Below are 46,595 nucleotides of genomic sequence, written 5' to 3'. Positions count from 1 at the left end.
GATCAACGACCACTGGGCATCCGACAGCAACTGGAATCGCGACACCATCCCAGACTCTCAGCCCGACCCCGAACTATTTATCAGACACGCCCTAGGTCGTCGTTGCGCGTGCCCGCTCGATCAGCTCGAGCGTCTGCGCGGTCAACAGCTGTTCGGCGCTCGGGTCTTCGCCTGCTGCGATCAGGGCGACGAACCGGTCGATCTCGCCGGCGAGCGGATGCGGGTCGCCGGGCACCTCGTGACGCGTCACGGTGCCATCGCGGTGGGTGAGCTCCACCACCCGCGGGGCGGCGATCTCGTCGATGACGAGCGTGGCATCCTCACCCTGGATCTCGCTCGCGAGCTGCGTCGTGCTGATCTTCGAGTAGCTCAGGTCGACGATCAACCCCGGGTACGAGGCCGTGATCGTTCCCGCACCCTCGACGCCGGAGGGGACGGGAACCACCGCCGTCGAAAGGCGATCCAGCATCCCGAAGTAACCCACCATGGCGTGCAGGCAGTAGACGCCGAGGTCGGCGAGCGCGCCGCCGCCGAGCGCGGGGTCGAACATGTTGACGCGCTCGCCCGCGAGCACGAGGTCGTAGCGCGACGACCGCTTCGCATACCGCAGCGATGCCAGGCGCAGCGTGCCGAGCTGCGGCAGCAGCGAGCGCACGAGCGCCGTGCCCGGGTCGTACTCGGTGCGCATCGCCTCGAGCAGCACGACGCCCGCATCCTGAGCCTGCGCGACGAGGTCGCGCCACTCCTGCGCGGTCAGCACAGCGGGCTTCTCGACGAGCACGTGCTTGCCGGCGGTGATCGCCGCCGCGACCTGCTCGGCGTGCACGCTGTTCGGGCTCGCGATGTACACGGCGTCGATCAGCGGGGAACCGAGCACCTCGTCGAGCGAGTCGCTCGACCAGTCGGCCCCGAATTCTGTGGCCGCTTCTGCCGCCCGGTCGGCATCACGCGAGTAGACGGCTTCGATCCGGATGCCGGTGGCCGCCGCGACGGCTTCGGCGAAGGACGCGCTGATGACGCTCGTGCCGATGACGGCGACGCGGATGGGGGTGTTGGCGTTGGTCACCGGACCAGCCTAGGCAAGGGAGACGCCCCCGGTGTCGAGCGAACCCCTACGCTGAGCCTCATGGCCACGACCTTCGTCATCGACTACACGATCGACCCAGCGAAGATGGAGGCTTTCGAGGCGTACGCCGACGAGTGGATGCGGCTGGTCGAGCGCGAGGGCGGCACTCACCACGGCTACTTCATGCCGTCCGAGGGCGCCAGCGATCGCGCCCTGGCCCTGTTCAGCTTCGACAGCCTCACGGCGTACGAACGCTATCGGGCGAACTTCGGCGTGGATCCCGAGTTCATCGCCGCCGATCGGCTGCGAGTCGATTCGGGCTGCGTGGTGCGCTGGGACCGCACGCTGATGCGCCCGCACCTTCCGTCCCGCTGACCATCGGCGCCGACCGTGGCCGCCGTCCGGCAGGGCGGCGGCCACGGTCGTTCAGTACTGCTTGTACGGCAGGTACTTTCCACTCATCTCGATCTTCACCCGGTCACCCGCAGGGTCGGGTTCGCGCGAGAGGTTCATCCTGAAGTCGATGGCGCTCATGATCCCGTCGCCGAACTCCTCGTGGATCAACTCCTTGAACGTCGTCCCGTAGACGCTGATCAATTCGTAGAAGCGGTAGATCAGAGGATCCGTGGGCACCTCGGTCGGCAGCGAGCCCTTGTACGGCACGGACTGCAGGATGCCGGCGGCATCCGGGGGCAGGTCGAACAGCTCGACCGCGATCGCCGCCTGCTCGGCGCTCATCGCCATCTGACCGAGGCACGCCGCCGTCGTCCACTCCTTGCTCAGCCCGAAGCGGTCGGCGACGACGGACCACGCGATGCCCGTGCGCAGCCGGGTCTGCACGATCCGCTCGGTGATGTCGTGACGGTCCATCAGCTGACGGCCAGTGCGCGGACGGTCTGCTCGGTCGTCCAGATCCCGTTGGCGAGGAAGCGGAAGTTGACGAGTGCCGCGAGATAGCCGTCACCCTCGGGTAGGCGTGGGCCGGCTGTCGCGTCCTTGACGACGACCACCTCGAAACCCTGCTCGACCAGTTCGCGCATGTGTCCCTCGAGGCAGAGGTTCGCCGCCATCCCCGCGAGCAGCACCTGTGAGACACCGCGCTTGCGGAGTTGGAGGACGAGATCGTTCGACTCAGGGCCGACGATCTTGTGCGGGGATACGATGACGGTCCGACCATCGTGGAGATGATCGTGGTACACCGGCAGGAAGTCGGCTCCAGAGCCTGCGAATCCCTCGGTGGTCAGCGCGCCGGTGCGGCCGAACATGCCGACCGCCTGCATGAACTGCTCGAGCGGGTCGCCGAACGTCCACGTCTTGTCTGTCGGGTAGAAGTAGTGCGGCGAGACGGCGACCACGATCCCCGCGGCCTTCGCCGCATCGAGCAGCTGCGAGATGTGCGCAACGGTGTCGTTCTCGGTGATGCTCTCGCCGAACACCGGCCATGACACCCCCGCGGGGCTGAGGAAGTCGATCTGCGGGTCGGTGAGCACGAGCGCTGCGCGGCTGAGGTCGAGCTCGAATCCGGAGTGCGGGAGAGCAGGCGTCGCCGGCTCGGCGTAGATGTCGACGGTGGTCATGGTGGTCCCTTCGGTGCGGAGTGGATCCCGCTCGGTGAGCGTGATTGCGAACATAGCCGACCGGTCGTCTATATATCCATACGGCGAGGCGACCTTTTACACGCCCGAAACGCGCCCGCTCAGGTGGTGGGGATGCCGAGCAGTGCGGGAAGAGTCGAAACCTCGAACCGGACATAGGGGTCGCGGCTGCGACTGACCTTGCCTCTCAGCGCGGCGCCCTCCCAGGCCTCGACGATCACCGCGGCGAGCTCGACCGCAGATCTCTTCGTTGCGATCGATCCGCCCGCCTGCCCTGCCGCCACGCACGAAGCGATCGCCGCGTCCCACCGATCAAGGATTCTCAGCAGTTCGGCGCGCGCAGGATCGCTCGACCCGCCCACTTCGAGCGCCATACGGCCGATCATGCAGCCGAGTACGAAGTCGTGCGACTCATGCTCATCGGCAAGGGCGCGGAAGAAGTTCGCGATGCGCGCCGTCGGCTCGACGTCCGATTCTGCCAGCAGAGGCAGCAGGTCTCGCTCGATCGGATCCCAGTAGAACGTCAGCACCTCGGCCGACAGCGCCTCCTTGCTGGGGAAGTACGAGTAGAACGAGCCTTTCGGCACGCCCGCGGCGTCGGTGATGTCCTTGACGCCCGCGCCCGCGAACCCGTCACGGTGCATGAGTTCAAGGCCCGCGCGCAGAAGACGGCGGCGGACATCCGGGTTGGACGGTCGAGGCATGGGCATAGGATAGCCGACCGACCGTCTTGTCTCGGATGCCGAGGCAGACCTCGGGTCGACGCGGAGCAACCGCGCCGACCCGGGAACCGTCAGCGGGCAGCGGCCTCCGACATCCGCTCGATCAGGTCGTTCGGCATGACGAAGCCGTTCGTCCGCGTCTTCTCGACGCCATCCTGGTAGAGCAGGATCGTCGGGGTGCCGCGCACGCCGAACTCGTCGGCGATGCCGTCGATCGCCTCGACGTTGATCGCGTTGAACGACCAGTCGTCGTGCTCGCCGGCCATCCGTTCGAGAATCGGTCGCAGCGATCGGCAGGGAGCGCAGTGCGTCCCCCACATCTCGACGAGCACGTGCGGCGAGCCGGCGATCGCCTCGTGCACCTGCTGCGAGCTGGTGAGTTCGGCGACGCCTGTCACGCGAGCGCCACCTCACGGTAGGACATGCCGGGCGTGAGGTACTCGGTGTCGGGCTCGGCGTCCATCTGCATCGTGATGTTGAACTTGTTGCCCCAGTTGAAGATGCCCGACGCGAAGACGAGCTCGACGATCTCCTCGTCGCTGAAGACGCCGGTCAGCTTGGTCCAGAACTTCGCGTCGACGGTGTGCGGGTCCAAGGCGATGCGCTCGGCGAACTGGATGGCGACCGCCTCGCGCTCGGTGAGGACGTCCGACGGCTCGGGCTGGTGCTCGAGCATCGCGTGCTCCTTGGTCTGCACCGTCTCTTTGACGCCCTGCGTGCGCACGGCCATGCAGTAGGCGCAGTCGTTGATCTGGCCGGTCTTCAGGCGCATCAGCTCGTAGATGTGCGGCTCGACCAGGCCGTTGGCGAAGAACGCCTCGAACGTCGGCACGATGGCCTTGAGCAGCTCGGGGCGATGGGCGATCGTGCCGAACATGGCAGGGTCGGCCCACCACCCGCCGGCCTCGACTCCGGCGAGGATCTCATTGACACGGGCGTCGGGGCTCTGGCCCGCCCGGAGGGGCTTGATACGTGTGCTCATCGTTGTGCTCCATCTCGATCAACGACCACTGGGCATCCGACAGCAACTGGAATCGCGACACCATCCCAGACTCTCAGCCCGACCCCGAACTATTTATCAGACACGCCCTAGGCGCCGGGCACCTCGGTGGGGCCGCGTCAGCCGAAGATCATCGGACGGTCATCGTCCTGGTCGTCTTCCCCCGGCGACAGCCGTGCCCGGTCGAGATCCACGACCACGGGGACGTGATCGCTCGGCGCCTCACCCTTGCGCTCGTTGCGATGGATGGCGGCATCCGTCACGGCGTCCGCGAGTGCGCGTGAGCCGAGGATGAAGTCGATCCGCAGACCCTCGTTCCGGGGGAACCGCAGCTGCTTGTAGTCCCAGTAGGTGAATCCCGTCGGAACCAAGGGTCTGACGACGTCGGCGAGCCCCGCCTGCTCGAGAGCGGTGAAGGCCTCGCGCTCGGGGGCCGAGACATGGGTCGAGAATCCTTCAACGATCGCGGGGTCGCCGTTGTCGGCATCCGTCGGGGCGATGTTGAAGTCGCCGACCAGGGCCAGCGGCAGGTCGGGGGTCGCAGCCAGGGTGCTGGCGGTGTACTGGCGGAGCGCCTCGAGCCAGTGGAGCTTGTAGACGTAGTGGGGGTCTTCGAGGGCGCGGCCGTTGGGGACGTAGAGGCTCCAGACACGCACGCCGTCGATGGTCGCCCCGATTGCGCGGGCTTCTTGCGGAGCATCCGGACCCTCGTGCCCCTTGGCGAAGCCGGGCATCCCGGCGAAGGCGGTCTCGACCTCGGTCGGGCGGGAGCGGCTGGCGATTGCGACACCGTTCCACTGCGAGAACCCGTGGGCCTCGACGTGGAAGCCCGCCTGCTCGAACTGCTCGAACGGGAACTGCTCGACCTTGCACTTGATCTCTTGCATCGCCAGCACGTCGATGTCTTCACGCACCGCGAAGTCGACGATCCGGTCGACCCGGGCGCGGACGGAGTTCACGTTCCAGGTGGCAAGGCGCATGATCTCAGCCTAGAGTCGCCCGCCGACCTCGCCCGCTTCGCGACGCGGGCTCCGGGGCGGGGTGTGGCTAACTCCTGAGTTCCGGGCCCGACGCCGGGTCGTGTCGGCGTGAGGATGCTGTGCGCCAGCCGAGTGTGCGGAGTTAGCGACGGCGCCGGCACGGGAGGCAGGGAATTGATCCGGCCCCCTCCGCTGCCTGGACCCAGATCGAGGCGTAGCGTGCGGTCCATGGTCGGCTCGCGGTGGGGTGTCGATATCGCTTCAGGTTGTCGCCTGGTTCAACCTCGCATCCGCGCTGCTGGGCATGGCGGGTCTCACCCTCGGTTTCATGCCCATCCCGACGGAGTGGATCGAGGGTTCGGTCTTCACGTCGTACGTGTGGCCTGGCGTCATCCTCGGGGTCGTCGTCGGTGGGTCGCAGGCGCTCGCGCTTGCGGCGCAGTACGGCAGGTATCGACTGGCCGCTGGCATGCACGCGGCGGCGGGGCTCATCATGATGATCTGGATCTTCGTCGAGATCGCCATCATGCTCGTGTGGTCGCCGCTCCACGGCATTTACTTCGCAACCGGCCTCATTCAGACCACACTCGCAGTGCTCGCACTCGGCGCCTGGCCCCGCCCGTTCCTCGCCCGCAGTCCCCGCTGACGCCGCAGAAACGGATGCTGCGCCTACAGCTCCCGCAGGATCTGCTCGACCTTCTCCTTCGCGTCGCCGAAGAGCATCTGGGCGTTCTCGCGGAAGAACAGTGGATTCTGCACGCCCGCGTAGCCCGAGGCCATCGACCGCTTGAAGACGATGACGTTGTCGGCCTCCCACACCCGTAGCACCGGCATCCCGGCGATCGGGCTGCCCGGGTCCTCGGCGGCGGCGGGGTTGACGGTGTCGTTCGCGCCGATGACGAGCACGACGGATGTCTCACCGAAGTCGTCGTTGATCTCGTCCATCTCGAACACGATGTCGTACGGCACCTTGGCCTCGGCCAGCAGCACGTTCATGTGCCCGGGAAGGCGTCCCGCGACGGGATGGATGCCGAACCTCACGTCCACGCCGCGTTCGCGCAGCTTCGCCGTGAGCTCGGCTACGGGGTATTGCGCCTGGGCGACAGCCATGCCGTAGCCCGGGGTGATGATGACGCGGTCCGCCTCGGCGAGGAGCTCGGCAGCGCCGGTGACGTCGATCTCGCGGTGTTCGCCGGTCTCGGCATCCGTCGACTTCGGTGCCTCGATCCCGAACCCGCCGGCGATAACGGAGATGAACGAACGGTTCATGGCGCGGCACATGATGTACGACAGGTAGGCGCCGGAGGAGCCGACGAGCGCGCCCGTCACAATGAGCAGGTCGTTGCTGAGGATGAAGCCTGCCGCCGCGGCGGCCCAACCGGAGTAGCTGTTGAGCATTGAGACGACTACGGGCATGTCGCCGCCGCCGATCGAGGCGACGAGGTGCCAGCCGAGCAGCAGCGCGAGGACCGTCACGACGATCAGCAACCACAGGTCGGGCGTGATGACGTACCAAACCGTCAGGCCGACGAAAGCGACCAGGGCGCCGAGGTTGAGGGCGTTCTTGCCCGGCAGCATGAGCGGCTTCGACGAGATGCGAGCCGACAGCTTCAGGAACGCGACGATCGACCCCGTGAAGGTCACGGCACCGATGAACACGCCGATGAAGACCTCCGCATGATGGATGCCGAGCAGAGCCCCGTCGATCTCGCCAGGGTCGAGCGCGCCGTTCCACCCCACGATGACCGCCGCGAGGCCGACGAAGCTGTGCAGAAGCGCGATGAGCTCGGGCATCCCGGTCATTTCGACAACGCGTGCGCGCCACAGCCCGATCGATCCGCCGATCAGCACCGCGACCAACAGCAACGTGAGCCCGATCGTGGCCTGCGGCTGCCCCCACAGCTGCTCGACCGTGAGCCAGATCGTCGCGGCGATCGCGATGACCATTCCCGCGATGCCGAAGAGCACGCCACGGCGGGCTGTCTCGTGCTTGCTGAGCCCGTGCAGGCTCAGGATGAACAGCAGCGCAGCAACGAGGTAGGCGGCCCCCGCGACGGATGCCGCAACTGACGCGCTCGCGGCGGACACTGACGCACCGCTGTGGAGAAGGATCGATGCGGCGCTCATCGGGTCTCACCTTTCGAGTCGGTGCCCTTGGAAAACATGGCGAGCATTCGGCGGGTCACCGCGAAGCCTCCGAAGATGTTGATGCTGGCGAGAAGCACCGCGACGGCGGCGAGAATCTGAACGATGAGCTCCCCGGATGCCAGCTGGAGCATCGCGCCGACGACGATGATGCCCGAGATGGCATTCGTGACGCTCATGAGCGGCGTGTGGAGGGCGTGATGCACCTTCCCGATCACGAAGAAGCCGATGATGATCGACAGGACCAGCACCGTGAAGTGCTGCGGGATCGGAGCCGGCGCGACCGCGGTCACGACGAACAGCAGTACCGCCGCAGCGCCGAGAAGCGCCGGGGTGCGCCATGCTGGCGCCTTCTTGGGTTCGGGTTTCACGGCAGTCGCGGCCGCGGCCGGCGCCGGCGCGGCCGAGACCTGCACGGGCGGTGGAGGCCAGGTCGATTCGCCATCGCGCACGATCGTTACCCCACGCTGCACGATGTCATCGAAGTCGATCGTGAGCTGGCCATCTTTGCCGGGAGTCAGCAGCGCAATCAGGTTGTACACGTTCGTGGAGTACAGCTGCGAGGCCTGCGCGGGGAGCCTCCCCGCGAGATCCGTGTAGCCGAGGATCGTGACGCCGTTCTCGGTCACGACACGCTCGCCCGCCACGGACCCCTCGACGTTTCCGCCCTGCGCCGCCGCCATGTCGACGATGACGCTCCCTGGCTTCATCTGCGCGACATCGGATGCCGTGATCAGTCGAGGCGCTGCGCGACCCGGTATGAGCGCTGTCGTGATGATGATGTCGACATCCGAGGCCTGCTCGGTGTAGATCTCGGCCGCGCGCCGATCGTAGGCCTCGCTCGTCGCCTTGGCGTACCCGTCGGAAGACTCCATGACCTCGTCGACTTCGACGGGGAGGTACTCCCCACCGACCGACTTCACCTGGTCGGCGACCTCGGGCCGCGGGTCGGTAGCGCGAACGATCGCGCCGAGGCTCGCCGCCGTGCCGATCGCGGCGAGTCCCGCGACCCCGGCCCCAGCGACCAGCACCTTTGCCGGTGGCACCTTTCCGGCCGCTGTCACCTGACCGGTGAAGAAGCGGCCGAACTCGTGTGCTGCCTCGACGACGGCGCGGTACCCCGAGATGTTCGCCATCGAACTCAGGACATCCATCGACTGCGCACGAGATATGCGCGGAACGGCATCCAACGAAAGTGCGGTGATCCCGCGGGTCGTGAGGGACTCCCGAACCTCGGGTCGGAACGCCGGCGCGAGCATGCCGATCAGGGTTGCGCCATCTCGAAGCAACGCCACATCGTCCGGGGTTGGCGAAGTGACCGTCACGACGATGTCTGCGCCCCACGCGCCGGCACGGTCGCTCACCTCGGCCCCGGCATCCGTGTACGCCGCATCGGGGAACGAGGATGCCGCACCGGCTCCTGCCTCCACGACCACCTCGTATCCGAGCGTGATCAACCGAACGACCGTGGGCGGGGTGAGGGCGACGCGAGTCTCGCCACTTCTCTCCGCGACGATGCCGATGCGGGCCATGTGCGCACTCCCTTGTTCCTTGCGTGCGGGTTCCGCGAACGGGCCTGACTCTATCGGCGAGCTCGACGCGGCTTCGGGACCATCGTCCTCGGCGATGAGGCGCGGCCCGAGCTACACCAATCTAGAAGCCCCCCGCCACACCCTGCTCATGGATGTCACGGAAACATTGCTCGTTCTTTCCTAGACTCGGGCTGTGACCGCTTCCTCCACGCCCGAACTCGAAGCCGACCGCCAGGCGCTCATCGCCCTCATCGGCGCCGAGGCTGTTTTCCATGGCGACTTCACCCTGTCCAGCGGCAAGAAGGCCTCGTACTACGTCGACATGCGCAAGCTCACGCTCGACCACCGGGCGGCTCCCGCGATCGGCCGGATCATGCTCGACCTCGTCCGCACCGGGCTGGGAACGGATGCCGACACCGTTGTCGCGGTCGGAGGACTCACGCTCGGTGCCGACCCGATCGCGAACGCCGTGATGCACGCGTCAGTCGACACCGACCACCCGCTCGACGCGTTCGTCGTGCGCAAGGAACCCAAGGACCACGGCCGGGGCCGTCAGGTTGAGGGAGCGGATGTCGTGGGTAAGCGCGTCGTCGTGCTCGAAGACACCTCGACGACGGGGCAGTCAGCGCTCAAGGCTGTCGAGGCGCTGCGGCGCGAGGGCGCCGAGCCGATCGCCGTCGCGGTGATCGTCGACCGCAAGACCGGCGCGCAGCAGGCGATCGAGGATGCCGGGCTCACCTGGCTCGCGGCGATCGACCTCGACGACCTCGGCCTCGCCCCGCAGTAGCCTCAGTCCTCGTCGCGGTCACCGCGACTGCGCCACCACTGCCATACCGCGACGACGAGGGCACCGCTGATGATGATCAGCGACGTCCACAGCAGCAGTGACTGTTCGACCTCGTTCACGGGCGCTTCCCCTCCGCCGCGCCGGCGACGATCTTCGCGATGCGCGCCGCGCGGGTCTCGGGGCGCTTGGCCAGAGCGATCTGCTGCAGGCCGTACTTGCGGGCCGAGATCGGGAAGGCATCCCAGTTCGCGCGCGCCGCGGGGTTCGCATCCAGGGCCGAGGCCAGATCATCCGGATCGATACCGGCCTCTGCCTCGTCCAGTACGGTCCAGGTTCCGTTGGCCTTGGCGACCTCAACCGCACGGATGCCGGCCTCTGCCAGGAGCCCCTGTTCTTCCAAGAGTGCGATCCGGGCCTTGTTCGTCGCCGCCCACCCGCTGGCCGGCCGCCGGGGCGCAAACCACAGCCCGCTGCGTTTCTCGTCGAACACGCGCACGGGCCCGTCGATCCAACCGAAGCACAGGGCCTGGAGGATCGAGTCCTCGTACTCGACGAAGGTCAGCCCCGATCCCGGCCGTGCGCGCACCAGCCATGCGCCTTTCGAGGTTGCGTGATTGGCCTCGAGCCAGACGCGCCAGGTCGCGGCATCCGTCGCTTCAACGCGCTCGCCGTCGTCGAGGGCTCCCATCAGAGCACCTCGGGCATCTCCGACTCTTCGGGCTCCGCGGGCAGGAGCTCGGCGATCGAGTCCAGGATCTCGTCGGGACGGAACGGGAAGCGTTCGATCTCGGCAGGGTCACTGATGCCGGTGAGCACCAGCACAGTGTGAAGACCCGCCTCGATGCCCGCGACGACGTCGGTGTCCATCCGGTCGCCGATCATCCCTGTCGATTCCGAGTGCGCGCCGATGCGGTTCAGTGCCGAGCGGAACATCATCGGATTGGGCTTCCCCACGACGTACGGCTCTTTGCCCGTGGCTTTCGTGATCAAGGCCGTGATGGCGCCGGTGGCGGGCAGGATGCCGTCAGCTGACGGCCCGGTGGCGTCGGGATTGGTCGCGATGAACCTCGCGCCGTTGGCGATCGCCCGGATGGCCTTCGTGATCGCCTCGAACGAGTAGTTGCGGGTCTCGCCGACGACGACATAGTCGGGGTCGGTCTCGGTCATGATGAATCCGGCCTCGTGTAGCGCGGTCGTCAGACCCGCTTCGCCGATGACAAACGCCGAGCCACCGGGAGCCTGACCGCGCAGAAAGTCGGCAGTCGCCAGTGCCGAGGTCCAGATCGCCTCTTCGGGCACGACGAGACCGGATGCGCGCAGCCGGGCGCTCAGATCCCGCGGCGTGAAGATCGAGTTGTTCGTCAGGACGAGGAAGGGCACTCCCTGCTCGCGCCAGCCCTCGATCACCTCCGCCGCGCCGGGAACAGGGATGTTCTCGTGGACGAGCACGCCGTCCATATCGGTGAGCCAGCATTCCACGTCTGCTCGGGTCCGCATGGCCACAGCGTATCCCGCGCGGGGAGGTCTAGTGTCGATCACGTGACGCGCAGGCGGTGGGATCCCGAGTCGCTGCCCGACCTTTCCGGGCAGTCCTACCTCGTGACGGGCTCCAACGCCGGCCTCGGCTACTTCGCGAGTGAGCAACTGGCCAGGGCCGGAGCGCACGTCATCATGTCGGGCCGCAATCCCAAGCGCCTCTCGGCCGCCCGGGCGACGCTTGCCGGGCGTGTACCGGGGGCCGACATCGAATCCCTCATCATTGACACCGCCAAGCCTGGATCGATCCGATCCGCAGCGGCATCCCTGCGCACGCGCGGACCGCTGGATGGGGTGTTGCTGAACGCCGGAGTCGTGCATCCGCCCCGACGCCGCGAAACGACCTCCGACGGGGCTGAGGTCGTGCTCGCCACGAACGCCCTCGGGCACTTCGCGCTCGCAGGCGAATTGCTTGTGCCGCTCGCGCGGTCGGGCGGCCGCATGGTGTGGCTGGGCAGCATGTCGATCTCGCTCACGCCCTATGACCCGGTCGATCTGCAGCTGACCGAGAACTACTCGGGTTGGCGGGCGTACGTGCAGTCGAAGGTTGTGACAACGGCCCTCGGGTTGGAGGCCGACCGCCGCCTGCGTGAGCACGGCGTTCCGGTCGACAGTGTTGTCGTTCACCCGGGCTACTCGACGAGCGGGCGCACCATCGGTCTGCACGGCGTGAACCAACCCAGCAAGATCACACGGTTCGTCGATAATCTGCAGACGCCGTTCACGCAGTCCAAGGAGCACGGCGCGTGGCCTCTCGTGCGGGCACTGGCCGACCCGTCGATCGCCGGTGGGCAGTTCTGGGGGCCGCGCTATCTCGTCAAGGGCGATCCTCGGCGAGCGCGGCTGCCGAAGATCGTGCGCGACCCCGAACGCCTCGCGCGCATCTGGGACGCCTGTGAAGCAGCGACCCGAACCCGGTGGCCGTTCGCGGCGGCATCCGTCGCCCGCTGACGAACAGGGCTCAGGCGCTGAGCCAGATAGCCTCGGGCGCCGTCAACGGCAGGGTCACGTCCTGGCCGTCCACCTCGAGGACGGCGGGTCCGCGGACGCACACGACGCTTCCCACGTCGACGGATGCCGCATCCAAGGCCTCGAGCAGGCCCGGGACGCGATCCGAGACCCGAAGCACCCGCCCACAGTGTCCGAGCGGAGCGTCGGCGAGAAGCACGAACGGCTCACGAGTCACGGTGCCTTCGGCATCCGGGATGGCGTCGCCGTGCGGATCGAAACGGGGTCTCCCGAGGCGCTCGTCGATGCCGTCGAGGAGGCGATCGCTGATGGCGTGTTCGAGAATCTCGGCCTCTTCGTGCACGTCAGCCCACGTGTACCCGAACTCGCGCACCAGCCAGGTCTCGATGAGGCGGTGGCGACGGATGATGGCGGCCGCGCGGTGCTCGCCGGCCGCGGTGAGCGAGATCGGTCCGTACGGGCGGTGGGTCACGAGCCCTTGCGCGGCCAGCTTGCGAACCATCTCGGTCACGCTCGAGGGTGCGAGTCCGAGCTCGGACGCGAGCTGCGACGGCGTGATCCGCTCGGTCTGCCACTCCGTGTGGTGGTAGATCGTCTTCAGGTAGTCGTCGACGGCCGCGGAGGACATGTCGAAACCCTACCCGTCGCGCCGACGAGCTCGATTACGTGCCGGTGAAGACCAGCCACAGCAGCACCAGGTTGAGGGTGATCAACAGCGCTGCCGACACCACGCCCAGGATCGTGGTGGCGAGTCGGTTGCGGAACGGGCCGAGAACGCTGCGCCGTGCGGTGATCCAGACGAGGGGAACCAGCGCGAAGGGGATGCCGAACGAGAGCACGACCTGGCTGAGGACGAGCGCGAAGGTCGGGTCGACGCCGAATCCGAGGATCAGCAGAGCGGGCACGAGGGTGACCAGGCGTCGGATGACGAGCGGGACCCGGATGCGGAGCAGCCCGCTCATGATCTCGGCGCCGGCGTACGCCCCGACGGCTGTCGAGGCGAGTCCGCTCGCGAGCAGTCCGACGGCGAAGAGCGTCGCGATGATCGGCCCGAGCCCGTCGCGGAGCGCAGCGTACGCGCCCTCGAGCGAGTCGGTGCCGGGAACGCCCGCAAGGTTCGCCGCGGCCAGCAGCAGGATGCACAGGTTCACGGTCCCCGCGATGACCATGGCGATCGTGACGTCCCAGCGAGTGGCGGTCAGCAGCCGCCTCGTCGAGACGCCGCGTCCTGATTCGAGGCCGGCTGCCGCTGAGCCGAACGTGAAGGGCTGCGCCGTGGCGATCGGCGCAAACCGGTCGCGGCTGAGGGCCGAGTGTGCGTAGATCGCGTGCGGCATGACGGTTGCCCCGAGGATGGATGCCGCGAGCAGGACCGAATCGGCGCCCTCGAATCGAGGCACGAGACCGGCGACGATTCCGGCGGGGTCGGGTGGTGCGACGAACACCCCTGCCGTGAACCCCACGGCGATGAGGACCACGAGTCCTATGACGATGACCTCGAAAGGCCGGGCGCCCCGTCGTGACTGCACGATCAGGAGCCCCAGCGAGACGATGCCCGTGATCACCCCGCCCCACAGCAGGGGGATGCCGAACAGCAGGTTCAGGGCCACGGCACCGCCGATGACCTCGGCGATGTCGGTTGCCATTGCGACAAGCTCTGCCTGCAGCCAGTACAGGCGCCGCCCCCACGCGCTGCGGATGCGCCCCCCGAGCGCCTGAGGCAGGCTCTCCCCGGTGACCACACCGAGCTTTGCCGAGAGGTACTGGATGAGCCAGGCCATGACGTTGGCGACCACGACGACCCACACCAGCAGGTACCCGTAGCGAGCGCCGGCTGTCATGTTGCTGGCCACGTTGCCGGGGTCGAGGTAGGCGACTCCGGCAACCATAGCCGGGCCGAGGAGCCACACCAGCCGGGGGCCGCGCGCCGGTGCCGAGACCGGGGATGTGAGCGCTGGCGACGTCTTCGGCATACCGAAATCCTACTAATTTTTCGGGTCACCGAAAAGACGGATGCAGGGCACGAGGCGGGCACAGCCATCCGGCTCCGGCCCCGGAGTCGCACCGCGGTCGGATAGATTGCTCGACGTGCAGGACGAGACCGACACGGGGAATGAGCCAGAACTCTCCCACGGCGTCGGGCCCTGGCCGGGCGGAGAAGCGGAGTGGCCGGACGATCCGCGTCTAGACCCCGACCTCCTCGCCGGAGGCGACCGGCGAAACGTCGTCGACCGCTACCGGTACTGGCGGATGGACGCGATCGTCGCCGACCTCGACGAGCGGCGGCATCCGTTTCACGTGGCCATCGAGAACTGGCAGCACGACCTCAACATCGGGTCCATCGTCCGCAGCGCCAACGCCTTCCTCGCGGCGGAAGTGCACATCATCGGGCGCCGCCGCTGGAACAAGCGCGGCGCAATGGTCACCGACCGCTACCAGCACGTCCGTCACCATGAGGATGTCGCGGCCTTCGCTGCCTGGGCCGACGCGGCGAACCTTCCCGTGATCGCGATCGACAACGTTGAGGGCTCGCGGCCGCTGCCCGAGGCGGACCTCCCCCAGACGTGCGTCCTGCTGTTCGGTCAGGAAGGGCCCGGGCTCTCGGCAGAGGCGCTGGCAGCGGCATCCGTCAGCGTCGAGATTGCGCAGTACGGGTCCACGCGCTCGATCAACGCCGCTGCGGCCGCCGCGGTCGTGATGTACGAGTGGTGCCGTCGCTGGGCGTGACCGATGCTTCAGCCGACCGTGCCCGGGGCGGCGTAGACTGCCGGGCGTGAACGGACAGATGACGCCTGCGGGCGGATGGAGGTTGTCGACGCGCTCTGCGTCGGCGGACACAACGGCCTGAGGCCGCGCCTTCCCCGACGGGCTCCTCGCCCGCTCCGACTGCACCGCAGTCGACGTCCCTGTTCCCTCGACGCGTTGCGCGATTCCGCTCCTCGATACGATCGCCGCGCGCTCACCCCTGAAAGGCACGCACATGCGTCCCCTCACCGACGCCCAGATCCGGGCATCGTTTCTCAACGCCTCGCGCAGCGAGCGCACGAACCTGACTCTTCCCACCGATCTCGACTCTCGCGACTGGGGGGCGCTTGACTACCTCGGCATCCGCGATCCGAAGCTTCCGAAGCTCGCATCAGTCGTGATCGAACTGAACGATGAGCCCGTCGGCATCCTGCTGCGGCAGACTGACGCGCGCCCACTGAGTCGTCCGCAATGCTCGTGGTGCAACGACATCCAGCTCCCCAACGATGTCGTCATGTTCGCCGCCAAGCGCGCGGGAGATGCGGGCCGGCGCGGCGACACCGTCGGCATCCTCGTGTGCGAGAACTTCGAGTGCTCGGCGCATGTGCGAAAGCTCCCGCCGTCGGCATACCTCGGGTTCGACCGCGAGGCCGCACGCGATCGGCGCATCGAGGCGCTCCGGGCGAACGTCGCAGAGTTTGCGCGCAGCGTGCGCGACGGCGTGTAGTCAGTCTCAGGGCTGCATGATCTCGCGCAGTCGAGCCTCCCGCTCGGCCGCGAGATCGTGCAGCCGCTGGGTGAAGGCGGCGACGGATGCGGCATCCGTCGCGCCCGCTGCCTGTGTCACCGGCGACCCGATCGGCGTGCCGGGGATGACCGCGAGCGGAACGACCCCCGCCCACATGGTGTGGTCTTCGCCGTCGTCTGCGGCGTCGCCCACACCGTCGAAGCGGACCTTGACGCTCGCCTGATCGAGCGGAACCTGCAGAACGTGCGTCGCGCGGACTTCTTTGCGCGTCATCTCCCGCACCTCGGCGCGCCGGCCCGGCATGAGGTGGTCCGAGACCTGCCAGAGCGCCCGCTCTCGAAGGTCGTCGGGCACGACCCGTGCACGTCCGAACACGACCGCGCTCCGGTAGTTCGCCGAGCTTTCGAAGGTGGATGCCGCGAAGACGAGCCCGTCGACGTGCGTGACAGTCACCGACACCGGAACGCCCTGGCCCGCGGCATCCAGGAACAGTCCACCGCCGGTCGACCCGTGCAGCAGCAGCACGGGCCCTTCGCCCAGATCGCCGACCCCGTAGAGGTAGGGCAGCACGATCGGTGCGCCGTCGCGCACGAAGCCGACGTGGGCGACGATCCCCTCCGCGAGGATGCCTCGAAGCACATCGGCGTCAGTGTTCTGTCGCTGCGGTTTGCGTCGCACCTGCAGTGAGGGGGCTGAGGAACTCTCCAGGCTCATACGTTGAGGGTAGAGCCGAGCCAGACCTGACCCCGCAAACGCCAGCCGAGCGTCGCTGCCCGCGCGAGCATGTACACGCCGAAAAAGGCGACCGCAAGCCACGCCAGGCCCGCGGCTCCGCCTGGGTGGAAGATCGCGACAAGGGCGAGGGCGGGGAGGAACGGCACGAGATTCAGGGCGCCCGCGATCGCGAGATAGCGCGCGTCGCCGGCGCCGATGAGCACGCCGTCCCACACGAACACGATGCCGCACAGCGGCTGCGCCACGGCGAGCACGAGCAGGGCAGGTTGCACGATGGCGGCGAGTTCGGGGTCGCCGGTGAAGAGGATCCCGATGACCCCGGACGCCACGGCAACTCCCGCGCCGACCAGAATGCCGAACCACAGTCCCCACGCGCTCGTGCGCTGCAGCACCTTGCGCACGCGGGCGTGGTCCTGCTCACCGAGAGACTTGCCGATGAGTGCCTGGGCTGCGATCGCGAGCGCATCGAGGGCGAAGGCCGCCGCAGAGAAGATCGTGTACGCGACCTGCCAGCCCGCGAGCTCCTCGGTGCCGAGTCCCGTGGCGACGGCAACGGTGGTCAGCAGGGCGATCCGTAGTGAGACGGTGCGCAGGAACAGCCAGCCACCGGTGCGGGCGGATCCACGCACCCCGCGGGCCGACGGGCGGACCTGGGCCGAATGTCGCTGGGCCAGCCGGCCGATCACACCGACGTAGGCGACGACCATGCCCCACTGAGCGAGCACGGTACCGACCGCTGAACCCGCGATTCCCCACCCGAGGCCGTAGATGAACAGTGCGTTGAGGGCGGCGTTGGCCCCGAAGCCCGCGGCAGCGATCCATAGCGGGGTGACGGTGTCTTGCATCCCGCGCAGCAGCCCCGTCGCGGCGAACACGATGAGCATCGCGGGAAGGCCCCACATGGAGATGTGAAGGTAGGTCATCGCGTCGGTGGCCACCTCGTCGGTGGCGCCGAAGAGCGAGACGAGGGGTGGTGTCGCGAGGGATCCGGCGAGGGCCAGGATCGCACCGAGTCCAAGCGCAAGCCAGAGGCCGTCGATGCCGACCGAGACCGCGGACGTCGCGTCTCCAGCGCCGAACCGTCGGGCGACTGCCGGTGTCGTCGAGTACGCGAGGAAGACCATGAGGCCGACGATCGTCTGCAGGATCGCCGAGGCGATCCCGAGGGCGGCCAGCGGCACAGTGCCCAGGTGCCCGACTAGAGCCGAATCGACGATCAGGAACAGCGGCTCCGCGATGAGGGCGCCGAGCGCGGGTACCGCGAGCCGCAGGATGTCGCGGTTCAGCGTCGACGGAGCGCCGGCTGCGGGTCGAGAGGGCACGAGCCGAGCCTAGGGTTTGCTGTCGCTCAGCCGGATGACGCGCGCCGCGCGGACCGTGGGCAGCCCGGGCGTTCGCTTGCCGCAACACGCCGCGCGCGGCATCCGTCTCCCGCGGTTTGCGTCAAACGAACGCGGCGACGCATGGGGTGTGATGTCTTCGCTTGCCGCGACACGCCGCGCGTGGCATCCGTCGCCCGCACTTTGCGGCAAACGAACCGCGCTGATGCCACGATGGGCAGTGCGGAAGAGGCGCCGCCGGCGCCCGGGCAGGGGTGGGATGACGGGGAACACGTCGTCGACGACGGCTCCGGATGCCGGTCGCGGCGCTGCTCGGCAGATCGCGATCCTCATGCTGCTGGCTGCTATCGCGGGGCTCGCGGTCGGACTCATCGGCGGTGCCTTTCGCTGGTGCATCTACCAGGCCGAGCACCTGCGGATCGAGGTCTTCGCCTTCGCACACGACCAGCCCGCGTGGGGATGGCTCGTCGCGATCGCTGTCACCGCGACGGGTGCGACGCTTGCTGCCCTCCTCGTGACGTGGGTACCGCAAGCGGCAGGAAGCGGCATCCAGTACGTCGAGGCTGTCGAGCGCGGGGAGGAACCGCCGAGCGCCCTTGGCGTGCTCGTGGCGAAGTTCGTCGGCGGCGTGCTCGCGATCGGGTCGGGGATGGTGCTTGGTCGCGAAGGCCCCACGGTCCACATCGGCGCGGTGCTCGGGGCCGAGGCCGCTCGCCGCAGCCGCAGATCCGCGGCGGATGCCCGCACGCTTCACTCCGCCCTCTCTGGCGCGGGCCTGGCCGTTGCCTTCAACGCGCCGCTTGGCGGATCCCTCTTCGTCATCGAAGAGGTCGCCCAGTCGGTGAAAGCCCGCATCGTGCTCCCGACTCTGACCGGTGTTGCCGTTGCCGTCGCCACCGCGTGGATCGTCGTCGGCAATGCACCGATCTTCCAAGTAGCGCCGGTGCCGCCGCCCGACCTCGCGCAGGTCGGCGTCTTTGCTGTGTTCGGTCTGCTCACCGGCATCCTCGGTGCGGGATACAACCGCCTCATCCTCGGGTTCCTGACCGCGGCACGGGCCGCGCGCCGCGTGCCGCCGATCGCTCAGGCGGCGATCATCGGCGGGGTCGTCGGACTGCTGCTGTTCCTCGATCCGCTGGGCGCCGGTGGGGGTGACCCCATCTCGCAGGGGTTGCTGCGCGGTGACTCGCTCATCCCGCTCGTGCTTGCCGCAACCCTCGTCATACGGTTCCTCGCCGGTCCGCTCTCGTACGCGGCGGGAACCCCGGGCGGCCTGTTCGCACCGCTGCTGGCGATCGGGGCGCTATGGGGAGCGCTGTGCGGATCTCTCGCCCAGCTGATCCTCCCGGAGGTGGCCGATACGACGGTCGTCGTGTTCGTCCTGGTGGGCATGACCTCGATGTTCGCCGCCACGATCCGGGCACCGCTGACCGGCATCGCGGTCGTGGTCGAGATGACGGCTGTCGCGACAGTGCTGGCACCGATGCTCGCGGCATCCGTCTGCGCGATCCTCATCGCTGCGCTCCTGCGCACACGCCCGATCTACGAAGACCTGCGCGAACGGATGTTGCATCCACCCGCCGTTCGCTCGGTGTTTCCACCCCGCAGGGATCGCGCATAGGGGACGAGGGCTAGATCTTGGGGCTGCACGAGGGGTTGACACATCATTGGACTTCAAGTTAGATCGGTCCAGTAAACAATGTGCAAGCCTCGCATCGTCGCAAAGGAACTCCATGTCGATAACCTCGGTCCAGCCGCTCACTCCGGCCAAAACGACCACGACCGAGGCCGAGTGGTGGCGTGACGCGGTCGTCTACCAGGCGTACGTCCGCTCCTTCCGCGACGGCAACGGTGACGGAATCGGCGACTTCGCCGGTCTGTTGGCTGGACTGGACGCGATAGCAGAACTCGGATGCGATGCCGTCTGGCTCAACCCCTGCTACCGCTCGCCCCAGCGCGATCATGGATACGACATCGCTGACTACCGTCAGATCGACCCGTCTTACGGGACTCTCGAGGAGTTCGACGCATTCCTCGATGAGGCGCATCGGCTTGGCATCCGCGTTGTCATGGATATGGTCGCCAACCATTGCTCGACCCACCACCCGTGGTTCCAGGCTGCGCTTGCTGGTGAACCCGGCGGTCCCGAGCGGGCGCGCTTCCACTTCCGTGACGGGCAGGGGGCCGATGGATCCCTGCCGCCTGGCAACTGGCAGAGCGTCTTCGGCGGATCCGCGTGGACCCGCATCACCGAGCCCGACGGGACTCCAGGTCAGTGGTACCTGCACTCCTTCGACTCGGGTCAGCCCGACTTCGATTGGCGCAATCCGGAGGTCGCCGACGAGTTCGCCGACGTTCTGCGCTTCTGGTTCGATCGCGGAGTCGACGGGTTCCGCATCGATGTCGCCCACGGCCACGTCAAGGCCGATGGACTACCCGACTGGCCCGGCGCCGACGACGGCACCGGTGGACACAACGCAGCAATGTGGGATCAGCCCGAGGTCCACGACATCTACCGCCGGTGGCGGGCGATCGCCGAGGAGTACGAGCCGGCGCGGTATCTCGTCGGGGAGATCTGGGTTCCCTCGACCGAACGACTGGCTGCCTACCTGCGACCCGACGAGTTGCACCAGGCCTTTCGCTTCGACCTTCTCGTTCAGCCGTGGGATGCGTCGCGTCTGCGGGCCGCGGTGCAGACCGGGCTGGATGCTGCGGCCCAGCCGCCGGCGTGGGCGCTAGCCAACCACGACGTGCACCGCACCGTGACCCGCTACGGGCAGGAGCAGATCCTCGAGGCGCCCGACCCGAGCGACATGATCGCGGCAGCTCGCCGTCGGGGCTCCGTGGATGTCGAACTAGGTGTGCGGCGCGCGCGGGCGGCGGCGGCGCTGATGCTAGCGCTTCCCGGTGCAGCATACCTCTATCAGGGTGAGGAGCTCGGCCTTCCGGAGGTCTTTGACCTCCCGGACTCCGCGCGCCAGGATCCCATCTGGCTCCGTTCGGACGGCGCAGAACTCGGACGGGACGGTTGCCGGGTGCCGCTGCCGTGGGAACCCCACGGCGCGTCAGCAGGCTTCAGTAACGGACCCGACGCGTGGCTGCCGCAGCCGACCTGGTTCGCCCAGTTCGCGCGAAGCATCCAGCGTGCTGACCCCAACTCGTCTCTTTCGGTGTACCGAGACTTGACCCATCGGCGCCGCTCCCTGTTCGGATCTGATGCGACGCTCACCTGGCTCGACCCGGGTGTCACCGGAGTCCTCGCCTTCCGACGAGGGCGCGGCATCTGCGTCCTGAACACGACATGCAGCGCCTACCCGCTGCCCCCTGCCTGGCGTCCGGGGGATCCGGTCGTCTGTACCGCCCCAGTGACCGTCGCCGGCGAGGTTCCACCCGACGCAGCCGCATGGTTCGCGTCCCCTGAGCTACGTATTCCTTCCCCCACCGACGCGCCCGCGTCACCCGACACCAAGGAGCAATGATGCACCACCGCACCCCTCTCATCGTGGCCGCAGCAACGGCCGGCCTGCTCGTGCTGGCCGGCTGCAGCGGATCGAGCCCTTCCGAGAGCTCGCCGGTCGAGGTCACCGTCTGGCACTACTGGGACGGCACCAACGCCGACACCTTCGACAGCATGGTCGACGAGTACAACGCCGAGCACCCCGATGTGAAGATCTCGACCTCTAATGTGCCCAACGCTGACTTCCTCACGAAGCTGCGGGCATCGGCCACCTCAAAGACCCTTCCCGATATCGCGATCGGAGACCTCGTCTGGGTGCCGCAGATCGCGCAGATCGGCTCGCTCGCCGACCTGTCAACGCTGCTCCCGGCCGACGTGCTCAGCGACATCAACCCGGCGCTCACTTCGTTCGGCACGATCGACGGCGCGCAGGTCTCTGTGCCGGTCTCGGCCAATAACCTCGGCTACATGTACAACATGACCCTGTTCGAAGAGGCCGGGCTCGATCCGAACGATCCGCCGACGACATGGGACGAGCTCATGACCGCGGGAAAGACCATCCTGGAGAAGACTGGCAAGCCGGGCTACGACCTCTACACTCAGGCGGGAGACAGCGGCGAAGGATTGACCTGGAATTTCCAGGTCAATCTCTGGCAGGCCGGCGGGGAGTTCCTCACCGCCGACAACAGCGCTGCCGCCTTCAACACGCCCGAAGGTGCGGAGGCGCTGCAGTACTGGGTCGACCTGATCCAGTCAGGCGTAAGCCCCTACGCGAGCTGGGGTGAGTTCGAGAAGGGCCAGGGCGGCTCGGCTCAGGAAGGCTCCTGGATGGTTGGCATCTGGGCCGCCGACCCGCCGTTCGAGTTCGGCACCGCGCAGGTTCCCTATCCGACCGACGGCGAACCGGCTACCAACCTCGGCGGCGAACAGGCGATGGTCTTTGACAATTCGGATGCCACGGCAAGCGCCGCCGCCGACTTCCTGGCATGGTTCCTCGAGCCCGACCAGGTGATCTCGTGGAGCGAGACGACCGGCATGCTTCCCGTCTTGAACTCGGTGGCAACAGGTTCGGACTACCTCGGCTGGGTCGACTCCACCGAACCACGGCTGCGGCCCTTCGTCGAGCAGATGGCAGTCGCTCACGCCCGCCCCAACACTCCGCTGTACCCGCAGATCTCGCTCGCGTTCGCGCAACAGATCGAGATGGCGCTCGCAGGCGAGGCTACTGTCGCTCAGGCGCTGGATGCCGCCGAGGAGGCCGTCAATGCCGTCATCGAGAAGGGCTGATCCGCACTCGTGATCACGCCGCAGCCAGGAACCCGCCCGAAGCGCCGCGCTTCGGGCGGGTTCCCGCGCCAACCCCGGCGCGAGCGATACGAGCGCGAACAGGTCGTGACGGCCGCAATGTTCCTGGCGCCCGCGATCGTCGTCATCGGGATTTTCGTGCTCTACCCCATCGTGTCGGCGGGCTTCATCAGCTTGACTTCGTGGAACGGATTCGACCCCGTAAAGGAGTTCGTCGGGTTCGCCAACTACGTCCGCCTCGCCGAGGATCCCGAATTCTGGAACAGTCTCCTCGTCACAGTCGTCTACGCGCTAGGTGTCTGCATCCTGAGCGTCGTCACGGGTCTGGCCATCGCGCTGCTTCTGGATGCGCCGCTGCGCGGCCGTGGCATCTACCGTGGCATCTACTTCCTCCCCGCGGTGACCTCATCGGTCGCGGCGGCCATCGTCTGGAAGTACATGCTCGACCCGGCGGGGTTCGTCAACGCCGTGCTTGCCCAGGTCGGCATCGAAGGCCCCAACTGGTTGCAGGAGCGCTGGCTCGCGCTGGCGGCGCTCACGCTGCTGACGGTGTGGAAGAACATCGGGATCAACACGGTCCTCTATCTCACCGCCTTGCAGGCGCTGCCCGGCGGCATCTACGAGGCAGCACACCTCGACGGCGCCTCGGCATGGCAGCGCCTGCGCTTTCTCACCATCCCGCTGCTGTCTCCCATGACCTTCTTCGTCGTGATCCAAGCCCTGATCACGAGCTTCCAGGCCTTCGACCTGGTCTATGTGCTCACGGAGGGGGGGCCACGCGGCGGCACCGACGTCCTCGGGATGTTCATGTACCGCACCGCCTTCCGCCTCGGCGACTTCGGCTATGGAACAGCGATCGCCTTCGTGACGCTGATCCTCGTGCTCGGTGTGAGCCTCGTGCAGTGGCGGGTCAGCGGCTCCGGGAAGACGGACCGATGAAGACGACGCTGCGTTCCCGGCTCCTCCGCCATGCGGTGCTCATCGCCGGCGCGGCGGTGGTCATCGTCCCGTTCCTGTGGATGTTCACCACGTCCCTGCTCAGCCGCGCCGAGACCTACACGAACACTTCCATCGTCCCGACGTCCTGGCACTGGGAGAACTACGTCACGGCCTGGGAGGCCGCGCCCTTCGGCCAGTACTACTTGAACAGCCTGGTCATGACCGTGGGCATCGTCTCGGGCCACCTCGTCCTCGACGCTCTCGCGGCCTACGCCTTCGCCCGGTTGCGCTTTCCGCTGCGCAACACCCTGTTCGTCATCCTGCTGGCTGCACTGCTCGTGCCCACCTTCGTGACCGTGATCCCGGCGTACGCGATCGTCGCAGACCTCGGGTGGATCGACAGCTACGCGGGACTCATTGTGCCCCGGCTCGCCGACGTTTTCGGCATCATCCTGCTGCGCCAGTACTTCTCGACGATCCCCACCGAGCTCGAAGACGCCGCCCGCATCGACGGCTGCAGTCGCGCCGGAGCGTTCTTCCGCATCATCGTGCCGCTGTCGATGCCTGCCTTCGCGACCCTCGGGATCTTCAGCTTCCTCTTCGCCTGGAACGACTTCCTGTGGCCGCTTCTGGTGACCAACACCGACGAGTTCCGGACGATCCAGATCGGCCTGTCGTCGTTCGTGGGACGCTACGGCACGAGCTGGAACTACCTCATGGCCGGAACGCTCACCGCCACGATCCCCGCCATCATCGTCTTCCTCATCTTCCAGCGCGCGCTGGTGCGAGGAATCGCCACCACCGGACTGAAGGACTAGACACATGGCCGCACCCGACTGGCTCGCCGACGCCGTCTTCTACCAGATCTTCCCCGACCGATTCGCCAACGCGGACCCCGCGCTCAACCCGCCCGACGTGCTGCCGTGGGATGCGGAGCCGATGCGTGACGGGTTCCTGGGGGGCGATCTCGCCGGAATCACGGCACGACTCGACCACGTCGTTTCCGTGGGGGCCAACGCGCTCTATCTCACCCCGATCTTCGAGGCGCACACGAACCACCGCTACGACGCCACCGACTACTTCCGCGTCGACCACCGCCTCGGTGACCTGGCCTCGTTCGCACACCTCGTCGAGCAGGCGCACGCCCGCGGCGTGCGCATCGTGCTGGATGCCGTGCTCAACCACTGCGGCGACAAACACCCCGCGTTCCAGGACGTCGTGGCCAACGAGGCCGACTCCGAGTACGTGAACTGGTTCTCGGTCGAGGGCTTTCCGGTCACTGCCTACCCCCAGCCGAACTACCGCACCTGCTCGGGATGCCATTACCTCCCGAAGTGGAACGTCTACAATCCGGCCGTGCGACAGCATCATCTCGATGTCGCCCGGTACTGGATCGACCAGGGGATCGACGGCTGGCGCCTGGACGTGCCGTACTTCATCCATCGCCGGTTCTGGCGCGACTTCCGCGACGTCGTGAAGGGCCAGGGGGAGGACCTCTACATCGTCGCCGAAGAGTGGCGCGCCCCCGAAGAATGGCTGCGGGGCGACACCGCCGACGGCACCATGAACTACACGTTGCGTGACCTCGTGCTCGGATTCACCGCCGACCGTACGCTCTCTGCCGACGCCTTCGCCTCGGGGATGAACGACCTCGCCGCCCGCATCCCCGAGGGCTATCACCACGGCATGCTCAATCTGCTGGGAAGCCACGACACGGAGCGGGTGCTGACCCGCCACGGCGGCGACGTGGAGCGTGCCGCCCTCGCCTACGAGTTGCTCTTCGCGGCCGCGGGCGCGCCGATGATCTACTACGGCGACGAGGTCGGCATGACTGGCGCGAACGACCCCGGATGCCGCGCGGGCATGGTGTGGGACCAGGAGCGCTGGCAGGGCGGACTGCTGAACGCCATCTGTCGCATGTCCGCACGTCGGGCGGCGCACGAGCCGCTTCGCCGGGGGGTTCAGGAGGTCGCGGGACTGGACGAGGATACAGTTCTGGTCATGCGTACCTCGGGCTCCCAGCGGATCGCCACGGTCGTCCACCGCGGCTCCGGGGTGATGCGGCCCGTCGACGACATCCCCGCCCTGCGCGACGGGCGGTGGCGCAGGCTCGACGACGGCGCGGCCATCGACGAGCTGCGGATCCCGCCTCGGGCCGCTGTCGTGCTAGTGACGACGGTCGGGGAGTCGGCCTGATGGATCGGCAAGCGACCATGCAGGATGTCGCCGACCGCGCGGGGGTGTCGAAGTCGACGGTGTCGCTGGCGTTCAACGATGCCTCCAAGCTGGCGGAGGCGACGGTGCAGAAGATCTTCGAGGCAGCGGAGGAACTCGGGTACTCGCGTGACCCGGCAGCGCGGATGCTGCGTACCCGCCGCACCGGCAGCCTCGGCCTGCTTCTTCCCCAGCAGCTCGATCGCGTGCTCGAGAATCCCTATTACTCGCTGTTTTTGCAGGGGGTCGGCCAGACCTGCCACCGCGAGGGCTTCACGCTGCTGCTCGCGCCCCCGCTGCGAGGCTCGATGCTCAAGACGATCCCGTACGCCGCGGTGGACGGCTTCATCGTGAGCGGACTGGAGTACGACCGCGGCGAGGTGCGCGCCCTGCGTCAGCGCGGCATCCCCTTCGTGCTCGTCGACAGCGAGTGGCGCGACGACGTCCCCAGCGTCGACATCGACGACAGCGCGGGCATCGAGGAGGTCGTGCGGTATCTCCTCGGCCTCGGCCACCGCCGCCTCGCGTTCGTCGTCTACGAGACCGGTGTCGCGGGCGGGTACCGCAACTGGCACGGCTCGGCGCTGCGGCGGATAGAAGGCGCCGTCCGGGCGCTCGCCGACTTCGGGATGACGCCCGACGACCCCGAGATCTCGATCGTGGAGGTGCCGTGCACCCGGGCCGGCGGAGCCGCCGCGTTCCGAGAGCTCTGGTCTCGGGACCAACGCCCGACGGCGATGGTCGCCTTCAGCGACATCATGGCTTTCGGCATCCTGGATGCTGCGCGCGAAGCGCACGTAGACGTTCCGAGCGAACTGTCGGTGTCGGGTTTCGACGACCTGACCGAGGCCAGTTGGACGAGCCCGACTCTCACAACCGTGCGTCAGCCGATCGCGAGGAAGGGTCGTATGGCGGCCGAGTACCTCGTTGAGGCGATATCGGGCCTCGACGGTGCGCGAGCGCATCAGCAGCGCCTCGGGTCGGCGCTGCTGATCAGAGCATCAACCGCTGCGCCGCTGCCATAGCGAACGGATGTTGCATCCACCCGCCGTTCGCTCGGTGTTTCCACCCCGCAGGGATCGCGCATAGCGGAGGTGCTTATTCTGGAGGACATGACCGACGCCCTCGTCTCTGGCCTCCCGCTCGAAGAACTTTCTGCCGACATCCGCCCGCAAGACGATCTGTTCCGCCACGTGAACGGTGCATGGCTGGATCGCACGGAGATTCCCGACGACAAGGCCCGCTGGGGGTCGTTCCACCTGATCGCCGAACAGGCCGAGAAAGACGTGCGCGCGATCATCGAAGAGAGCACGGACGCCGAGCCCGGCACCGAGACGCGCAAGATCGGCGACCTGTACACGAGTTTCATGGACACCGAGCGCATCGCCGCTCTCGGGGCATCCCCGATCGCCGCTCAGCTCGCCGCCGTCGATGCGATCTCGTCGATCCCGGAGCTGCTGACGACCCTCGGTACCCTCGAGCGCGACGGCGTTTCGGGGCTGTTCGGCCTCTACGTCGAGCCCGACCCCGGCAACCCGCAGCGCTATGTGCCGTTCATCGTGCAGGGCGGGCTGTCGCTTCCCGACGAGAGCTACTACCGGCTCGAGAACTTCGAGGAAACTCGAGGCGAGTTCCGCGCGCACATCGAACGGATGCTGACTCTCGCGGGTGTCGCCGATGCGGCAGCGGATGCCGATCGCATCGTCGCACTCGAGACCGAGCTTGCGTCTCACCACTGGGACAACGTGCGTAGCCGTGACGCGATGGCAACCTACAACCTGCACACGTGGACGCAGTTCCTGGAGCTGGCAGGGCTGGACCTCGCTCCGTGGCTGTCGGCGCTGGCGCCCGGGAAGGAGACGGCCTTCGACGAGGTCGTCGTGTACCAGCCGAGCTTCATCGAAGCGCTGGGCTCCGTTCTGGTTCCTGAGCGACTCGACGACTGGAAGGCGTGGCTGCGATTCGCCGTCATCCGCGGCGCCGCGCCCCTTCTCTCTGACGAGTTCATTGCCGAGAACTTCGCCTTCTACGGCACGCAGCTGACCGGAGTTCCCACGATCCGGGAACGCTGGAAGCGCGGCGTGAGCCTTGTCGAGGGGTCGATGGGCGAGGCCGTCGGACGCGTCTACGTCGAACGGCACTTTCCGCCGGCCGCCAAGGAAGCCATGGACGAGTTGGTTGCGAACCTCGTCGAGGCGTACCGGCGCAGCATCCGTTCACTGGAGTGGATGAGTCCCGAGACCCGCGAACGCGCGCTCGCCAAGCTCGACGCCTTCACCCCGAAGATCGGCTACCCGGCTAAGTGGAAGGACTACTCAGCGCTCGAGATCGACGCCACCGACCTCGTCGGCAACGCGCGCCGTTCGCACCGGGTCGAGCACGATCGCCAGCTGGCGAAGGTCGGGAAGCCGATCGACCGCGACGAGTGGTTCATGACACCGCAGACGGTGAACGCCTACTACAACCCGCTCATGAACGAGATCGTCTTCCCTGCGGCAATTCTGCAGTACCCGTTCTTCGACGCCAGCCGTGACGCGGCCGCGAATTACGGCGGCATCGGTGCGGTCATCGGCCACGAGATCGGCCACGGGTTCGATGACCAGGGGAGCCGCTTCGACGGTGACGGATCGCTGCGCGACTGGTGGACCGAGGCCGACCGCGAAGCCTTCGAGCAGCGCACCAAGGCGCTCATCGAGCAGTACGACGCGCTGACCCCGCGGGGCCTGGACGAGAAGCATCACGTCAACGGCGCGCTCACGATCGGCGAGAACATCGGGGACCTCGGGGGTCTCGGTATCGCCATCAAGGCGTACGAGATCTCGCTTGGCGGTGAGCCGGCTCCGGTGATCGACGGATACACCGGCATCCAGCGGCTGCTGCTGAGCTGGGGGCAGATCTGGCAGCAGAAAGGGAGGGATGCCGAGACCATCCGCCTGCTCACGATCGACCCGCACTCGCCGAACGAGTTCCGCTGCAATCAGATCCTGCGCAACGTCGACGCCTTCTACGACGCGTTCGAGGTGACCGAGGCTGATCAGCTGTGGCTCGACCCCGCCGAGCGCGTCACAATCTGGTGAGGTCGATCACCTAGAATCCCCCCACCTGAACACGGGAAGGATCCCTCGGTGGGCACACCACCCAGCACGTCGCGCGCGGATCACCGCGCCGATTCTCGGCGGACTCGTCATGCGTCTGGGCGCGCACGTTCCTTTGCCGCGACGATGCACGCTCTCGAACAGCTGGCCAGCACGGGTGGCCGTGTCTCGGTGTGCGTCACTGACCTCGATCGCGGGAAGGACCTCGTGCTGGGGGATGCGTTCGTCACGCTGCCTGTCGCCCAGCTCGGGGTGGTGCCTCTGCTGATCCAGGTGTCTGCAGACCTGGAGGCTGGCGATCTCGGCGGGGAGGCATCCGTTGCCCGACCGCCCCTCGCCGGCGGTGGGTCAGCTGGACTGTGGCGTCACTTCGCTGCTGTCGATCTGAAGCCGGTGGATCTTGCGGTGCTCACGGCGGCGGCAGCCGATCCGGTAGCAACCAACGCGCTCATCGATCTCGTCGGGCTGGATCCGGTTCGCGAGCGCATCGAGCAGCTCGGGCTCACGCGGACCGCGCTGCTCGACCGCGTCCGTGAGGATCGCGGGCCGGATGACGCTCCGCACTTCGCCCTGTCGACGACCCGTGATCTGACGACCATGTTCTCGGCGCTCATGAACGGCAGAGCCGTGTCTGCCACGGTCAGCGCGCAGGTGATCGGGTGGCTCGCGCTCAACGCCGATCTCGGACTCGCCGCCGGAGCAACGGGCCTCGACCCGCTCGCCCACGCCGACTCCGGTGGGGAGCTGCTTCTGGTGAACAAGACCGGTCGCGACCGCGGTATCCGTGCCGAGGCAGGCGTTCTCGCCGGGCCCCGCGCAGGCGTCGCCTACGCGATGATCGTGCAGTTCACCGAGGACACTCCGCTCGATCGACTGCGGGTTCAGGATGCGTTCCGCGTCTTCGGCGCGGATCTCATGGAGTCCGTGCACTGAGACAGGTGCCCTGCGGGGTTCAGCTCAGGCGTCCGTCGAGCCTGTCGACCAGGTCAAGGCCGCGCTGGGCCCACGCGATCTCGGCCTTTGCGCGTTCGACAAGACCCTCGTAGGCGAAGTGCTTGTAGGCGACGATGCGCTCGTGTTCCGCGGCCGGGGAGGCTTTCAGGCGACGTTCGAGCATGGGGTTCGGAGGATCGATGTGATCGATCTTGCGGAGTTCGCCGTCCCACTGGGCGAGCTCGCCTTCCCACTGTTCGATGTGTCGCCGAAAGAACTCTCTCGCGGCATCCGGCGACGCCGACTCCAAGTACGCGGCGCGCAGGTGGGCGGGGTCGCGTACGCGCTGATACTCGAGGGGGGAGGCCATCCAGGCGAGGAACGCCTGGTCGCCGGCATCCGTGACGTGGTATATGCGCCGCGTGCCGCGCTCGCCGCGAGCTTGCTCTTCGGCTTCGATGAGGCCGTCGGCTTCCATCTTGCGGAGCTCTGGATAGATCTGCGAGTCCGGCGCGTGCCAGACGTGACCCACGGACTGCGTGAACTGTTTGGCAAGCTCATATCCCGACAGCGGTCCGACCCGCAGCAGCGCCAACAACGCGTAGCGAAGGCTCATCGCTGTGCTCCTTCCCTGCCGAATCCGCTTCCGTGATGCTACCGATATGCCGCGAGACTGCCCCCGCGCCGCGAGACAGCGTGTTGCTTGTGCTGTCTCGCGGGCAGGATGCAGTCTCGCGGGCTTCTGAGGTGATCAGTCGTTCTTGTAGCCGGTGCGCCAGCCGCCCTGGTAGGTCTGGCGGGCAACAGTCGAGTAGGGGACGGGGCTCACGACGACGCGGACCTCGGTCTGCTCGTGCGGCTCGACCGATGCCTTCTTCGAGCCACCGTTCGGCTCGCCCCAGATGACCTTGAGCTCGGTGCCTTCGGGGACGTCGGGCGAGACGGTAGCCAGCGACAGGCCGCGGCGCTCGTTGGACGAGTACCCGGTGAACATCGAGTAGCCGACGACCGTGCCATCGGCATCCACGACGGCGTCGTAGTTGGCCGAGCCGTAGTTCGCGAGCGGCAGGTCGAAGAACTTGTAGTTCGGGCCGTCGACGTTCAGGAGCGAGGTCCAGACCTTGCCGAGGTCCTCGGCGTTCCAGGCGAGGGTGACCTTCTTGCGCTGGGCGGCAGGGTCCATCTTCTCGAGTGCGTCACGACCGATGAAGTCGTGGTCGAACTTCACGAACGAGCCGTAGCCGAGCTCCCAGGGCGTGAGGTAGTAGTCCTCGATGTTCTCGGAAACAAACGATCCCGCAAGCGTACCGGTGGCCTCGTACGAGTTCGCCGGCAGCCAGTCGCGGTAGGCCTGCTCCTCGGCACCGGTGTAGATGGCGGGGAGGGGCGAGGGGATCCAGCCCGACTCGAGGGTGTTCGACGGGTAGGCCCGCGAACCGACGGGAAGCAGTCCGAACTCGGCGCCGGCCTCGACGATCAGGTCGCGGATCTTGTGGTGGTCGGCGTAGGGCCCCCAGATCTCGAGACCGGGAGCGCCCGCCATGCCGTGACGCAGGGTGCGGACGTTCATGCCGCCGATCTTCATCTCCGACATGTTGAAGAAGCCGAGCTTCTCGAGCGGGCCGCCGTTGAGCTTCTCGATGACGGCCCAGGCGTTCGGACCCTGGATCTGGAAGCGGTAGTACTTGCGCGACACAGCGTCGCCGTAGGGGCGCGAGTTCGAGCGACGGTCGACCTCGACATCGAGGTTCGAGTACCCACCGGTCTCACCGTGGAACATGAGCCAGTTCGACGCGGGGGCGCGGCCGACGTACACGTACTCGTCCTCGGCCTCGCGGAACAGGATGCCGTCACCGATGACGTGCCCCGAAGCTGTCGTCGGCACGTACTGCTTGGCCTTGTTGACGGCGAAGTTGGCAACGGAGTTGATCGCGGTGTCCGAGATCAGCTTGATGGCGTCGGACCCCTTGAGGAAGACGTTGTCCATGTGGTGGGACTGGTCGTAGAGCACGGCGGTGTCGCGCCACGCCTTCTGCTCCTTGATCCAGTTGGTGAAGTCGGCCGGCACGACGGGGTAGATGTACGAGCCGATCTGGGAGTTGCGCAGCAACTCGACGGGGGAGCCCGCCGCGTCGATGACCTGCTGCAGATTCTGAGGTGCCACGATGAACCTTTCTTTGGGTGGTGATGGTCGGGGTCAGAAGACGACGGTGTGGTTGCCGTGTCGGATGACGCGGTCCTGTGCGTGCCAGAGCACGGCGCGAGAGAGCACTGCGCGTTCGACGTCGGCGCCGCGGCGCTGCAGGTCGGCGGCGGAGTCTGCGTGAGTGACTCGCACGACGTCCTGCTCGATGATGGGGCCCTCGTCGAGGTCCTTGGTCACGTAGTGACTTGTCGCGCCGATGAGCTTCACGCCGCGTTCCTTCGCCTTGCGGTACGGGCCCGCACCGATGAAGGCGGGAAGGAACGAGTGGTGAATGTTGATGACCGGCACGGCGACGTCGTCGATGAAATTCTCGGAGAGAATCTGCATGTACCGCGCGAGGACGACGAAGTCGACGTTGCCCGCGAGGAGCTTGACGATCTCGGCTTCGGCGGCCGACTTGTCCGGACCCTGCGAGGGAACGTGAAAGAACGGGATGCCGAAGCTTCGGACGTCTTCGGCCATATTGGTGTGGTTGGAGATCACCATCGGGATCGACACCGGGAGTTCGCCGCGACGGTGGCGCCACAGCAGGTCGAGGAGGCAGTGGTCCGAGGTCGACGCCAGCACGGCCATGCGCTTCGGAACCGACTGGTCGGTGAGGCGCCAGGTCATCCCATAGGGCTCGAGAGTCGTGGCGATATCGTTCTCGAGCTCTTCGAATGCCGCCGTCAGGTTCGGTCGGTGGAAGACCACGCGCTGGAAGAACGCGCCCCCTTCGGGATTGTCAGAGTACTGGTCGAGACTCACGATGTTCGCCTTGTGGCGCGTGATCAGACCCGTGACCGCCGCGACCAGGCCGGGCTGATCGGGGCCGTGGACGATGAGGCAGGCGTGATCGCGCAGCGCTTCGTTGTGTACCGTCATGGCGTCAAATCCTCCCGGCTCACTTCGCGATGAAGTCACGGGCCCACGTCGCCGTGGCCTCGAGGCCGCCGAACGTGTACATGTGGAGCTTCACGGCGCCCACCGACGGGTCGGCATCGAACAGGGCGGCGAGATCGGAGACGAATTTGTCGGGTCCCGCGGAGCCCATCAGGTTCGTGAGGGAGAAGCCGTACTTCTTCACGATCATCGCATTGGCGCCGACGCCGAAGCGGGACGCGAAGGAGATGAGGCGCTTGATGCCGGCGGGGCCGGGCGTGCCGAGGCGGATCTGCGTGTCGATGCCCCGGTCGCGCACGCCCTTGATCCACGCCATCACCGGGTCGGTGTCGAAGCTGAACTGCGTCAGGATGACGGCATCCAGCCCGGCCTCCTTCAGCGCGGCGGACTTGTCTTCGAGGTGGCGCCACAGCACGTCGGTAGGAATGTCGGGGTGCCCCTCGGGGTAGCCCGCGATCGACACTTCCTTGACGCCGTACTGCTGAAGCACTCCCGAACGGATCATGGTCAGCGCGTCCGGGTAGGGACCCTCCGGCGTTGCGGGGTCGCCGCCGACAGCGAACACGTGCTCAGTGGCACCGATCTCGGCAAGTGCACTGAGGAACTCCTCGAGCTGCGCCTGGGATGCAATGCGGCGCGCCGAGATGTGGGGGACGGGGACGAAACCGAGTTCCTTCACGGCCTTGGCCGCAGCTACCCGCATCGGCAGGTCTTCGTTGCCGAGGAAGGTCACGTTCACCTTCGTGCCGGCCGGGATGAGCGAGGCAGCCTCGGTGAGACCGACGACGTCCTTCTCTTTTCCGGTGATCTCGAGGGAGTAGCCCTCGACCAGACGTTTGGCCGACTCGGTCGTCGGTGTGGCGTGTGCCATGGCGAGTGGTCCTTTCCGCTGCCAGGAGTGCGTCATTGCAGTATGTGGCGATTTTACCTATGGACATAGGCAATGTCCATAGGGGTGGAAACGAGAAGGGGATACCGACACGTGGTCAGGTATCCCCTTCTCGGAAGGCGTGATCAGCGCGCTTGGTTTGCGGCTGTCTCGTTCTCGAGGATCTGGAGCTCGCGCGCATCGACCAGCATGCGCTGCAGCAACGCGTTGAGGTTCGTGATCTCTTCGTGCGAGAGGTGGGCGAGGATGATGTCCTGACCCCTCATCGAGATCGGCAGCATGTCGTCGTGCATCTGGACGCCCTCGGTCGTCAGATACATCGGCCGTGATCCCCGCGGGCCGTCCAGCAGAACGATCAGACCGCGGCCCACGAGCGTGTTCACGCTTTTGGAGACCACTGCCTTGTTGACGCCGATGAAGTCGGAGACCTCCGTCGCGGAGAACCCGGGGTTCAGCGCCAGGACCGAGATCACGCGCCAGTCGTTGGTTCCGAGGCCGAACCGGCGTCGCAATTCGTTCGATTCGCGCCACACCAGCGCATTCGACAGCAGTGCGAGAAGGCGCGGCGTGAAGTGATCGGGGTCGACGGTGTTCTGAAGTGGTTCCCACTGGATGCGTGGATCGAGCCGGTCCATGTGGTCCTTCGCGCGTCGGGATCTGTTCGGGATGGGAGTGACAGTAGTAGACGATCGGGGCCGGGCGAGGAATCTGCCCGACCCCGATCGAGTGAGGGTACTTCTTAGTGGGCCATCGCGGCGAGAGCGTCGGGGTCGATGGTTGCGATCGAGCGGGTGTCCTGGAAAGCGCGGATGCCTTCGATACCCTGCTCGCGACCGATGCCGGACTGCTTCATGCCGCCGAACGGTGCGCGCAGGTCGAGTCGGGTCGCGCCGTGGTCGTTGACCCAGACGTACCCGCACTCGAGAGCGCCGCCGACGCGCTGCGCAGCATCGGGGCTTCCCGTCCACACCGAACCACACAGGCCCGCCCACGTGTCGTTGGCCAGGCGGATGGCTTCCTCTTCGGTGTCGAAGGGGATGATGGGGATGACGGGGCCGAACTGCTCCATCGTCACCACGCGCAGGTTCGGGTCGGGGTCGACCACAATCGCGGGGCGCATGAAGTTGCCGCCCGCGAGCTCCCCACCGGGGAGTTCACCGAACTCGCGAACATCGGCGCCGGCGTCCTTCGCCTCCTGGATGAGCTCTTCGACGAATGCCTTCTGCGCCGAGGAGTGCAGGGGGCCCATCGTGGTGCCCTCGTCCAGGCCGTAGCCGATGACAGCTTTGTTGAGGCGGTCGGACAGACCGTTCACGACCTCGTCGAGGCGTGAGCGGTGTACGTAGACGCGCTTGGCATTCATGCAGATCTGCCCGGTGGTGTCGTAGATCGCCGCGTACAGGCGGTCCAGGTGGGTGTCGTCGATGATGGCATCCTCGAGGAAGATCGCGGCGTCGTTCCCACCTAGCTCGAGCGTGACGCGGGTGAGGGTCTTGGAGGCCATCTCCATCATCCGCTTGCCGCCACCTACGGACCCGGTGAAGCAGACCTTGGCGATGTCGGTGTTCTGGATCAGGCCCGACATGTTCTCGTCCTTGCCGGTGACGATGTTCAGCACCCCGGGCGGCAGTTTCTCGGCGACGCGCTGCACGAGCTTCGCGGTGGCAAGCGGTGCGGTCAGCGGCGGCTTGACGATCGCGGTGTTGCCGGCCAGCAGTGCGTGGGGGAGAGCTGCGCCGAGGATCGCGATCGGCCAGTTGAACGGCACGATGATCGTGGTCACACCCAGCGGCTGGTACGACACCTTCGTGTCGACCGGGATCGCGCCAGGAACCGCCGGCAGCGTGTGGTCGGTGTCGACCTCGTCAGCGAGCATGAGCGCGAGGTTCCAGCGGATCTCGAATACAAGCGCGTCAACCCAGGCCTCGAATCGGACCTTGCCGTTCTCCTGCGACAGGATCGCTGCGTCCTCGTCGCGGTCATCCGCGATTCCCGCGATCGCTTCGGCCATCAAGCGCGCGCGCTCTTTCGCGCCCAGAGCCGCCCACGCCGGGAAAGCTTCCTTTGCGGCAGCTACCGCGTCCGCGACATCCTGTTGCGAAGCCGCTGCAGCCTCACCGACAACCGTGCCCGGCTTGCCGGGGTCCGCGATCTTCAGCGTCTCGTCGGTGAACCGCTCGGTTCCCCCGATGAACAGTCCGGTCCGTACACCGGCCTGCGTCAACGTGTCAGACATCCTGCACCTCTCTGTGTGTTGTCTTCCCTGATTCGGATGCCGTAGCACCCGCCCCGCGCCGGGCGGCGCGCGAGTCCATTGTGCAGCGTCACTCGACCCCCGGGATCCCTTTCGTGGATTTGGGGCGCGTATGCGACCGTTCATCGCCCCTCCGCGAGGGGCTGCATTCGGTGCCAGTGAGCGCTGATTCGAGTTTAGGTGCATTCCTGTTTACTTGTAAATGAGTTTGGGTTAGCGTCACTCGCATCGCCCCGGTTGAGCCGGTGGCAACGCGAACGAGAGTCGATGATGACCCCCGCGGTCTGTCGCTCTCCTGTCATCGATGAGGAGGCATGTGATGGGTCGAACGTCCCCTGTGACGCAGGAGCGTCGGAGCGTCGAGGAGCTCGAGGATCTCGCTTTCGAGCTTCGACAGAAGCTCCTGAACCTGTGCGGTACGTACGAGGGAGCGGTACACATCGGCGGTGATCTGTCGTCCGCCGACATCTTCACCGCGCTGTTCGAGTACGGACTGAATGTCGACCCCACCAACCTCGCCAACCCCACCCGCGACCGGTTCGTGCTCAGCAAGGGGCACGCGGCAGTGGCCATGTACATCGCCATGGCCATCAAGGGGTTCTTCTCGTACGACGGCATCGTCGACACGTACGGCCAGCTCGACAGCGCCTACGGCATGCATCCGTGCAAGGTGCAGCTGCCCGGTGTCGAAGCATCCACCGGATCGCTCGGTCACGGCCTTCCCCTCGCCGTCGGCATGGCGATGGGCGCGCGTGGGCGCGGTGCCACGCATCGCGTAGTGACGCTGATGGGTGATGGCGAGACCGGCGAAGGATCCGTCTGGGAGGCCGCCCTGGTCGCGAGCTCGAACAAGCTCGGCAACCTTGTCGCCGTCATCGACCGCAACCGCCAGCTCATGACGAGCTTCGATGAGGAGCGCGTCACGCTCGAGCCCTACACCGACAAGTGGGCGGCGTTCGGGTGGAACGTGATCCACGTCGACGGACACGACATGGCGGCCCTCGTGGAGGCGATCGACAGTCTCCCTCCCACTGACAGCGACAAGCCGACCGTCATCGTCGCCGAGACCGTCAAGGGTAAGGGTGTCGACTTCATGGAGCACAACCTCGCCTGGCACGCCGGCTCGCTCGGCGCCGCAGACCTGGAGCGCGCGCTTGCCGCTCTGGAAGCAACCCGCACGAAGGAGAACGTCTGATGCCTGTCACCTTCACCTTCGGTGAGTTCCTCGGGGCCCGATCCGTCATCGGTTCGACCCTTGCCGAGCTCGGGGAGACCCACGAGAACCTGTGGGTCATCACTCCCGACATCGGGGCGACGCTCGTGGAGTTCCGCGACAAGTTCCCCGAGCGGTTTCTCGACGTAGGTCTTGCCGAGCAGGCGAGCGTCGGAATCGCCGCGGGCCTTGCCTACGACGGCAACATCCCGGTGGTCTCGGGCATGCTCCCCTTCCTGAGCATGCGCGCGCTCGAGCAGATCCGCACCGACGTCTGCTACCCCAACCTGCCCGTGAAGATCATCGGCACGCACGGAGGCCTCGTCGGAAACGGCGGCTCGACCCACTACGCCGTCGAAGACCTCGCGCTGATGTGCGCCCTGACCAACATGACGGTCACCTCGATCGGCGACCCGCTGATGGTCGGCGAGATCCTTCGCCAGTCGATGGCGATGCAGGGCCCCCTCTACATCCGTCTTGCCGTAGGCAAGAAGGACAAGGTGCTCTACGAGCCCGGGCAGCACGACATCCGCATCGGCAAGGGAATCGTCGCGCGGCAGGGCACCGACGTGACCCTGTTCACGCATGGCACGACGGTCGCGCAGGCACTGGATGCCGCCGACGAGCTCGAGCGCGAGGGTGCTTCGGTGCGCGTGGTCGACATGTTCACGCTCAAGCCGATCGACGCTGACCTGATCGCGCAGTGCGCCGAAGAGACCGGCGGACGCTTCGTCGTTCTGGAAGACCACCTCGCCTACGGCGGACTCGCCTCGCGCGTCGCCGACGTGGTGGCCGACCGCGGCATCCACCTGACCGCCTTCGAGCGCCTGGGCATTCCGCAGGTCTACGCCGGCTTCGGCGAAGACGAACAGCTGCGCGACAAGCACGGCTACGGCCTTTCGGCGACAGTCTCGGCCCTGCGCCGCGCTCTCGCCGCTCGCTGATCCCACCCCACCGCTCAACGGAGAGACGAATGAAGACCGTAGCTGTCACCCGCATCGGAAGCCTGCGTGACCCCGACGAGAGCGCACGTGGCCGCGTCGAGGTCGTGGACTTCCCCGAGCAGGACCTCGGGCCGGAGGATGTCCGCGTCCGGGTCGCGTACTCGGCGATCTGCGGATCTGACCCCCACCTGGCCGAAGGCTACTTCGGCACCGACGTGCCGATTGGCTTGGGCCACGAACTGTCGGGCGTCGTCGAAGCGCTCGGCGAGCGCGCGCACCGAAATGGGCTGCAGGTCGGCGACAGGGTCGCGGGAAACTTCCTGCGCTTCTGCGGCACCTGCCGCCCCTGTCAGGAAGGTAAGCAGCAGTTCTGCGAGCACATCCAGGAGTACAACCGCCCGGGGATGGCCGAGACGATCACGTGGCACGAGTCGCAGCTCTACAAGCTGCCCGACTCGGTGTCGCTTCTGAAGGGATGCCTGCTTGAGCCGACCTCGGTGGCAGTGCGGATCGCCGACAAGACCCGTGTTCGCGTCGGTGATCGGGTTGCGATCGTCGGTGGCGGCCCGATCGGGCAGCTCACGCTGCAGGTCATGCGGATGTATGGTGCGACATCACTCACGATGATCGAGCCGATCGCCGAGCGACGTGAGATGGCCACCCGTCACGGCGCCGAATTCGTCATCGACCCCGTCGCCGAGGACCAGTTCGCGCGGACCGATGAGATCACCGACGGTCGCGGCTACGACGTCGTCATTGACGCCTCCGGTTCGACCCGCGCCGTGAAGGGGATTCTCGACATCGCTGCCAAGGGAGGCACCGTCGTCTACGGCGCGATGTATCCCGCGCAGTTCGAGATGCCGCTCAACCTCTCGGACTACCTGTACCTGAAGGAGCTCACGCTCACTGGCGTGTTCGTCTCGCCCTACGCTTTCCCGAGGGCGCTGCAGATCCTGCCGCATCTGGACGTGGACGAGCTCACCGCGGCGGTCTTCGATCTGGATGACGCGTCCGAGGCTTTCGCGGTCCACGTCAGCGGTGTGCACCCGAAGGTCGTCATCCGTTGCAACCGCTTCGAGGAGTCAGAATGACCCTGTTGGAAGAGCGCCCCGAGGTGCGCCCGGTCGACGTCCCGGCGCTCGCCGCGCACGATATCGTCAAGCGTTTCGACGGCGTCCACGCGCTCGAGCGGGCGCAGTTTTCGGTTCTTCCGGGCGAGATTCACGCCCTCTTGGGTGAGAACGGTGCCGGAAAGTCGACGCTCATCAAGATCCTGACCGGCGTATACGCGCCGGACGGCGGGACGATCTACCGCAACGGTGAAAAAGTCGATTTCGCCAACGTTCGGGTCGCGAACGCAGCGGGTGTCGTCGCTCTCTACCAGGAGCTGTCGATCATCCCGACGATCAGCGTCGCCGAGAACATCCTGCTCGGCGAGCAGACGCCCAGCCGGGGTGGGATCGTGCAGTGGGGTCAGATGCGCAAGCGCGCGAAGGCGCAGCTTGAGAGCATCAACCAGCGCAAGATTCCCCTGAACGCGCTCGCCGGTGACCTCTCGCCCGTGCAGCAGACGATGGTCGCCTTCGCTCGCGCCCTCGCGACGGACGCAAAGGTCCTCATCCTCGACGAGCCGACGGCCTCGCTCACTGACACCGAGATCGTCGAGCTGTTCTCGGTTCTGCGCGCGCTGCGGGATCGTGGTGTGGCGATCGTGTACGTGTCGCATCGCCTTGAAGAGGTTTTCCAGCTGTGCGATCGGCTCACGATCATGCGTAACGGCACGCACATCGTCACGAAGGATGTCGCCGACTCCCATATCGATGAGGTGATCTCTCTCATGGTCGGGCGCAACGCGAACGAACTCTTCCCCGAGCGGGGGACCGCCACCGACGAGGTCGCCATCGAGGTGCGCCACCTGGACGGGCGCCGGGTGAAGGATGTCTCGTTCGTTGCCCGCAAGGGTGAGGTGCTCGGCATCGGCGGCCTCGCCGGTTCCGGGCGCAGTGAGCTGCTGCGCATCCTCTCGGGTGCCCAGAAGCACGTGGGCGGCGAGATCGTCGTCGGCGACACCGTTCTTCCCTCCTCGCCAGGAGTCGGAAAGGCGCTCGAGGCGGGGATCGCTCTTGTCCCTGAGGAGCGACGCAGCCAGGGTGTCATCCTGGCCGCCTCGATCCAGGACAACATCGCCGTGGCCAACATCCCGACGGTCAGCACCGCCGGAATCGTGTCGGGCGCGAAGATCTCCACGATCACCAAGCGTGGTATCGCGGATCTCAAGATCAAGGCGCGGAGCCCGCGCCAACACGTCGGCGAACTCTCCGGCGGGAACCAGCAGAAGGTGGTTCTCGCGAAGATGCTCGCCCGAAAGCCGAAGGTTCTGCTCATGGACGAGCCGACCCGAGGCATCGATGTCGGCACCAAGGCGGAGATCTACCGGCTCATCCGGCAGCTCGCTGCCGAGGGCACCGCGATCATCGCGGTCAGTTCGGAGCTTCCCGAGCTGATCGGAATGAGCGACCGGATCATCATCCTCCACGAAGGCGAGATCAGCGGCACCGTGCCCGCTGAGGGTGCCGACGACGAACTCCTCCTCTCTTACTGCTACGGGAAGCACCAGTCATGACCTCCACCGACAACCAGAAGTCCCCGACGACCACGTCGATCGTCGTCGGTCACGCCAGCAACGCCGGCAGATGGATGCTGCAGGGCGGCACGATCGTCGCCCTGATCGTGCTCGTGCTGTTCTTCTTCCTGATGCGCCCCGACGTGTTCCTCACGTTCGTGAACGTGAAGAACATCCTGTATCAGGTCTCGATCCTGGCGATCATCGCCGGAGCGCAGACCGTCGTCATGGTCGTCGGCGACTTCGACCTGTCGGTGGGTGCCACCTCGGCGCTGGCCGGCGCGACTGCAGCGGCCGCCATGCTCGGTGGATGGCCCGTTCCGGCGGCAATCGTTCTTGCCCTCATCGTGGGACTCCTGATCGGTCTGCTCAACGGCGTCCTGGTCGCCTACCTCAATCTGTCGGCGTTCATCGCGACGCTTGCCATGATGACCTCCGTCGTCGGTCTCGCGTTCCTCGTGACACAGGGAACAACACTGTTCAACTTCCCCCCGGAGTTCAACGAGCTCGGTCAGGGCAAACTGCTCGAGATCCCGATGCCGGTCTACTTCGCGATCATCATCTCGGTGATCCTGTGGTTCGTCCTGCGCTACACGACCCTTGGTCGTCGGTGGCACGCGATCGGGGGCAGCGTTGAGGTTTCGCGCCTCTCGGGTGTCAACGTACGCCGGGCGCGACTGCTCGCCTTCACCATCGCCGGATTCGTGTCGGCCATCGGCGGCATCCTGCTTGCCGCTCGCCTCGGCAGCGCGAGCGCGGTTCAGGGCGAGGACAACATGATGTTCTCGGTCGCCGCGGTGTTCCTCGGCATGACCATCGTTCGATCGGGCGCCGCGAACCTCGTCGGCACGATGGTCGGAGTCGCGATCATCGGCGTCATGAGCAACGGTCTAAACATCCTCGGCGTCAACGCCTACGTCCAGCAGGTCGTCACCGGGATCATCATCATCGCCGCCGTGACGCTCTCGTCCCTCAAACATCGGGAGCGGTGACCCCACCGATCCCATGACTCCGAGTCCCGACTCGGATCCCCACCCCGGGGAAGCACACAGAGAAAACGCAATACACAAAGGAGTAGATAGTGCGTACTTCAATCAAGGCCTTTGCGGCCGCGACCGCGGTCGCTGCCCTCGCCCTCGCTGGCTGCTCATCAGGCGGCGGCGACAATGGCGGCGGCGACACCGAACCCACCAAGGTCGTAGCGTTCACCTCCGGTAACCAGACCCCGATCGGTGCCTGGTGGGTTAAGGATGTCGAGGCCAAGGCAGCCGAGTACGGCTGGGACCTCACCATGATCCAGGGTGACTTCGACTTCCAGAAGATGAACCCCGCGGTCGAAAGCGCCATCGGACAGGGTACCGACCTCGTCTACAACGGCTACACGGATGTCGCCTCGATCGGCTCAATCGTGACGGCGGCCAAGGATGCTGGCATCCCGATGTTCGCCATCGACGCCGGTGTGGAGCCGACTGACGCCTACGCCCTGAACATCACCACCGACCAGCAGGGCATCGTCGACCAGACCATGGGCGCGATCGCCGAGGCACTCGGTGGAAGCATCGAGGGTAAGAACATCATGGTGATCGGTCACGACCCGCACGCTGGCATCCGGACCCGCGCGGCGCTGGCCGCCGAAGCTGTCGAGGCCGGGGGTGCAACCCTCGCCGGCGGTGAGATCCAGCAGGTCGTCTCGCCTGCGACAGGTCGCACCGAAGCGCTCGCGCTGGTCGCCGACTACCTGTCGGCCAACCCGGGCGGCCTCGACGCCGTCTGGGTCGGTTGGGATGACGCGGCCCTCGGCGCGGTTCAGGCCGTGACCGAAGCCGGCGCGACCGTTGCGGTGACAGGCGTTGACGCCACCAGCGAGGCGATCGCTGCCGTCAAGGCCGGCACGATGCTCGCGACCGTCGAGCAGCCCTGGCCGCTGATCAACGACGCCGTGATCGACGCGATCCTTGCGTGGATCGACAGTGGCACCATGCCAGCGAGCAACTTCGAGGAAGAGGCAACGACCCTCGTCACGAAGGACAACGCCGACGAGATCACGCCCTCCGACAAGCTCGGCTGATCCACTGAAACCCCGGTGGGGGCGGGAACGCTGCGGCCCCGCCCCCACCGGCACCAGATTCTCTCGTGCGGCTGCGCCGCACACCACGACACAGAAAGACATCACCATGCGTTTGGCAGGCAAGGTCGCCCTCATTACCGGTGGCGCCAGCGGAATCGGGCTGGCAACGGTCAAGAAGTTCATCGCCGAAGGCGCCAAGGTCGCCGTCGCCGACATCGATGCGACCCGCGCGCAGGAAGCGGTCGACACGCTCCCGGAGGGCTCGGCAGTCGCGGTGGGAGTCAACGTCTCCGTTTTCGAGGAGGTCGAGGCTGCCGTGCAGAGCACGGTCGATGCCTTTGGCAAGCTCGATGTCATCTTCAACAACGCCGGTATCGCCGGCGGCAAGCCCCTGCTCGACCACGATCCCGCGGTGGATTACCACCCGATGATCCGCGTCGACCAGGACGGCGTCTACTACGGCATCCTCGCGGCGGGACGTCAGTTCAAGAAGCAGGGCACCGGAGGGGTCATCATCTCCACCTCCTCGATCTACGGGGAGCAGGCCGCCGAACTCGCCTTCAGCTACAGCGCCGCGAAGGCCGCTGTCATCTCGTTCACCCGCTCTGCCGCATACGAACTCGCGGAGTACGGCGTCCGCGCCGTCGCGATCACCCCGGGACGCGTGGGTACGCCGATCATCAACCAATTCTCGGATGAGCTGAAGTCGCTCTTTGCCTCCGAGCAGCTGCGCAACAAGATGACCGAGCCGGAGGAAATCGCGAACGTCGTCGCGTTCCTCGCCTCCGACGAAGCCAATGTCATCAACGGCACTGTCGTGCACGTCGACGACGGTTACTCGGCCTTCAAGCAGCGGTTCGACCTGCCGACCTTCTAGAGCGATGGTCATGGATCTCGACATCGCCTGCCACATCAATGTGCTGGTCGACGGGCCCGATTCATCGCTCACCCCCCGAGCCCTGGTGCGGGTAGCGGAAGCCGGATACCGCCGGATCGTGCTGGCGCCGTTCGACCCCGCGGCAACCGACCTTGCGTCGCTGCGTCGCCTCTTCGATGACGCGGGGCTGACCCCGATCCCGATCGCCGGTCAGCTCCCGGGCGCCGACGTATCGTCGGCTGATGCTGACGAACGTCGGGCGGGTGAGGCGGCGCTGTACGCCATGGTCGACGCGACCGCGGCGCTCGGGGGCGATCAGCTCAACGGCGTGCCCTACGGTGTCTTCGGGCATCCGATGGCGCCCATCGACGCGGCGGCACGCGAACGCTCCGCGACATCGGTCGGGAAGGTGGCTGACTACGCTCACGAGCACGGCATCATGATGACCTTCGAAGTAGTCAACCGCTACGAGACGGCGATGGTGAACACCGCAGCGCAGGCGATGGAGTACGCGGAGCTCAGCGGCTCCGAGCACCTCCGGATCCACCTCGACTCGTTTCATATGGCAGTCGAAGAGGCCGATGCCGCCCAGGCGATCCGCACGGCGATGCCCCGGCTCGCGTACCTCGAGCTCGGTCAGTCGGGCCGGGGGTTGCTCTCGACGGGCGCGGTCGACATCCCGAAGCTCGTACAGGGCGCGCTGGATGACGGATACGAGGGCCGCTGGGGAGTCGAAGCGTTCTCGCGCTCGATCCTCCCCGGATTCGTCGCCGACATGCTGGCAATCTGGCGGGAGCCCTTTACAGATGGCGGGGCTTTGGCAGAAGATGCCATGCGAGTCATTCGTGCAGGATGGGCGGCTAGCAGCGTCGGACGCCGGGCTCAGCGCCTGGCTCGCGGTGCGAGCGACACCGGCAGCATCATCCGTCCCGCCTGATCTCACGCCCGGCACGGCGCCGGGTACCGTCACTGGAATCACGGAGGAACCATGACGATCACGCAAGACACCGACGTCCTGATCGACCCGGCTGTGTTCGCCGGCAAGATCTATCTCGACGGCGAATGGGTAGCAGGAGAAGGCGGACAGATCGATTCGGTGGCACCCGCTACCGGTGAGGTTCTTGCTGCCGTGGGCATGGCCGGTCCCGGCGATGTCACGCGCGCCGCGGAGTCGGCAGCTGCGGCGCAGAAAGAGTGGGCAGCGATGCCGCACCCGGCGCGAGCAGCGGTGCTGCGCAGGGCGGGGATGCTCTGGGAACAGTATGCCGATGAGATCGGCGGATGGAATGTTCGCGAGGTCGGTGCGATTCCGCCGCTGGCTGGGTTCGCCCTTCACGTCACCGCTGCCGAATGCTACGAAGCCTCGGCGCTGCCCTCGGCTCCTAAGGGTGCGGTTCTCTCTTCTGAGGAGCCACGCCTCTCGATGACCGAACAGGTGCCGGTCGGCGTCGTGGGTGTGATCTCACCGTTCAACGTGCCGCTGATCCTCGGCATCCGTGCGGTGGCTCCCGCGCTGGCGCTCGGTAACGCCGTGCTGCTCAAGCCAGACCCGCGCACCGTCATCACCGGCGGTGTCTCGTTCGTCCGGATCTTCGAGGAGGCCGGGCTCCCGAAGGGTCTGTTGCAGCTGGTTCCGGGCGGCGCGGATGTCGGCCAGGCGATGATCGAAGACCCCCGTGTCCGGGTGATCGCGTTCACCGGCTCCACGCGTGCCGGCCGCATCGTCGGCGAGCAGGCGGGTCGCAACCTCAAGCGTGCCCACCTCGAGCTCGGCGGGAACTCGGCGTTCATCATCCGGCACGACGCCGATATCGACCAGGCAGTGAACCTCGCCACATGGGGATCGTTCCTGCACCAGGGGCAGATCTGCATGACCGTCGGCCGTCACATCGTGCATGAGGCGGTCTTCGATGAGTATGTCGAGAAGCTCGCCGCGAAGGCCGAGTCGATGCACGTCGGCGATCCGGCCGCGGGGCCGGTGCACCTTGGTCCTCTCATCGACGAGGTCCAGCGCGACCGGGTGCACGCTCTGGTGATGGATGCCGTCGCGAGCGGCGCCGAGCTTCGTGCTGGCGGCACCTACGAGGACCTCTTCTACCGGCCGACAGTGCTCGCGAACACGCCGGCTGACGCGCCCGCGTACTGCGAAGAAGTCTTCGGACCTGTCGCATCGGTGGTGAAGTTCTCGACCGACGAGGAGGCCGTGGCGCTCGCGTCGGCGACCGACTACGGTCTGTCCCTCGGCATCGTGACAAAGGATGCTTTGGCCGGCTGGGACCTCGCGCAGCAGATCCCGACGGGCATCGTGCACATCAACGATCAGACCGTGAACGACGAGGCCAACACGCCGTTCGGTGGCACTGGCGCGTCGGGGACGGGCTCGCGCCACGGCGGTGCTCAGGCCAACATCGATGCCTTCACCGAGACGCGGTGGATCACGATGCGCCGTGAGCCGGGTCAGTACCCGCTCTGACCGGTTCGGCTACGTCCTCGAGCCCGCGCTTAGCGCGGCTCGAGGACGTAGCGCTCTCTACCCGCCGCCAGTCCCGACAGGCTCTGCCCGACGAGGATCGCTACAACGAGCAACAGTGGCAGCAGCCATCCGTCAGTGGCGCTGTGGAGCGAGCCGAACAGCACCGGGCCCGCGGCGGCCATGAGATAACCGACCGACTGAGCCATGCCTGACAGGGCGGTCGCTCCGTGGTGGTCGCGGGCGCGCTGGGCCATGAGTGTCAGGGAGACGCCGAGCGAGGCACCCGATGCCGGGCCGAGCACGATGACCCACGCGAGGATGGC

46 protein-coding genes (1 of these 46 only partly in view) are annotated in these 46,595 nt (G+C 66.8%); 24 read left to right on the top strand and 22 right to left on the bottom strand.

The annotated features are described in order from the left end of the window. Positions 1–91: 91 nt before the first annotated feature. Positions 92–1,066, bottom strand: a complete 975-nt coding sequence (locus AB0O89_RS03290) for a Gfo/Idh/MocA family oxidoreductase (protein ID WP_363494119.1) — start codon at positions 1,064–1,066, stop codon at positions 92–94. A gap of 60 nt (positions 1,067–1,126) precedes the next feature. Between AB0O89_RS03290 and AB0O89_RS03285 the strand changes: the two genes are divergently transcribed. Then, positions 1,127–1,441, top strand: coding sequence for an NIPSNAP family protein (locus AB0O89_RS03285; RefSeq protein WP_363494117.1), 315 nt, complete (start codon positions 1,127–1,129; stop codon positions 1,439–1,441). Between the two features lie 51 nt (positions 1,442–1,492). Here AB0O89_RS03285 and cynS read toward each other — a convergent pair whose 3' ends face one another. The 6 genes from cynS to AB0O89_RS03255 all read right to left on the bottom strand — a co-directional run bounded on the left by cynS (position 1,493) and on the right by AB0O89_RS03255 (position 5,363). Continuing rightward, positions 1,493–1,936, bottom strand: a complete 444-nt coding sequence (gene cynS / locus AB0O89_RS03280; RefSeq protein WP_363494115.1) for a cyanase — start codon at positions 1,934–1,936, stop codon at positions 1,493–1,495. Further along, the gene (locus AB0O89_RS03275; protein WP_363494113.1) at positions 1,936–2,643 is read right to left on the bottom strand and encodes a cysteine hydrolase; all 708 of its coding nucleotides are present in this window, start codon (positions 2,641–2,643) and stop codon (positions 1,936–1,938) included. Before AB0O89_RS03275 ends, cynS begins: the two co-directional genes overlap by 1 nt. Before the next feature lie 119 nt (positions 2,644–2,762). After that, a complete protein-coding gene (locus AB0O89_RS03270; protein WP_363494111.1) occupies positions 2,763–3,365 on the bottom strand; it encodes a TetR family transcriptional regulator C-terminal domain-containing protein in 603 nt (200 codons plus the stop codon). An 89-nt stretch (positions 3,366–3,454) separates the two neighbouring features. Then, the gene (locus tag AB0O89_RS03265) at positions 3,455–3,781 is read right to left on the bottom strand and encodes a thioredoxin family protein (RefSeq protein WP_363494109.1); all 327 of its coding nucleotides are present in this window, start codon (positions 3,779–3,781) and stop codon (positions 3,455–3,457) included. Then, complete coding sequence (locus AB0O89_RS03260) at positions 3,778–4,365, bottom strand: hypothetical protein (protein ID WP_363494106.1); 588 nt, start codon at positions 4,363–4,365, stop codon at positions 3,778–3,780. Before AB0O89_RS03260 ends, AB0O89_RS03265 begins: the two co-directional genes overlap by 4 nt. Before the next feature lie 137 nt (positions 4,366–4,502). Then, the gene (locus tag AB0O89_RS03255) at positions 4,503–5,363 is read right to left on the bottom strand and encodes an exodeoxyribonuclease III (RefSeq protein WP_363494103.1); all 861 of its coding nucleotides are present in this window, start codon (positions 5,361–5,363) and stop codon (positions 4,503–4,505) included. Positions 5,364–5,610: 247 nt separating this feature from the next. On the opposite strand from AB0O89_RS03255, the gene AB0O89_RS03250 reads away from it, so the two are divergent. After that, entirely contained in the window at positions 5,611–6,009 is a 399-nt protein-coding gene (locus tag AB0O89_RS03250; protein ID WP_300590431.1) for a hypothetical protein, read from the top strand. Positions 6,010–6,032: 23 nt separating this feature from the next. On the opposite strand, the gene pntB is transcribed toward AB0O89_RS03250, so the two are convergent. Together pntB and AB0O89_RS03240 are read right to left on the bottom strand one after the other, a co-directional pair. After that, positions 6,033–7,490 carry a Re/Si-specific NAD(P)(+) transhydrogenase subunit beta gene (gene pntB, locus AB0O89_RS03245; protein WP_363494100.1) on the bottom strand — a complete coding sequence of 486 codons (1,458 nt, stop codon included), beginning with the start codon at positions 7,488–7,490 and terminating at the stop codon, positions 6,033–6,035. Continuing rightward, positions 7,487–9,040: a Re/Si-specific NAD(P)(+) transhydrogenase subunit alpha gene (locus tag AB0O89_RS03240; RefSeq protein ID WP_363494098.1), complete on the bottom strand. Its 1,554-nt coding sequence runs from the start codon at positions 9,038–9,040 to the stop codon at positions 7,487–7,489. The genes pntB and AB0O89_RS03240 overlap by 4 nt, the downstream gene beginning before the upstream one ends. A gap of 193 nt (positions 9,041–9,233) precedes the next feature. Here AB0O89_RS03240 and pyrE point away from each other — a divergent pair, with 193 nt between their 5' ends. Beyond that, positions 9,234–9,827 carry an orotate phosphoribosyltransferase gene (gene pyrE / locus AB0O89_RS03235; RefSeq protein WP_363494096.1) on the top strand — a complete coding sequence of 198 codons (594 nt, stop codon included), beginning with the start codon at positions 9,234–9,236 and terminating at the stop codon, positions 9,825–9,827. Positions 9,828–9,942: 115 nt separating this feature from the next. Here the strand turns inward: pyrE and AB0O89_RS03230 are convergent, their stop codons facing one another. Continuing rightward, a complete protein-coding gene (locus AB0O89_RS03230) occupies positions 9,943–10,515 on the bottom strand; it encodes a YdeI/OmpD-associated family protein (RefSeq protein ID WP_363494094.1) in 573 nt (190 codons plus the stop codon). Beyond that, entirely contained in the window at positions 10,515–11,324 is an 810-nt protein-coding gene (locus AB0O89_RS03225) for an HAD-IIA family hydrolase (protein ID WP_363494092.1), read from the bottom strand. Before AB0O89_RS03225 ends, AB0O89_RS03230 begins: the two co-directional genes overlap by 1 nt. Positions 11,325–11,366: 42 nt before the next feature. Here AB0O89_RS03225 and AB0O89_RS03220 point away from each other — a divergent pair, with 42 nt between their 5' ends. Beyond that, positions 11,367–12,314, top strand: a complete 948-nt coding sequence (locus AB0O89_RS03220) for an SDR family NAD(P)-dependent oxidoreductase (RefSeq protein ID WP_363494090.1) — start codon at positions 11,367–11,369, stop codon at positions 12,312–12,314. 10 nt (positions 12,315–12,324) lie between these two features. Here AB0O89_RS03220 and AB0O89_RS03215 read toward each other — a convergent pair whose 3' ends face one another. After that, a complete protein-coding gene (locus tag AB0O89_RS03215; RefSeq protein WP_363494088.1) occupies positions 12,325–12,960 on the bottom strand; it encodes a metal-dependent transcriptional regulator in 636 nt (211 codons plus the stop codon). 34 nt (positions 12,961–12,994) lie between these two features. Beyond that, the gene (locus AB0O89_RS03210; RefSeq protein ID WP_363494086.1) at positions 12,995–14,305 is read right to left on the bottom strand and encodes an Nramp family divalent metal transporter; all 1,311 of its coding nucleotides are present in this window, start codon (positions 14,303–14,305) and stop codon (positions 12,995–12,997) included. Between the two features lie 115 nt (positions 14,306–14,420). Between AB0O89_RS03210 and AB0O89_RS03205 the strand changes: the two genes are divergently transcribed. Together AB0O89_RS03205 and AB0O89_RS03200 are read left to right on the top strand one after the other, a co-directional pair. Continuing rightward, a complete protein-coding gene (locus AB0O89_RS03205; RefSeq protein ID WP_363494084.1) occupies positions 14,421–15,059 on the top strand; it encodes a TrmH family RNA methyltransferase in 639 nt (212 codons plus the stop codon). Positions 15,060–15,312: 253 nt separating this feature from the next. Further along, positions 15,313–15,804: an FBP domain-containing protein gene (locus AB0O89_RS03200; RefSeq protein WP_363494082.1), complete on the top strand. Its 492-nt coding sequence runs from the start codon at positions 15,313–15,315 to the stop codon at positions 15,802–15,804. A gap of 6 nt (positions 15,805–15,810) precedes the next feature. Here AB0O89_RS03200 and AB0O89_RS03195 read toward each other — a convergent pair whose 3' ends face one another. Next, the gene (locus AB0O89_RS03195; RefSeq protein ID WP_363494080.1) at positions 15,811–16,539 is read right to left on the bottom strand and encodes a pyridoxamine 5'-phosphate oxidase family protein; all 729 of its coding nucleotides are present in this window, start codon (positions 16,537–16,539) and stop codon (positions 15,811–15,813) included. Beyond that, positions 16,536–17,882 carry an MATE family efflux transporter gene (locus AB0O89_RS03190; protein ID WP_363494078.1) on the bottom strand — a complete coding sequence of 449 codons (1,347 nt, stop codon included), beginning with the start codon at positions 17,880–17,882 and terminating at the stop codon, positions 16,536–16,538. Before AB0O89_RS03190 ends, AB0O89_RS03195 begins: the two co-directional genes overlap by 4 nt. 277 nt (positions 17,883–18,159) lie before the next feature. Here AB0O89_RS03190 and AB0O89_RS03185 point away from each other — a divergent pair, with 277 nt between their 5' ends. From AB0O89_RS03185 to AB0O89_RS03145, 9 genes are all read left to right on the top strand, one after another. Next, entirely contained in the window at positions 18,160–19,521 is a 1,362-nt protein-coding gene (locus AB0O89_RS03185) for a ClC family H(+)/Cl(-) exchange transporter (RefSeq protein ID WP_363494076.1), read from the top strand. Positions 19,522–19,633: 112 nt separating this feature from the next. Further along, on the top strand, positions 19,634–21,379 hold the full coding sequence (locus AB0O89_RS03180; RefSeq protein ID WP_363494074.1) for a glycoside hydrolase family 13 protein: 1,746 nt from the start codon (positions 19,634–19,636) through the stop codon (positions 21,377–21,379). Next, positions 21,379–22,644: an ABC transporter substrate-binding protein gene (locus tag AB0O89_RS03175; protein ID WP_363494072.1), complete on the top strand. Its 1,266-nt coding sequence runs from the start codon at positions 21,379–21,381 to the stop codon at positions 22,642–22,644. Before AB0O89_RS03180 ends, AB0O89_RS03175 begins: the two co-directional genes overlap by 1 nt. A 105-nt stretch (positions 22,645–22,749) precedes the next feature. After that, a complete protein-coding gene (locus AB0O89_RS03170; RefSeq protein ID WP_363494070.1) occupies positions 22,750–23,601 on the top strand; it encodes a sugar ABC transporter permease in 852 nt (283 codons plus the stop codon). After that, positions 23,598–24,419 carry a carbohydrate ABC transporter permease gene (locus tag AB0O89_RS03165; protein WP_363494068.1) on the top strand — a complete coding sequence of 274 codons (822 nt, stop codon included), beginning with the start codon at positions 23,598–23,600 and terminating at the stop codon, positions 24,417–24,419. Before AB0O89_RS03170 ends, AB0O89_RS03165 begins: the two co-directional genes overlap by 4 nt. Before the next feature lie 4 nt (positions 24,420–24,423). Continuing rightward, a complete protein-coding gene (locus tag AB0O89_RS03160; protein WP_363494066.1) occupies positions 24,424–25,797 on the top strand; it encodes a glycoside hydrolase family 13 protein in 1,374 nt (457 codons plus the stop codon). Continuing rightward, positions 25,797–26,840 (top strand): LacI family DNA-binding transcriptional regulator, encoded by a 1,044-nt coding sequence (locus AB0O89_RS03155; protein ID WP_363494064.1) that lies wholly within the window; start codon positions 25,797–25,799, stop codon positions 26,838–26,840. The genes AB0O89_RS03160 and AB0O89_RS03155 overlap by 1 nt, the downstream gene beginning before the upstream one ends. 87 nt (positions 26,841–26,927) lie before the next feature. Continuing rightward, positions 26,928–28,892, top strand: a complete 1,965-nt coding sequence (locus AB0O89_RS03150) for a M13-type metalloendopeptidase (protein WP_363494062.1) — start codon at positions 26,928–26,930, stop codon at positions 28,890–28,892. A 144-nt stretch (positions 28,893–29,036) separates the two neighbouring features. Continuing rightward, entirely contained in the window at positions 29,037–29,843 is an 807-nt protein-coding gene (locus AB0O89_RS03145; RefSeq protein WP_363494060.1) for a serine hydrolase, read from the top strand. Positions 29,844–29,862: 19 nt separating this feature from the next. Here AB0O89_RS03145 and AB0O89_RS03140 read toward each other — a convergent pair whose 3' ends face one another. From AB0O89_RS03140 to AB0O89_RS03115, 6 genes are all read right to left on the bottom strand, one after another. Beyond that, positions 29,863–30,459: a PadR family transcriptional regulator gene (locus AB0O89_RS03140; protein ID WP_363494058.1), complete on the bottom strand. Its 597-nt coding sequence runs from the start codon at positions 30,457–30,459 to the stop codon at positions 29,863–29,865. Between the two features lie 135 nt (positions 30,460–30,594). Next, positions 30,595–32,007 (bottom strand): aminomethyl transferase family protein, encoded by a 1,413-nt coding sequence (locus AB0O89_RS03135; protein WP_363494056.1) that lies wholly within the window; start codon positions 32,005–32,007, stop codon positions 30,595–30,597. A gap of 33 nt (positions 32,008–32,040) precedes the next feature. Continuing rightward, on the bottom strand, positions 32,041–32,913 hold the full coding sequence (gene purU / locus AB0O89_RS03130) for a formyltetrahydrofolate deformylase (protein WP_363494054.1): 873 nt from the start codon (positions 32,911–32,913) through the stop codon (positions 32,041–32,043). Positions 32,914–32,932: 19 nt separating this feature from the next. Beyond that, entirely contained in the window at positions 32,933–33,802 is an 870-nt protein-coding gene (locus AB0O89_RS03125) for a methylenetetrahydrofolate reductase (RefSeq protein WP_363494052.1), read from the bottom strand. Between the two features lie 143 nt (positions 33,803–33,945). Then, a complete protein-coding gene (locus AB0O89_RS03120) occupies positions 33,946–34,455 on the bottom strand; it encodes a MarR family winged helix-turn-helix transcriptional regulator (RefSeq protein ID WP_363494050.1) in 510 nt (169 codons plus the stop codon). 104 nt (positions 34,456–34,559) lie between these two features. After that, a complete protein-coding gene (locus AB0O89_RS03115) occupies positions 34,560–36,056 on the bottom strand; it encodes an aldehyde dehydrogenase family protein (protein ID WP_363494048.1) in 1,497 nt (498 codons plus the stop codon). Between the two features lie 337 nt (positions 36,057–36,393). On the opposite strand from AB0O89_RS03115, the gene AB0O89_RS03110 reads away from it, so the two are divergent. The 9 genes from AB0O89_RS03110 (at position 36,394) to AB0O89_RS03070 (ending at position 46,272) form a co-directional block, all read left to right on the top strand. Continuing rightward, the gene (locus AB0O89_RS03110) at positions 36,394–37,269 is read left to right on the top strand and encodes a transketolase (protein ID WP_292707310.1); all 876 of its coding nucleotides are present in this window, start codon (positions 36,394–36,396) and stop codon (positions 37,267–37,269) included. Next, entirely contained in the window at positions 37,269–38,231 is a 963-nt protein-coding gene (locus tag AB0O89_RS03105; RefSeq protein ID WP_331791976.1) for a transketolase C-terminal domain-containing protein, read from the top strand. The genes AB0O89_RS03110 and AB0O89_RS03105 overlap by 1 nt, the downstream gene beginning before the upstream one ends. A 29-nt stretch (positions 38,232–38,260) precedes the next feature. Next, a complete protein-coding gene (locus AB0O89_RS03100) occupies positions 38,261–39,322 on the top strand; it encodes an alcohol dehydrogenase catalytic domain-containing protein (RefSeq protein ID WP_363494045.1) in 1,062 nt (353 codons plus the stop codon). Beyond that, positions 39,319–40,854, top strand: a complete 1,536-nt coding sequence (locus AB0O89_RS03095) for a sugar ABC transporter ATP-binding protein (RefSeq protein ID WP_292707318.1) — start codon at positions 39,319–39,321, stop codon at positions 40,852–40,854. The genes AB0O89_RS03100 and AB0O89_RS03095 overlap by 4 nt, the downstream gene beginning before the upstream one ends. Beyond that, on the top strand, positions 40,851–41,846 hold the full coding sequence (locus AB0O89_RS03090; RefSeq protein ID WP_363494043.1) for an ABC transporter permease: 996 nt from the start codon (positions 40,851–40,853) through the stop codon (positions 41,844–41,846). The genes AB0O89_RS03095 and AB0O89_RS03090 overlap by 4 nt, the downstream gene beginning before the upstream one ends. 89 nt (positions 41,847–41,935) lie before the next feature. Next, complete coding sequence (locus AB0O89_RS03085) at positions 41,936–42,922, top strand: sugar ABC transporter substrate-binding protein (protein ID WP_363494041.1); 987 nt, start codon at positions 41,936–41,938, stop codon at positions 42,920–42,922. A 106-nt stretch (positions 42,923–43,028) separates the two neighbouring features. Then, on the top strand, positions 43,029–43,799 hold the full coding sequence (locus AB0O89_RS03080; RefSeq protein ID WP_341578060.1) for an SDR family NAD(P)-dependent oxidoreductase: 771 nt from the start codon (positions 43,029–43,031) through the stop codon (positions 43,797–43,799). Positions 43,800–43,809: 10 nt separating this feature from the next. Further along, positions 43,810–44,736 carry a sugar phosphate isomerase/epimerase family protein gene (locus tag AB0O89_RS03075; RefSeq protein WP_363494039.1) on the top strand — a complete coding sequence of 309 codons (927 nt, stop codon included), beginning with the start codon at positions 43,810–43,812 and terminating at the stop codon, positions 44,734–44,736. A 51-nt stretch (positions 44,737–44,787) separates the two neighbouring features. Beyond that, entirely contained in the window at positions 44,788–46,272 is a 1,485-nt protein-coding gene (locus AB0O89_RS03070) for an aldehyde dehydrogenase family protein (protein ID WP_363494037.1), read from the top strand. Positions 46,273–46,301: 29 nt separating this feature from the next. On the opposite strand, the gene AB0O89_RS03065 is transcribed toward AB0O89_RS03070, so the two are convergent. After that, a protein-coding gene (locus AB0O89_RS03065) for an MFS transporter (RefSeq protein WP_363494035.1) crosses the window boundary here: on the bottom strand, positions 46,302–46,595 show its final stretch. Its footprint extends 918 nt past the window's final position; the window shows 294 of its 1,212 coding nt (coding positions 919–1,212); its start codon lies beyond the right edge, outside the window; it ends in the stop codon at positions 46,302–46,304.

It is taken from the genome of Microbacterium sp. NPDC076895 (genome assembly GCF_040687115.1).
Classification (GTDB): Bacteria; Actinomycetota; Actinomycetes; order Actinomycetales; family Microbacteriaceae; genus Microbacterium.
Note: the sequence above shows the minus strand (reverse complement) of the source record. Positions and strands in the feature narration are given on the sequence as shown.

Bases quoted from the DNA above. Each gene is read 5' to 3' on its own strand.
- AB0O89_RS03285 (WP_363494117.1), top strand. From the start codon at position 1,127: ATGGCCACGACCTTCGTCATCGACTACACGATCGACCCAGCGAAGATG.
- cynS (WP_363494115.1), bottom strand. From the start codon at position 1,936: ATGGACCGTCACGACATCACCGAGCGGATCGTGCAGACCCGGCTGCGC.
- AB0O89_RS03275 (WP_363494113.1), bottom strand. From the start codon at position 2,643: ATGACCACCGTCGACATCTACGCCGAGCCGGCGACGCCTGCTCTCCCG.
- AB0O89_RS03270 (WP_363494111.1), bottom strand. From the start codon at position 3,365: ATGCCTCGACCGTCCAACCCGGATGTCCGCCGCCGTCTTCTGCGCGCG.
- AB0O89_RS03260 (WP_363494106.1), bottom strand. From the start codon at position 4,365: ATGAGCACACGTATCAAGCCCCTCCGGGCGGGCCAGAGCCCCGACGCC.
- AB0O89_RS03255 (WP_363494103.1), bottom strand. From the start codon at position 5,363: ATGCGCCTTGCCACCTGGAACGTGAACTCCGTCCGCGCCCGGGTCGAC.
- pntB (WP_363494100.1), bottom strand. From the start codon at position 7,490: ATGAGCGCCGCATCGATCCTTCTCCACAGCGGTGCGTCAGTGTCCGCC.
- AB0O89_RS03240 (WP_363494098.1), bottom strand. From the start codon at position 9,040: ATGGCCCGCATCGGCATCGTCGCGGAGAGAAGTGGCGAGACTCGCGTC.
- AB0O89_RS03230 (WP_363494094.1), bottom strand. From the start codon at position 10,515: ATGGGAGCCCTCGACGACGGCGAGCGCGTTGAAGCGACGGATGCCGCG.
- AB0O89_RS03225 (WP_363494092.1), bottom strand. From the start codon at position 11,324: ATGCGGACCCGAGCAGACGTGGAATGCTGGCTCACCGATATGGACGGC.
- AB0O89_RS03215 (WP_363494088.1), bottom strand. From the start codon at position 12,960: ATGTCCTCCGCGGCCGTCGACGACTACCTGAAGACGATCTACCACCAC.
- AB0O89_RS03210 (WP_363494086.1), bottom strand. From the start codon at position 14,305: ATGCCGAAGACGTCGCCAGCGCTCACATCCCCGGTCTCGGCACCGGCG.
- AB0O89_RS03200 (WP_363494082.1), top strand. From the start codon at position 15,313: ATGCGTCCCCTCACCGACGCCCAGATCCGGGCATCGTTTCTCAACGCC.
- AB0O89_RS03195 (WP_363494080.1), bottom strand. From the start codon at position 16,539: ATGAGCCTGGAGAGTTCCTCAGCCCCCTCACTGCAGGTGCGACGCAAA.
- AB0O89_RS03185 (WP_363494076.1), top strand. From the start codon at position 18,160: ATGACGGGGAACACGTCGTCGACGACGGCTCCGGATGCCGGTCGCGGC.
- AB0O89_RS03180 (WP_363494074.1), top strand. From the start codon at position 19,634: ATGTCGATAACCTCGGTCCAGCCGCTCACTCCGGCCAAAACGACCACG.
- AB0O89_RS03175 (WP_363494072.1), top strand. From the start codon at position 21,379: ATGCACCACCGCACCCCTCTCATCGTGGCCGCAGCAACGGCCGGCCTG.
- AB0O89_RS03165 (WP_363494068.1), top strand. From the start codon at position 23,598: ATGAAGACGACGCTGCGTTCCCGGCTCCTCCGCCATGCGGTGCTCATC.
- AB0O89_RS03160 (WP_363494066.1), top strand. From the start codon at position 24,424: ATGGCCGCACCCGACTGGCTCGCCGACGCCGTCTTCTACCAGATCTTC.
- AB0O89_RS03155 (WP_363494064.1), top strand. From the start codon at position 25,797: ATGGATCGGCAAGCGACCATGCAGGATGTCGCCGACCGCGCGGGGGTG.
- AB0O89_RS03150 (WP_363494062.1), top strand. From the start codon at position 26,928: ATGACCGACGCCCTCGTCTCTGGCCTCCCGCTCGAAGAACTTTCTGCC.
- AB0O89_RS03145 (WP_363494060.1), top strand. From the start codon at position 29,037: ATGCACGCTCTCGAACAGCTGGCCAGCACGGGTGGCCGTGTCTCGGTG.
- AB0O89_RS03140 (WP_363494058.1), bottom strand. From the start codon at position 30,459: ATGAGCCTTCGCTACGCGTTGTTGGCGCTGCTGCGGGTCGGACCGCTG.
- purU (WP_363494054.1), bottom strand. From the start codon at position 32,913: ATGACGGTACACAACGAAGCGCTGCGCGATCACGCCTGCCTCATCGTC.
- AB0O89_RS03125 (WP_363494052.1), bottom strand. From the start codon at position 33,802: ATGGCACACGCCACACCGACGACCGAGTCGGCCAAACGTCTGGTCGAG.
- AB0O89_RS03120 (WP_363494050.1), bottom strand. From the start codon at position 34,455: ATGGACCGGCTCGATCCACGCATCCAGTGGGAACCACTTCAGAACACC.
- AB0O89_RS03115 (WP_363494048.1), bottom strand. From the start codon at position 36,056: ATGTCTGACACGTTGACGCAGGCCGGTGTACGGACCGGACTGTTCATC.
- AB0O89_RS03110 (WP_292707310.1), top strand. From the start codon at position 36,394: ATGGGTCGAACGTCCCCTGTGACGCAGGAGCGTCGGAGCGTCGAGGAG.
- AB0O89_RS03105 (WP_331791976.1), top strand. From the start codon at position 37,269: ATGCCTGTCACCTTCACCTTCGGTGAGTTCCTCGGGGCCCGATCCGTC.
- AB0O89_RS03100 (WP_363494045.1), top strand. From the start codon at position 38,261: ATGAAGACCGTAGCTGTCACCCGCATCGGAAGCCTGCGTGACCCCGAC.
- AB0O89_RS03095 (WP_292707318.1), top strand. From the start codon at position 39,319: ATGACCCTGTTGGAAGAGCGCCCCGAGGTGCGCCCGGTCGACGTCCCG.
- AB0O89_RS03090 (WP_363494043.1), top strand. From the start codon at position 40,851: ATGACCTCCACCGACAACCAGAAGTCCCCGACGACCACGTCGATCGTC.
- AB0O89_RS03080 (WP_341578060.1), top strand. From the start codon at position 43,029: ATGCGTTTGGCAGGCAAGGTCGCCCTCATTACCGGTGGCGCCAGCGGA.
- AB0O89_RS03075 (WP_363494039.1), top strand. From the start codon at position 43,810: ATGGATCTCGACATCGCCTGCCACATCAATGTGCTGGTCGACGGGCCC.
- AB0O89_RS03070 (WP_363494037.1), top strand. From the start codon at position 44,788: ATGACGATCACGCAAGACACCGACGTCCTGATCGACCCGGCTGTGTTC.